The 40,778-nt window shown below is 73.0% G+C and carries 37 protein-coding genes and 1 tRNA gene; 11 read left to right on the top strand and 27 right to left on the bottom strand.

The features are described from left to right. Positions 1 to 380: 380 nt before the first annotated feature. On the bottom strand, positions 381 to 3,641 hold the full coding sequence (locus F9B16_RS24060) for a LamG-like jellyroll fold domain-containing protein (RefSeq protein ID WP_151542381.1): 3,261 nt from the start codon (positions 3,639 to 3,641) through the stop codon (positions 381 to 383). Between the two features lie 135 nt (positions 3,642 to 3,776). Here F9B16_RS24060 and F9B16_RS24055 point away from each other — a divergent pair, with 135 nt between their 5' ends. After that, entirely contained in the window at positions 3,777 to 4,358 is a 582-nt protein-coding gene (locus F9B16_RS24055) for a hypothetical protein (RefSeq protein WP_151542380.1), read from the top strand. Between the two features lie 95 nt (positions 4,359 to 4,453). Then, positions 4,454 to 6,226: a right-handed parallel beta-helix repeat-containing protein gene (locus F9B16_RS24050; RefSeq protein WP_192808967.1), complete on the top strand. Its 1,773-nt coding sequence runs from the start codon at positions 4,454 to 4,456 to the stop codon at positions 6,224 to 6,226. A gap of 251 nt (positions 6,227 to 6,477) precedes the next feature. On the opposite strand, the gene F9B16_RS24045 is transcribed toward F9B16_RS24050, so the two are convergent. After that, positions 6,478 to 7,365, bottom strand: a complete 888-nt coding sequence (locus F9B16_RS24045) for a sulfotransferase (RefSeq protein ID WP_192808966.1) — start codon at positions 7,363 to 7,365, stop codon at positions 6,478 to 6,480. Positions 7,366 to 7,464: 99 nt separating this feature from the next. Between F9B16_RS24045 and F9B16_RS24040 the strand changes: the two genes are divergently transcribed. Continuing rightward, positions 7,465 to 8,823: an O-antigen ligase family protein gene (locus F9B16_RS24040; protein WP_192808965.1), complete on the top strand. Its 1,359-nt coding sequence runs from the start codon at positions 7,465 to 7,467 to the stop codon at positions 8,821 to 8,823. On the opposite strand, the gene F9B16_RS24035 is transcribed toward F9B16_RS24040, so the two are convergent. Beyond that, positions 8,767 to 9,747 (bottom strand): hypothetical protein, encoded by a 981-nt coding sequence (locus tag F9B16_RS24035; protein ID WP_151542376.1) that lies wholly within the window; start codon positions 9,745 to 9,747, stop codon positions 8,767 to 8,769. The two genes, F9B16_RS24040 and F9B16_RS24035, sit on opposite strands and share 57 nt — an antisense overlap. Positions 9,748 to 9,851: 104 nt before the next feature. On the opposite strand from F9B16_RS24035, the gene rfbC reads away from it, so the two are divergent. Next, positions 9,852 to 10,451, top strand: coding sequence for a dTDP-4-dehydrorhamnose 3,5-epimerase (rfbC, locus tag F9B16_RS24030; RefSeq protein ID WP_151542375.1), 600 nt, complete (start codon positions 9,852 to 9,854; stop codon positions 10,449 to 10,451). On the opposite strand, the gene rfbD is transcribed toward rfbC, so the two are convergent. The 13 genes from rfbD to F9B16_RS53665 all read right to left on the bottom strand — a co-directional run bounded on the left by rfbD (position 10,424) and on the right by F9B16_RS53665 (position 23,649). Beyond that, entirely contained in the window at positions 10,424 to 11,299 is an 876-nt protein-coding gene (gene rfbD, locus F9B16_RS24025) for a dTDP-4-dehydrorhamnose reductase (protein WP_151542374.1), read from the bottom strand. The genes rfbC and rfbD overlap by 28 nt on opposite strands. Next, entirely contained in the window at positions 11,296 to 12,285 is a 990-nt protein-coding gene (rfbB, locus tag F9B16_RS24020; RefSeq protein WP_151542373.1) for a dTDP-glucose 4,6-dehydratase, read from the bottom strand. Before rfbB ends, rfbD begins: the two co-directional genes overlap by 4 nt. Beyond that, on the bottom strand, positions 12,282 to 13,349 hold the full coding sequence (locus F9B16_RS24015; RefSeq protein ID WP_151542372.1) for a glucose-1-phosphate thymidylyltransferase: 1,068 nt from the start codon (positions 13,347 to 13,349) through the stop codon (positions 12,282 to 12,284). Before F9B16_RS24015 ends, rfbB begins: the two co-directional genes overlap by 4 nt. Positions 13,350 to 13,413: 64 nt before the next feature. Continuing rightward, positions 13,414 to 14,676: a sulfate adenylyltransferase subunit 1 gene (locus tag F9B16_RS24010; RefSeq protein ID WP_151542384.1), complete on the bottom strand. Its 1,263-nt coding sequence runs from the start codon at positions 14,674 to 14,676 to the stop codon at positions 13,414 to 13,416. A 44-nt stretch (positions 14,677 to 14,720) separates the two neighbouring features. Next, positions 14,721 to 15,638 (bottom strand): sulfate adenylyltransferase subunit CysD, encoded by a 918-nt coding sequence (gene cysD, locus F9B16_RS24005; RefSeq protein ID WP_151542371.1) that lies wholly within the window; start codon positions 15,636 to 15,638, stop codon positions 14,721 to 14,723. A 122-nt stretch (positions 15,639 to 15,760) separates the two neighbouring features. Further along, positions 15,761 to 16,708 (bottom strand): inositol monophosphatase family protein, encoded by a 948-nt coding sequence (locus F9B16_RS24000; RefSeq protein ID WP_151542370.1) that lies wholly within the window; start codon positions 16,706 to 16,708, stop codon positions 15,761 to 15,763. Positions 16,709 to 16,831: 123 nt separating this feature from the next. Then, positions 16,832 to 18,307 carry a sugar transferase gene (locus tag F9B16_RS23995; protein ID WP_151542369.1) on the bottom strand — a complete coding sequence of 492 codons (1,476 nt, stop codon included), beginning with the start codon at positions 18,305 to 18,307 and terminating at the stop codon, positions 16,832 to 16,834. Positions 18,308 to 18,498: 191 nt separating this feature from the next. After that, complete coding sequence (pth, locus tag F9B16_RS23990; RefSeq protein WP_151542368.1) at positions 18,499 to 19,074, bottom strand: aminoacyl-tRNA hydrolase; 576 nt, start codon at positions 19,072 to 19,074, stop codon at positions 18,499 to 18,501. Between the two features lie 76 nt (positions 19,075 to 19,150). Next, positions 19,151 to 19,795, bottom strand: a complete 645-nt coding sequence (locus F9B16_RS23985; RefSeq protein WP_151542367.1) for a 50S ribosomal protein L25/general stress protein Ctc — start codon at positions 19,793 to 19,795, stop codon at positions 19,151 to 19,153. A gap of 602 nt (positions 19,796 to 20,397) precedes the next feature. Continuing rightward, the gene (locus F9B16_RS23980) at positions 20,398 to 21,378 is read right to left on the bottom strand and encodes a ribose-phosphate diphosphokinase (protein WP_151542366.1); all 981 of its coding nucleotides are present in this window, start codon (positions 21,376 to 21,378) and stop codon (positions 20,398 to 20,400) included. A gap of 185 nt (positions 21,379 to 21,563) precedes the next feature. Beyond that, positions 21,564 to 23,015 carry a bifunctional UDP-N-acetylglucosamine diphosphorylase/glucosamine-1-phosphate N-acetyltransferase GlmU gene (gene glmU / locus F9B16_RS23975; protein WP_151542365.1) on the bottom strand — a complete coding sequence of 484 codons (1,452 nt, stop codon included), beginning with the start codon at positions 23,013 to 23,015 and terminating at the stop codon, positions 21,564 to 21,566. 180 nt (positions 23,016 to 23,195) lie between these two features. Further along, a tRNA-Gln gene (locus F9B16_RS23970) sits at positions 23,196 to 23,266 on the bottom strand. Positions 23,267 to 23,370: 104 nt separating this feature from the next. Next, positions 23,371 to 23,649: an ADP-ribosylglycohydrolase family protein gene (locus tag F9B16_RS53665; RefSeq protein ID WP_264159774.1), complete on the bottom strand. Its 279-nt coding sequence runs from the start codon at positions 23,647 to 23,649 to the stop codon at positions 23,371 to 23,373. A 496-nt stretch (positions 23,650 to 24,145) separates the two neighbouring features. On the opposite strand from F9B16_RS53665, the gene F9B16_RS23960 reads away from it, so the two are divergent. Together F9B16_RS23960 and F9B16_RS23955 are read left to right on the top strand one after the other, a co-directional pair. Further along, positions 24,146 to 25,099 (top strand): acyl-CoA desaturase, encoded by a 954-nt coding sequence (locus tag F9B16_RS23960; RefSeq protein WP_151542364.1) that lies wholly within the window; start codon positions 24,146 to 24,148, stop codon positions 25,097 to 25,099. Between the two features lie 53 nt (positions 25,100 to 25,152). Next, entirely contained in the window at positions 25,153 to 25,920 is a 768-nt protein-coding gene (locus tag F9B16_RS23955; protein WP_192808964.1) for a TetR/AcrR family transcriptional regulator, read from the top strand. A 62-nt stretch (positions 25,921 to 25,982) separates the two neighbouring features. Here F9B16_RS23955 and F9B16_RS23950 read toward each other — a convergent pair whose 3' ends face one another. Both F9B16_RS23950 and F9B16_RS23945 read right to left on the bottom strand, forming a co-directional pair. Further along, positions 25,983 to 26,345, bottom strand: a complete 363-nt coding sequence (locus F9B16_RS23950) for a VOC family protein (protein WP_151542363.1) — start codon at positions 26,343 to 26,345, stop codon at positions 25,983 to 25,985. Positions 26,346 to 26,603: 258 nt separating this feature from the next. Continuing rightward, a complete protein-coding gene (locus F9B16_RS23945; protein ID WP_151542362.1) occupies positions 26,604 to 27,398 on the bottom strand; it encodes a trans-aconitate 2-methyltransferase in 795 nt (264 codons plus the stop codon). Positions 27,399 to 27,542: 144 nt separating this feature from the next. On the opposite strand from F9B16_RS23945, the gene F9B16_RS23940 reads away from it, so the two are divergent. Together F9B16_RS23940 and F9B16_RS23935 are read left to right on the top strand one after the other, a co-directional pair. Beyond that, positions 27,543 to 28,325, top strand: coding sequence for a patatin-like phospholipase family protein (locus F9B16_RS23940; RefSeq protein ID WP_151542361.1), 783 nt, complete (start codon positions 27,543 to 27,545; stop codon positions 28,323 to 28,325). Next, a complete protein-coding gene (locus tag F9B16_RS23935) occupies positions 28,325 to 28,921 on the top strand; it encodes a Maf family protein (protein WP_151542360.1) in 597 nt (198 codons plus the stop codon). Before F9B16_RS23940 ends, F9B16_RS23935 begins: the two co-directional genes overlap by 1 nt. Positions 28,922 to 28,969: 48 nt before the next feature. On the opposite strand, the gene F9B16_RS23930 is transcribed toward F9B16_RS23935, so the two are convergent. The 3 genes from F9B16_RS23930 to F9B16_RS23920 are packed head-to-tail and all read right to left on the bottom strand — an operon-like array spanning position 28,970 to position 32,978. Then, positions 28,970 to 29,605, bottom strand: coding sequence for a response regulator (locus F9B16_RS23930; protein WP_151542359.1), 636 nt, complete (start codon positions 29,603 to 29,605; stop codon positions 28,970 to 28,972). After that, positions 29,602 to 30,789, bottom strand: a complete 1,188-nt coding sequence (locus F9B16_RS23925) for a sensor histidine kinase (protein ID WP_151542358.1) — start codon at positions 30,787 to 30,789, stop codon at positions 29,602 to 29,604. The genes F9B16_RS23930 and F9B16_RS23925 overlap by 4 nt, the downstream gene beginning before the upstream one ends. 5 nt (positions 30,790 to 30,794) lie before the next feature. Continuing rightward, a complete protein-coding gene (locus tag F9B16_RS23920; RefSeq protein WP_151542357.1) occupies positions 30,795 to 32,978 on the bottom strand; it encodes an MMPL family transporter in 2,184 nt (727 codons plus the stop codon). A gap of 202 nt (positions 32,979 to 33,180) precedes the next feature. On the opposite strand from F9B16_RS23920, the gene F9B16_RS23915 reads away from it, so the two are divergent. The 3 genes from F9B16_RS23915 to F9B16_RS23905 are packed head-to-tail and all read left to right on the top strand — an operon-like array spanning position 33,181 to position 35,064. Then, a complete protein-coding gene (locus F9B16_RS23915; protein WP_151542356.1) occupies positions 33,181 to 34,101 on the top strand; it encodes a zinc-binding dehydrogenase in 921 nt (306 codons plus the stop codon). A 26-nt stretch (positions 34,102 to 34,127) separates the two neighbouring features. Beyond that, positions 34,128 to 34,526: a nuclear transport factor 2 family protein gene (locus F9B16_RS23910; protein ID WP_151542355.1), complete on the top strand. Its 399-nt coding sequence runs from the start codon at positions 34,128 to 34,130 to the stop codon at positions 34,524 to 34,526. A 49-nt stretch (positions 34,527 to 34,575) separates the two neighbouring features. Beyond that, on the top strand, positions 34,576 to 35,064 hold the full coding sequence (locus tag F9B16_RS23905) for a MarR family winged helix-turn-helix transcriptional regulator (protein ID WP_151542354.1): 489 nt from the start codon (positions 34,576 to 34,578) through the stop codon (positions 35,062 to 35,064). A gap of 9 nt (positions 35,065 to 35,073) precedes the next feature. Here the strand turns inward: F9B16_RS23905 and F9B16_RS23900 are convergent, their stop codons facing one another. From F9B16_RS23900 to F9B16_RS51115, 6 genes are all read right to left on the bottom strand, one after another. Next, positions 35,074 to 36,186 carry an amidase gene (locus F9B16_RS23900; RefSeq protein ID WP_151542353.1) on the bottom strand — a complete coding sequence of 371 codons (1,113 nt, stop codon included), beginning with the start codon at positions 36,184 to 36,186 and terminating at the stop codon, positions 35,074 to 35,076. Between the two features lie 100 nt (positions 36,187 to 36,286). Further along, positions 36,287 to 38,071 (bottom strand): ABC-F family ATP-binding cassette domain-containing protein, encoded by a 1,785-nt coding sequence (locus tag F9B16_RS23895; RefSeq protein WP_151542352.1) that lies wholly within the window; start codon positions 38,069 to 38,071, stop codon positions 36,287 to 36,289. Positions 38,072 to 38,113: 42 nt separating this feature from the next. Continuing rightward, positions 38,114 to 38,437, bottom strand: coding sequence for a hypothetical protein (locus F9B16_RS23890; protein ID WP_151542351.1), 324 nt, complete (start codon positions 38,435 to 38,437; stop codon positions 38,114 to 38,116). A gap of 66 nt (positions 38,438 to 38,503) precedes the next feature. Continuing rightward, on the bottom strand, positions 38,504 to 38,647 hold the full coding sequence (locus tag F9B16_RS51120; protein WP_192808963.1) for a hypothetical protein: 144 nt from the start codon (positions 38,645 to 38,647) through the stop codon (positions 38,504 to 38,506). A gap of 145 nt (positions 38,648 to 38,792) precedes the next feature. After that, positions 38,793 to 39,713 (bottom strand): 4-(cytidine 5'-diphospho)-2-C-methyl-D-erythritol kinase, encoded by a 921-nt coding sequence (locus F9B16_RS23885; protein WP_151542382.1) that lies wholly within the window; start codon positions 39,711 to 39,713, stop codon positions 38,793 to 38,795. A 30-nt stretch (positions 39,714 to 39,743) separates the two neighbouring features. Further along, positions 39,744 to 40,778: glycoside hydrolase family 26 protein (locus F9B16_RS51115; RefSeq protein WP_192808961.1), on the bottom strand; the 1,035-nt coding region annotated here is incomplete at its 5' end.

Here is a 40,778-nt window from a genome sequence, read left to right as displayed (position 1 = left end):
CCTGCGCGGTCGGCAGCGGGTCGGCGCTGACGGTCGCCGGCGTCCCGGACGGCGGGTCGGTGTCGGCGGCGGCCGCCGCCAGGCCCGCGCGGACGCTCGTCCGGCGCTGTCGCAAAAGAGCTCTCACGAGTCCGATCCCCTAAGCCTTGGCCCGGTGGCCACCCCGGCCACTCCGGTGCGGGGATCCTATTGGGTAGTCAGTCCGACACATCCGGTCCCTTATGAAATCGTGACCGAAGTCGCCTTCGGTCGGCTGACCGGCGCGAATTCGATCTTCGGGACGGCGCGGGAAGCGGCACGGGAAAGCGCCTTGGGACGCTTTCCCGTGCCGTCCGCCGGTTCCCGTGCCGTCCGCCGGCCGGTTCCGGGGCGGCCGCGGGTCAGCCGGCGGGCCGGGTCGCGGTCAGGTCGTCGACGGACACGACCGCGGGCGCGTTCGTGGCGTTGCCCGCCAGGTAGGCGCGGATCCCGACCGCGCCCGGGCCCTGCAGCCCGGCCGTCGCGTCGGTGCCGGTCGCCTGCCAGTCCGGTTCGGCGGCGCCGTCCGCCCACACCTTCGCCTTCAGCGTGGTCGGCGACCCGCCGGCCACCTGGAGGCGCAGCCGCAGCGGGGCCCCGGGCCGGTAGGTCAGGCCCGGGACCGTCTGCTCGGTGCCGATGGCCGTCTCGGTGTTGCTCGCGTCGGTGCGGCTGAGCTGCAGCGACACCACACCGGACGGCCGCAGCCGGATCCGCGCCCGGTAGTCGCCCTGTCCGGCGACCCGCCGCCCGAGCGCCCACACGTAGACGCCGTTGCCGGTGCCCTCCTTGTCGGTCGCGACGGTGAACGCCAGGTCGGTGTCCTGCGACGACACCGCGTTCAGGTTCGCGCCGCCGTCGTTCTTCGCGGCAGGCAGCTGGATCTGCCCGGTGCCGCCCACCGACAGCACGCCGCCCGAACCGACCTTGCTCCAGGCGCCGCCGGTGTCGGCGCTGCCCCAGCCGCCGGTGACCGTCCGCCCGAACGCGTCCGACGCCAGCGCCGCCGAGGTGGCCGTGACCGTGTGGACGACCTCGCCGGTCGCGCCCTTGTCGTCGGTGACGGTGAGCTTGACGGTGTGGTCGCCCGCCGACGCGTAGGTGTGCGACGGCTTGGCGCCGGTGCCGGTCGTCCCGTCACCGAAGTCCCACGCGTAGCCCGCGATCGTCCCGTCGGGGTCGGACGACGCCGACCCGTCGAACGCGCAGGCCAGCTCGGCGCACGACGCGGTGAACGCGGCGGCCGGCGGCTGGTTCGGCTTCACCTCGCCGGTGCCGAGGCCGTGGTGGCGGGCGACCTGGTCGCCGGTCAGCGCCCGCGGGTACACCGCGGCCTCGTCGATCGTCCCGTTCAGGTAGTCGCTGGACGGCCGGTTCGGCCAGCCGGACAGGTTGTCGCCGCCGATCCGCCAGTAGCCGGTGTAGCTCTGCGCCGACGTCACGCCGCCGTCGGCCGCGACCTGCGCGCCGTCGACGTACAGCTTCATCCCGGCGCTCCCGTCGAGGGTCCCGACGAGGTGGTGCCACTCGCCGTCGTTCAGCCCCGCACCGCTCTGGACCGTCTTCGCGGCCCCCGGGTAGACGCCGAACACGACCCGGCCGTCATTGGTCATGTACAGGTGCCGGTCGTAGGACGAGCTGTTGCCCGACGCGCTGCCCCCGTACCCGATGATCTTCCCGCCGCTGCCGGACGTCGTCTTCACCCAGGCCTCGACGCTGAAGTCGCCCGGCGTGGACGCGGCGCCGCTGCCCGCCGACGAGCCGAGGAACCCGCCGAAGCCCGCCGCCTTGTCGGCGTCGCCGGAGATCGCGCCGGCCTGGCCCCGGGTGGTGCCGGCGCCGAGCGTCAGGTCGTTGGAGCCGGCGTAGTCGTAGGCGGGGCCGCTCGCCTCGCCGAGCCGCCAGTACGCCTGCGCCCCGTCCGACCGGATCTGGTCGGAGTACGGGCCGGGCGCGCCGTCCGGGGCCGTCACCGCGTTCGACGCGGCGCTGGTCACGGCGTTCCCCGCCGGGTCCACCGCCCGCACCTTGTAGGTGTGCGCGGTGCCCGGCGCGGCGGTGGCGTCGAAGTAGGCGGCGTTCGGCTCGTCCCAGAACGTCGACGTCCGGTCGACCGTCCCGACGGGCGTCGTGCCGCCGTCGCGGAGCACCTGGTAGGTCAGCGAGGCGTTGTCCATGTCCCAGGTGGTCTTCCAGCCGACGCGGACGCTGCCGTCCGCCATCGCGGTCGCGGTCGGGGTGCCGAGGTCGCCGGCCTGCGGGCCGGCCTTGTTCGGCGCCTTCGCCTTCACCGCGAACCGGACGAGCCCGGCCTGCGCCTTGCCGTTCACGCTCGGGAACTCGCCGCCCATCGCGACGTAGTCCGCGTTGCCCGTGACCGCCCACGCCGCCTGGTACTGCTTGGTGAACGACCCGACCGCCAGCCTCGGGAACCAGTGCAGCAGGCTCGGGATCGGCTGCTTGCTGTAGCTGCTGCCCGCGCTCGGATTCCCGTGGTCGGTCCCGGTCGCCGCCGTCGACTCGGCCAGCGCCCGCTGGAACGTCTGCGGGCTGGTGTCGGGCCATGCGCCGAGCGAGGTGCAGTCGTGCGCGTGCGAGACGCTGTAGACGGACTGGTCCTGCACGAACATGCCGTAGGTCGCGCCGTAGCAGTTGTCCAGCCACACCAGGTCGCCTGTGGCCGCCTTGGCGGCGAAACGCCCGTCGAACCAGTGCCAGCCCTCGCCGTCCGCCCCGGCGTACACGGTGTCGCCCGAGACGTAGAGGTCCGTCACGTAGGAGAACAGGCTGCTGCCCTGCTTGGCCGGGATCGGCGTGCTGCTCCACGGCACCGTCCCGCCGCCCGCCGCGTCGACCGCGCCGATGCCGACGTGCTTCTCGCCGTTCAGCTGCTGGAACCGCCCGCCGACGATCACGCGGTCGCCGTACAGCGCGAGCGCGAACACCTCGTCGTCGTCGGCGGTCGGCCGCCACGCGTCGATGTTCGCGCCGTTGGACGCCTGCACCGCCGCCAGCCGCGTCCGCGCCTTGCCGTTCACGTTGAAGAAGTTGCCGCCCAGGTAGACGGTCGAGTTCGTCGCGGCGATCGCGCGCACCTTGGCCGACACGGAGGGAGCGAACGACGTGTCGAGTGCGCCGGTGGCGGTGTCGAACGCGGCGACGTGGTTGCGGGTCTGCCCGTCCACGGCGGTGAAGTCGCCGCCGACGTAGACGCGCTTGCCGTCCGGCGAGGCCGCGATCCGCAGGCCCTGCCCGTTCAGCGCGTGGTCGAAGGACGAGACGAGGTTCCCGGTCGTGAGGTCGAAGGCGAGGATGTTCTGCCGGGCCACCTCCCCGGCCCCGCCCTCCGCGACGCCCGGCGGGCGCGCCTTGGTGAAGTTCCCCGTCGCGTAGACGGTGTTGCCGACGGTGGTCATGCTCCACACGACCCCGTTGACCTGCGCGGTCGGGAGCGGGTCCGCGCTGACGGTGGCCGGCGTGCCCGCCGGCGGGTCGGTGTCGGCCGTGGCGGGTGCGGCCGGGACGGCGGCGGCGCCCGCGAGCGCCGTCGAGAATGCGGTGAAGACGGCTATCGCCGTTTTACGGACGCGCGCCGCGCGCCGGTGCGAAGGTACAGATCTCACTGGGCCGGTCCCCTGCCGTTCGTCTCCGGTGGCCCCCTCGGTCACGGAAGTGAGAGCAGGGTAATCCGCGATTCCTGTTTACACTGTTCTGCCCTGGAACTTTTGTTTCGTTATCACTGATGAGGAGAGAGCCGGATGTCCGATCGGGGAGCGCGTCCGCACAGGCATCTCGCCGCGACGGGCGCCGTCCTCGCCCTCGCGCTGGCGCTGACCGGATGCGGCGGCGGGAAGAAGAAGTCGGCCGACCCGACGCCGCCCCCGCCGCCGAGCGCGCAGCCGACCGAGCAGGCCAACGCCGCCCCGGGCTCCACCGCCCTGAAGTCGTCCGGCGGGCTGCGCAAGCCCGTCACCTACGACGACAAGGTCAGCGTGGCGATCAGCAACATCCGGTACGTCAAGAACAAGGACCTCGGCCCCGGCGAGCTCACCGGCAAGGTGCTCACCATCTTCACGCTGAAGTTCGCCAACGGCTCCGGCAAGCCCCTCGACCTCAACAAGGTGCAGGTCACGGCCGTCTACGGCAGCAAGAAGACGCGCGCCCAGCACACCTCCTACGCCAACCTGAACGACTTCTACGGCACCGTCCCCGCCGGCGGCACCAAGTCGGCGTCCTACGCCTTCGACCTGCCCTCGTCGGGCTACAAGTCGGTCATGGTCGGTGTCAAGTTCGACGCCCAGCACAAGACCGCGCTGTTCGCGGGCGCCCTCCACAACTGACGTTCCGCGAGGTACGTTCGTGGTTCCAGCGTTCCCCGGGGGTTGAGGGTCGTGCCATGCCTAGCTCTAACCGGTCTCGCGGCTCGAGCCGGTCGATGATCGTCAAAGTGCTCGCGCTGCCGGTGATCGCGGCGGTGGGCTTCCTCGGCTGGCAGCTGCCGCAGAGCCACGACCCGGCCCCGGACACCGTGCCCGTGCCGGGCGCCCCGGGCGCCGCGCCCGTGGGCTCCACCGCGTACAAGATCCCGGACGGGGCGCTGTTCGTGTCGCCGACCGGGAACGACGGCGCGGACGGCACCCGGAAGCACCCCCTGCGCACGCTCGCCAAGGCCGTCGCGAAGGCGCGCGCCGGCGGCACGGTCGTGCTGCGCGGCGGCGTCTACCACGAGTCGGTCACCGTCCCCGGCGGCAAGAGGCTGACCGTCCAGTCCGCGCCGCACGAGGCCGTCTGGCTCGACGGCAGCTCGCAGGTCGCCGGCTGGCGGCAGGGGAACCGCGCCTGGGTGCGCGAGGGCTGGACGGCCCGGTTCGACGCCAGCCCGACCTACACCCCGGGCGCCCGGGAGAGCGGCGACTCCGACTTCCGGTTCGTCTCGCCCGACCACCCGATGGCCGCGCACCCCGACCAGGTGTGGCTGGACGGCGTCCCGCAGAAGCAGGTCGGGGCGCGCGGCGACGTCAAGGACGGCACCTTCTACGTCGACGAGGCGTCCCGCCGCCTCTACCTCGGGTCGGACCCGCGCGGCCACGACGTGCGCGCCAGCACCCTGGCCGAGGCGATCACCGTCGGCGGCGCCGGATCCCGGCTGCGCGGCATCGGGGTGCGCCGCTACGCCACCTCCCTCCCCCAGCTCGGCAGCGTGAAGGTCACCGCGCCGGACGTCACCGTCGAGAACGTCGCGGTGAACGAGTCGGCCACCACCGGCCTCAGCGTCCTCGCCGCGCACGCCCGCGTCCGGCACGTCACGACGACCGGCAACGGGATGCTCGGCGTCCACGCCAACTACGCCGACGACCTGCGGCTCGACGCGGTGCGCAGCACCGGCAACAACGTCGAGCACTTCAAGTACTCGCCGGTCTCCGGCGGCGTGAAGGTGACCCGGTCCCGGAAGGTCGCGGTGACCGGCGGCGTGTTCGCCGACAACCTCGGCAAGGGCGTGTGGATGGACGAGTCCGTCTACGACATCACGCTCACCGGCAACCGGATCCTGCGCAACGCCGACCACGGCGTCTCGCTGGAGCTGAGCGCGAAGGCGGTCGTCGCCGGCAACGTGATCGGCGACAACGCCGGCGACGGGCTGAAGGTGAACAACACCTCCGACGTCCAGATCTGGAACAACTCGCTGGCCGGAAACGGCCGCACGATCCACCTCGCGCAGGACGCGCGCAGCCCGTCCGACCCGCACGCGGCGGGCCGCGACCCGCGGCAGAAGACCGCCGACCCGGCGATGACCTGGCGCGTCTCCAAGGTCGTCATCAGCAACAACACCCTCGCCGACGCCCGCTCCGGCACCCCGTGCCTGCTGTGCGTCGAGGACGGCACGCACCGGCGCGGCGCCGGGCAGATGGGCGTCGCGGTCGACGGCAACGTCTACGTCCGCCCGGACGGGAACCCGCGCACGCTCGTGCAGTGGGCGCGCAGCTCCGGCGGGACGACCGACTTCGGCGACCTCGGCCGGTTCCGGTCGGAGACCGGGCAGGAGAAGCGCGGCGTGCTGAAGACGGCCGCCACCGCCGCCGGGCAGGACGGCGAGCTGGAGCGTACCGTCGCCGCCCAGGCGGACGCCGACACCGCGCTCCCCCTCCCCGCCCCGATCGCCGCCCTCCTAGGCAAGCCCACCGGCACCCGCCACATAGGGGCGTTCTAATTGCATTGCCCTTGGCGGTCGGGCCCTGGGGGCCCTCCCTTCAACGGGCACTGCGGCGATCGCTGCATCGCTCCGACTCGCCCTTGGGGGCTCGCTGCGCGATCGGATTCTCGCAAGCTCGAATCCGGCTTCGCACGCGATCGCGACGCTTGAGGTCCGCGACGGCTGGGGTGACGGGCTGGGGCCCTGCGCTCAGAAACGCTGCTGAGGCCTGCGCTCAGGCGTGCTGAGGCCGGCGCTCGGGCTCGCTGTTAAGGGCGCGTCCAGGGGAACTCGCGGCCCAGGATTGCTTCGAGGTCGGCGTTGTAGGGGGCGTAGTGCTCGGCGAGGGCCTGCCGGGTCGCGGGGGCGAGGTCCTGGCTCGGCGCCGCGTTCCACACCTTGATCGCCGACGGGGGCAGCGGCGCGGGCTCCAGCCCGAGGAACGTCGCGACCGTGTCGCACGCGGTCTGCGGGTCGGCGTAGAACTCCTCCGCCGCCAGCACGCAGAACCGCTCCGCCGGGAAGTGCTTCATCCAGCGGCGCAGGTGCGGGGCGTACTCGCCCTGCGCCCGGTACGACTGCTGCTCGTGCGCGTAGCTGGTGTAGCCGGGCTGGCCGGCGATGATCCGCTCCTCCTCGCCGGCGAGCCGGTCCGCCTCGGCGGCCAGGGCCTCCTCGAACGACGGCAGCTCCTCGGCGTTCTGCCGGCGCCGCTCCCGGTAGTGCGAGAACGCCCGCTCGATCGGGTCCCGCAGCACCAGCAGGATCTTCGCGTCCGGGACGTCCCGTCCCGCCCGCTCCGCCGCCAGCGGATGGAACAGGTAGTACGGCGACCCCTCGCCCACGACCTTCCCGGCCCTCCGCGCGGACGCGGGGAAGTGCGACCGGTACCAGGCGGCGCCCTTGTCGTAGTTGGAGTCGAAGTAGTGGACGCCCTTGGTGTGGTTGTCCTTGGGCAGCAGCCGCGCGTTCGGGAACAGCGGCATCACCTGCGGATGCTCCAGCAGCGTGTAGTAGAGCGAGGTGGAGCCCCCGCGCTTCGCCCCGATCAGCAGGAAGTCGGGGCCGGGGCGCAGCGCCGCCGTGCTCATCCCGTACCCACGGATCATGCTGCGGCCCGCGGCGACGACCGGGCCGGGAAGAGTCCCTCGATTCACATCGGACAGATTACCGGCCCGGCGCCCGTATTCTTGGTCTCGTCTTTAACGAGCCCGGAAGGGCGCGGCGGCGGCCGGACTCAGCCAGGGAGGGCCTTCATGACCGTCAAAGGCGTCTTCCCGCGCCGCCGGCCGCCCGCGCCGAGCGCCGGCTGGTGGGCGTTCACGCTGCCGCTCGCCCTGATGCTCGCCAGCGACTACAAGCTCCGCAGCCGCGACGTCGACAACGCCGTCGGCGGCAGCGCCGACCTGACCGTCCTGGTCGAGATCGCGGTCTACGGCGCCGCCGCCCTGTACCTGGTGTGGAAGTTCGGGCTGCGGGCGCCGCGCCGCCGCACCACCGGGCTGCTGCTCGCGGCCTGGCTGTTCTGCGGGTACGTGGCGTTCTCCGCGCTGTGGTCGCCGTTCAAGTCGCTCGGCCTCGTCCGCGGCGTCCAGCTGTTGATCACGATGCTGGTGGCGCACACCGTCGCGACCCGCGCCACCCCCGCCGACCTGCGCAAGCTCGCGCACATCTTCGTCGGGATCGTGCTGGTGTCGGTCGGGATCGGCGTCGCGCACCCGTTCCCCCGGACCCTGCACACCGAGACCCGGTTCAACTGGCTGTACGTCCACCCCGTCATCGCGGGCGTGTACCTCGCCGTCGCGATCCTGCTGGTCGTCGGCTACCTGATCCGGTGGAACCGGCCGGAGGACCGGCTGTGGCACCCGGTCGTCTACTTCGGGGCGCTGGTGGTCCTGACGGGGGCGCTCGTCGCCACCGGGACGCGCGGCGCGGCGCTCGGCTGCGCCGCCGGGCTGCTCGTGCTGCTGGCCACCGCCCGGGGCCCCAAGGGCCGGATCGACGTGATCGTGATGGGCGCCGCCGTCGCCGTGCTGGCGGTGCTGGCGTTCTCCGACAAGATCCTCGCGTTCGTGTCGCGCGGCGAGACCACCGAGCAGCTCGCCACCCTGAACTCCCGCACCGAGCTGTGGTCGCTGGCGATGGACGCGTTCCGGGAGGAACCGATCTTCGGCCGCGGCCTCGGCGCGTCCCGCGGCCTGTTCCTGGACAGCATCGGCCTCGGCGGCGGCCACAACGCGTTCATCAACGCGCTCGTCGACAACGGCGTGGTCGGCACGGTCGCGTTCGCCGCGCTGCTGCTGACGCTCGGGTTCGTGCTGCTGACGCTCTGCCGGCACCGGACGCTGCGCGCCGACGCCGGCATGCTGCTCGGGATCTTCGGCTGCTTCCTCACCGACAGCATGACCACCGAGGGGCTCGCCGCCCCCGCGAACGTGTCGTCGGTGTGGCTGTTCATCCTCGTCGCGTGGGCGGAGACGCTGCGCCGGCAGGGCGGCGACCCGCTCCCCGCCGTCCAGCGGTCGCCCGCGGAGACGGTGGTGGACGCGGCCGGCTGGTCAGGCACCACCGTGACGGCGTCCGCGCAGATAGAACGCGCCGCCGAGCAGCCCTAGCACCACCAGACCGACCAGCGCCCCCGTCCCGATCAGCCCGCCCGGCATGCCGGACTTGGACGGGAACGACACCGGGGAGGTGTCATCGGTCGCCGGCGACGCCGACGCGTCCGGCTCCGTCGCCGCGTTCGCCGCGGGCAGCGCCACCGTCCGGAACACCGGACGGGTGCCCGCCCCCGCCACCAGCACCTTCCGGCCGTCCGACGACACCCCGAACGCGTGCCCGGCCAGCGACGCCGCCGTCTTCACGACCTGCCCGGCGTCGTCCCGGATCCCGCCGAGGATCCGCACGTCCGTGGTCGTCTTCAGGATCACCCGGCCGTCCCGGGTGAAGTCGCCGCCGCGCACCGGGAACGGCAGCGTCCGCAGCCGGGTCAGCGCGTTGTTCGCCGGGCCGAGCACCCCGGGCAGCGCGAACACGGCCGCGGCCGCCGCGTCCCGGGTGATGATGTAGACCCGGCTCTCCGCCGGGTCGGCCAGCAGCGCGGCGCCCCGGTGCCCCCCGTCGGGGTACTTCAGCTTGAACGTCTTGACCGGCAGCGTCCCGCCGGTCAGCGTCTTCGGCTCGGCGACCCGGTGCAGCAGCAGGCTCCCGGCCCGCCCGGCGCTCAGGTCACCGACGAACAGCCCCGACTCCCCGGACCCGTTCTTCACGATCGTGATGGCGTCCCACCGCGCCGCCGCCGCGCCGGACAGCGTGTAGGTCGCGCGGGTGCGGCCCTTGGCGTCCAGCGCGAACAGCCGCGCCCCGCCGGTGCCGGACGCGACCGTCCACCAGATGTCGGGATGCAGCACGCCCGCGACCATCGCGGCGGGCGCGGCCACGGCGGGCCGGAACGCGGTGCGGGCCGCCGCCGTGGTCGTCACGGCGGGGCTCGGGGACGGCGCCGCCTCCGCGACCGCCTCGGGCCCTGTCAGAACCACGAGCACCGCCGCCGCGCCACCCGCGGCGAACCGGAGCCTGAGGGGATGCGTTCTCACAGTTCGACGTCCATCTCTGCCGGGAATCGTGTGGCATTCTTGCGCATGTGGATCCGCTCGGCATTAAAGGTACTTACTCCTTCACCCCCCGCGTACACGGTGACCAGCGGGGATCTTTCCATGAGTGGTTCCGGGACGACGCGCTGCGGACGGTCACGGGACACGGGCTGAACCTGGCGCAGGCGAACTGCTCGGTGTCGTCCAAGGGCGCCCTGCGCGGCGTGCACTTCGCCGACGTCCCGCCCGGCCAGGCCAAGTACGTGACGTGCCTGCGCGGCGCGATCCTCGACGTCGTCGTCGACCTGCGCGTCGGATCCCCCACCTTCGGGCAGTGGGAGAGCGTCCGGCTGGACGACGAGTCGCGCCGCTGCCTGTACGTCGCGGAAGGCGTCGGGCACGCCTTCATGGCGCTCACGGACGACGCGACGGTCATCTACCTGTGCTCGGAGCCCTACGCGCCGGGCCGCGAGCACGGCGTCCACCCGCTCGACCCCGAGATCGGCATCGAGTGGCCCGCCGGCATCGAGCCCGTCCTGTCCGGCAAGGACGCGGAGGCGCCGACGCTCCAGGAGGCCCTCGACGCCGGGCTCCTGCCGTCCTACCAGGACTGCCTCGACCACTACGCCAAGCTCGGGCTGCCGGTCTGACGCTCCGGCCACGCGGCCGTCAGGGACGGCCAGGCGGCGTGCAGGGCGTCCCGCCAGTCCCGCATGGGCGCCAGGCCCGCCGCCGCCCACCGGCCGTGCCCGAGGACGCTGAACGCCGGGCGCGGCGCGGGCCGCACGAACCGGTCGCTCGTCGTGGGCCGCACCCGCGCCGGGTCGTGGCCGAGCAGCGCGAACACCTCGCGGGCCAGCCCGTACCAGGTCGTCCGGCCGGCGTTCGTGCCGTGGTAGGCGCCGGCGGGGGCGTCCGCGCGGGCGAGCGCGATGATCCGGTCGGCGAGGTCGCCGGTCCAGGTCGGCTGCCCGGCCTGGTCGTCGACCACCTCGACGGTGTCGCGCTCCCCCGCCAGCCGCGCCATCGTCCGGACGAAGCTGGGCCCGTGCGCCCCGTACAGCCAGGCCGTCCGCACCACGTAGCCGCGCCCGTAGCCGAGCACCGCCGTCTCGCCGGCGAGCTTCGTCCGGCCGTAGGCGTTGACGGGGGCGGTCGGCGCGTCCTCCGGGTACGGCTCGGTGGCGGTGCCGTCGAACACGTAGTCGGTGGACACCTGGACGAGCTTCGCGCCGATCTCCGCGCATCCCGCGACGAGCGCCCCGACGGCCGTGCCGTTGACGGCCAGCGCCGCGTCCTCGCTGGTCTCCGCGTCGTCCACGGCCGTCCAGGCGGCGCAGTTCACCACGGTGTCGGGCCGGTGCCGCCGCAGCGCCTCGCGGACCGCGTCCGCGTCGGTCAGGTCCAGCTCGGCGCGTCCCGGCGCCACCACGTCGTCGAGGCGCGCGACGAGGTCGGTGCCGAGCATGCCGCCCGCACCGGTGACCAGCCACGTCACGCCGCGTCCTCCGACCGCTTCTTCAGCGGCTCCCACCAGGCGCGGTTCTCCTCGTACCAGCGGACCGTCTCGGCCAGGCCCTCGTCGAACGCCACCTGCGGCGCGTACCCGAGGGCCCGCAGCTTCGCGTCCGACAGCGAGTAGCGGCGGTCGTGGCCTTTGCGGTCCTCGACGCGCTCGACCCTGTCCCAGCCGGCGCCGACCGCGTCCAGCAGCCGCCGCGTCAGCTCCAGGTTCGTCAGCTCCGCGGTGCCGGCGATGTGGTACACCTCGCCGGGCTCGCCGCGCTCGGCGACCACCTGGATGCCGCGGCAGTGGTCGGCGGCGTGGATCCAGTCGCGGACGTTCCCGCCGTCCCCGTACAGCGGCACCGTATGGCCGTCCATCAGGTTCGTGGCGAACAGCGGGATGACCTTCTCCGGGTACTGGTACGGCCCGTAGTTGTTGCCGCAGCGGGTGATGCTGACGGGCAGCCCGTGTGTGCGCGCGTAGGCCCGCGCCATCATGTCGCCGCCCGCCTTCGCCGCCGAGTACGGCGAGTTCGGCGCGAGCGGCGCCTCCTCGTCCCAGGAGCCCTCGTCGATGCTGCCGTACACCTCGTCGGTGGACACCTGCACCACCCGCGGCGTCCCCGCGTCCAGGCACGCCTGCATCAGCGCCTGGACGCCCAGCACGTTCGTCCGCGCGAACTCCGCGCCGCTGGCGATCGACCGGTCCACGTGCGACTCGGCCGCGAAGTTCAGCACGACGTCATGCCCCGGCACCAGCTCCGCGAGCAGTTCCCCGTCGCAGATGTCGCCGTGCACGAACGTGAACCGGCCCTCGACGGGCTCCAGGTTCGCGAGGTTCCCGGCGTAGGTCAGCTTGTCCAGCACGGTGATCTCGGCACCCGCCCACGCGGGAAACGCCCCGGACGCCAGGTCCCGCACATACTGCGACCCGATGAACCCGGCCCCGCCCGTCACCAGAACGCGGGGGGCGCTCATTTACTTATCTGCACTTTGCTGTGATCTCCCAGGACGAGACGGTGCGCCTTCGGCACGCGGGGGGCGGGGGTGACCTCGGCCTCGCGGCCGATCAGCGAGCACTCGATGCGGCCGACGCCGTCGATGGACGCGCCGCGCAGCACGATCGAGTACTCGATCTCGCTGTCCAGGACCGCGCAGTCGCGGTCGATGGAGGTGAACGGGCCGACGTAGGAGTCGCGGACGACCGAGCCGGCGCCGACGATGACCGGGCCGACGACGCGGGACCCCGCGACGCGCGCGCCCGCCTCGACCACGACCCGGCCGATCAGCTCGCTGGCCCCGTCCACCTCGCCCTCCACATGAGGTTCGACGCCCTCCAGGACGAGCCGGTTGACCTCCAGCATGTCGGTGACGTTGCCGGTGTCCTTCCAGTAGCCGGTGATCACCGTGGACTCGACCCGGTGACCGTGGTCGATCAGCCACTGGATCGCGTCGGTGATCTCCAGCTCGCCGCGCGCGGACGGCTTCAGCTCCGCGACCGCCTCGTGCACCGCCGCGCTGAACAGGTACACCCCGACCAGCGCCAGGTCGCTCTTCGGGAACTCCGGCTTCTCCTCCAGCGCGACGACGCGGCCCGCGCCGTCGAGCTCGGCGACGCCGAACGCGCGCGGGTCCGACACGTGCGTCAGCATGATCTGCGCCTGCGGGCGGTCGGCGCGGAACCGGTCGACGAGGCCGTCGATGCCGCCGACGATGAAGTTGTCGCCGAGGTACATGACGAAGTCGTCGCCGCCGAGGTACTCGCGGGCGATGAGGACGGCGTGCGCCAGCCCGCGCGGGGCGTCCTGGCGCAGGTACGTCACGTCGAGGCCGAACGCCGAGCCGTCGCCGACGGCGCCGCGGATCTCCGCCTCGGTATCGCCGACGACGATGCCGACCTCGCGGATCCCGGCGTCCCGGATCGCCTCCAGCCCGTAGAACAGCACCGGTTTGTTCGCGACGGGGACGAGCTGCTTCGCCGAGGTGTGGGTGATGGGGCGGAGCCGGGACCCGGCCCCGCCCGCCAGCACGAGGGCCTTCACGGCGCGACGGCGGAGGTCGGGCCCTGGGGGGCGGGCAGGTGCACGGGGGGCTCCAAAGGGGTGCTTATCGGGCGCCGGTGATCATCCCGGCGCCGACGGTGTTGTTGGTGGCCTCGTCGATCAGGATGAACCCGCCGGTCAGCCGGTTGCGGTTGTAGTCGTCGACGAACAGCGGCTGCGTCACCCGCAGCGAGATCCGGCCGATCTCGTTCAGCCCGAGGCCCTCCGCCTGGTCGTCGCGGTGCAGCGTGTTGACGTCCAGCCGGTAGTGCAGGTCCTTCACCAGCGCCTTCGCGGTGCGGGTGGTGTGCTTGATGACGAGCTTGGTGCGCGGGGTGAGGACCCGGTCCGGGGTCATCCAGCACACCATCGCGTCGAGGTCCTGCGCGGCCTCCGGCCGGTTGTGCGGGCGCGCGATCATGTCGCCGCGGGAGATGTCGATGTCGTCGGCGAGCCGCAGCGTCACCGACATCGGTGCGTACGCCTCGTCGACCGGCCCGTTCGGGCCGTCGATGTGCGTGATCGTCGTGGTCAGCCCGGACGGCAGGTGAACCACCTCGTCGCCCGGCTTCAGCACGCCGCCCGCGACCTGCCCCGCGTAGCCGCGGTAGTCGTGCAGCTCGGGGTCGGTGGAGGCGTGCGGCCGGATGACGTACTGCACCGGGAACCGGACGTCGATCAGGTTGCGGTCGGACGCGATGTGCACGTGCTCCAGGTGGTGCAGCAGCGACGACCCGTCGTACCACGGCATGTTCACGCTGCGCTCGACGACGTTGTCGCCGTGCAGCGCCGAGATCGGGATGAACGTCAGGTCCGTCACCTCCAGCTTGGAGGCGAACGCGGTGAACTCGTCGACGATCCGCTCGTAGACGGCCTGGTCGTAGTCGACGAGGTCCATCTTGTTGATCGCCACGACCAGGTGCGGGACCTGCAGCAGCGTGGTCAGGAACGCGTGCCGCCGGGACTGCTCCAGGATCCCCTTGCGGGCGTCCACCAGGATGATCGCGAGGTCCGCGGTGGACGCGCCCGTCACCATGTTCCGGGTGTACTGGATGTGCCCGGGGGTGTCGGCGATGATGAACTTGCGGCGCGGCGTCGCGAAGTAGCGGTACGCCACGTCGATGGTGATGCCCTGCTCCCGCTCGGCGCGCAGCCCGTCGGTCAGCAGCGCGAGGTTCGTGTACTCCTCGCCGCGGTCGACGCTGGTCTTCTCGACCGACTCCAGCTGGTCCTCGAAGATCGACTTGGAGTCGAACAGCAGCCGCCCGATCAGCGTGGACTTGCCGTCGTCGACGCTGCCGGCGGTCGCGAAGCGCAGCAGATCCATCGTCTTGGCGGACGCGCTCTCGGCGGGCTCGATCGTGCTGGCCATTAGAAGTAGCCCTCCTTCTTGCGGTCCTCCATGGCGGCCTCGCTGGTGCGGTCGTCGGCGCGGGTCTGGCCGCGCTCGGTGATCCGCGTCGCGGCGATCTCCGCGATCACCTCTTCCAGCGTCGCGGCGTTCGACTTCACCGCGCCCGTGCAGGACGCGTCGCCGACCGTCCGGTACCGGACGGACGCCTCGAACTCCGGCTCGTCGTCGCCGCGGTTCGCGAACCCCGTCTCGGCGTCCAGCAGCAGCCCGTCCCGCTCGAACACCCGCCGCGTGTGCGCGAAGTAGATCGGCGGCAGCTCCAGCTCCTCGCGCCGCACGTAGTCCCAGATGTCCAGTTCCGTCCAGTTCGACAGCGGGAACACCCGGACGTGCTCGCCCTGCGTGATCCGCGTGTTGAACAGGTTCCACAGCTCTGGACGCTGGTTCTTCGGATCCCACTGCCCGAACTCGTCCCGGAACGACACCACGCGCTCCTTCGCGCGCGCCTTCTCCTCGTCGCGGCGCGCACCGCCGAACGCCGCGTCGAACCCGTGCTCCTCGATCGCGTCCAGCAGCGGCGTGATCTGCAGCCGGTTCCGCGACGCGCGGCGCCCCTTCTGCTCCACCACCCGGCCGGAGTCGATCGCGTCCTGCACCGACGCCACGACCAGCCGGACGCCCAGCTCGGCGACCCGCCGGTCGCGGTACTCCATCACCTCGGGGAAGTTGTGCCCGGTGTCGACGTGCATCACCGGGAACGGGATCGGCGCGGGCCAGAACGCCTTCTGGGCCAGGCGCAGCATCACGATGCTGTCCTTGCCGCCCGAGAACAGCAGGACGGGCCGCTCGAACTCGGCCGCCACCTCCCGGAAGATATGGATCGACTCGGCCTCGAGGACGTCTAGCTGGGACAGCAGGTAATCGCAACGCTGCATGGTCTAGGGCTCTCTCCACGCTGTTCTGGCAGATGCAACCGGTGGCGCGGGACGGGCGCCCGCGCTTCCCACCGGATCGAACGTCGGCCCGCCGCCGATCAATCCCGCCCGGCGAGGGGCGGTCAGCCGGGCAGGCTGTCGCTCACGTCTCCGATGCCGGTCAGCAGCGTCGACGCCGACACGGGATGGCACACCAGGATATCCGGCAGCCTCGGGTCCTTCCGGTTGTACTCCAGCGGAGCGCCGTCGATGCGCGACGCGTGCGCGCCCGCCGCCAGCGCCACCGCCGCCGGCGCCGCCGAGTCCCACTCGTACTGGCCGCCCGCGTGCACGTAGGCGTCCACCTCGCCGAGCAGCACCGCGGAGATCTTCGCGCCCGCCGACCCGATCGGCACCAGCTCCACGTCCAGGTCCAGGTTCTCCGCGAGCCGCTGCACGAACTCCGGCGGACGCGTCCGGCTCACCGCGATCCGCAGCTTCCCCGCGTCCGGCGCCGGCGCGTGCAGCGGCACCTCCCGCGGCAGGCCGCGGCGCGCGGCGTCGCTCCCCGCCGTCACCGGGTCGGGCTCGCCGGCGTCGTCGCGGACGAGCGACGCGCCGCCGGTCGCGTCGGTCCGCAGCGTCAGGCCCTGCGCCGGCAGCGCCACCGCGCCCGCCGACAGCCGCGCCGCGCCCGCCGCGTCCCGCTCCCACAGCGCCACGTGGACGGCCCAGTCGCGGCGGCCCTCCTCGGAGAACTCCCGGGTCCCGTCCAGCGGATCGATGATCCACACGCGGGACGCCGACAGCCGCTCGGCCTCCCCGGTGTTGCGCGTCGGGGCCCGGTCGTCGCCCCGCGAGCGCTTGCCCGCCACCGACGAGCGGCCCTCCTCCGAGAGCACGGCGTCGCCGGGACAGCGCTCCGCCAGCGCCGCCATCAGGTACTCGTGCGACCGCAGGTCGCCGGTGTCCTTCAGGGCGCGCCCGTCGGCGAAGCCCACCTCGTCCCGCACGCCCAGCAGCAGCCGCCCCGCCGCCGCGGCGAGCTCCGCCGCCAGCGCGTGGTCGTCCGCCGCCGCTCTCTCGGTCATCCGTTGATCACATTCCCGACTCGACTGGTCTGCCCGGTCTACTTTCTCATGCATACCCCACGCCGCCCGGTGCCAGGGTCACGTCCCACCTGGCGAGACCGGGCTGACGGCGGCGCGCCGCCTCTAGTACGCGCCGGAGCCGCGGAACACCGCCGACCACGTCTTCCACATGATCTGCAGGTCCAGCGCCAGCGACCAGTTGTCCACGTACCGCAGGTCGAGCCGGACCGACTCGTCCCACGTCAGGTCCGACCGGCCGCTGACCTGCCACAGCCCGGTCAGCCCCGGCTTCACCACCAGCCGCCGGTACACGTCGCCGCCGTACTGCGCGACCTCCTCCGGCAGCGGCGGACGCGGCCCCACCAGCGACATGTCGCCCCGCACCACGTTGAACAGCTGCGGCAGCTCGTCCAGCGAGTACCGGCGCAGCCACCGCCCCACCTTCGTGATCCGCGGATCCTCCCGGATCTTGAACAGCACGCCGTCGTTCTCGTTGTGCTCCATCAGCGCGTTCTTGCGCGCCTCCGCGTCCTGCACCATCGTGCGGAACTTCAGCACCGTGAACTCACGGCCGCCGCGCCCCACCCGGACCTGCCGGAACATCACCGGGCCCGCGCTCGTCACCTTGATCAGGAACGCGACCACCAGCATCAGCGGGCTCAGCAGCAGCAGGCCCGTCAGCGCCGCCGTCCGGTCGAACAGCCCCTTCAGCACCCGCCGGCCGCCGTCCAGCTCCGGGTGCTCCACGTGCAGCAGCGGCAGCCCCGACACCGGACGGATCGAGATCCGCGGGCCCGTCACGTCCATCAGCGCCGGCGCGACCACCAGCTCAACGTCGTCGCGCTCGATCTGCCACGCCAGCCGGCGCAGCGCCACCCCGTCCATCTCCGGGCACGCCAGCACCGCCACCGAGTCCGCGCCGATCCGCTCCGCGACCGCCGCCGTCTGCCCGAAGTCGCCGAGCACCGGCACGCCCTCGATCTCGTGGACCGCGTCCTCGCCGGACGCGAGCGCCGGCGGCAGGCACACCGCCACGATGTCCATCCCGTGGTACCGCTTCTGCCGCAGCAGCCGGATCAGGTCCGCGACGGACGTGCGGTGCCCCACCGCCACCACCCGCCGCATGCACTCGCCGTTCCAGCGCTTGCGGTGCAGCCACTTGCGCAGCCGGTACCGCGCGACCAGGTCCAGGAACGTGCCGAGCGGCATCGCCATCACGACGTACCCGCGCGCCACCTCCGTCTTGGTGGCGTACGCCAGGATCGCCAGCGTCGCGGTGAAGATGAACCCCGCCCGCAGGACGCCCTTGAACTCCTCGTAGCCGACGCCGATGTACCGCGGCTGGTACGCCCGGCACAGCGCCAGCATCGGGATCCACAGCACCGGCAGCGCCACCGTCAGCGCGACGTACGGCGCCGTCGGATCGCTCGGCACGCCCGGGAAGCGGAGCACGAACGCGATCACCCCGGCCGCCAGCATGCTGAAGAAATCGAGCCCGCCGGCGAACCGGCGGTACCATCCACTCCAGCTCTGCGCATCCGGGCGACGTTGCTCGTGGCGGATCGGTGACTCGGCCTGAACCTTGTCAACGACGGCCATACGACCTCACCCAACCCATGTAACGCGCGCCCCGAAAAGCTCGATCCACCCCAGAGACGGTTGAACAGCGCTCAAGGTTCACATAAACCGTGAACCTCATCTGCGCAGAATTTTACGATCGTCCCGCCGTGTTCGCCCCATCACGGGCCGCATCCGGCCGATCCCCCGAAGACGCTCGCCGCGCCGCGGAATCAGCCCGCGTGGTACGCGTTCTGCGCCGCCTCCAGGCCCCCGGTCAGCAGCGACTCCACCGCGTCCGCCGCCCGGTCGACCTCCAGGTCCAGCACCTTCCGCTCCGCCGCCGAGAAGTCCTTCAGCACGTACGCCGCGGCGTCCATCCGCCCCGGCGGCCGCCCCACCCCGAACCTGACCCGCAGGTACTCCTTGTCGCCCAGCGACTTCGTGATCGACCGCAGCCCGTTGTGACCGTTGTCACCGCCGCCGCGCTTCAGCCGCAGCGCCCCGAACGGGATGTCCAGCTCGTCGTGGACGACGATCAGCCGCTCCACCGGCACCTTGTAGAAGTCCCGCAGCCCCTTCACCGGGCCGCCCGACTCGTTCATGTACGTCCGCGGCTTCGCCAGCACGGCCCGCACGCCCGCGAGCCGCCCTTCCAGCACGTCGGCCCGCGACCGGTGCGCCTTGAACCTGCCGCCCGCCCGTCCCGCCAGCAGGTCCAGCACCATGAACCCGGCGTTGTGCCGGTTGCCGGCGTACGACGGCCCCGGATTGCCCAGGCCGACCACCAGCCAGACGTCCGCGCTCACCCGATCTCCTCACAGCCGAAGACCCCCGCAGGCGCGCCTGCGGGGGCCGTTCGTCGGTTCTCGCCGTTCCGCGGTGCTACTCGGCGGACTCCTCCGCCTCGGCCTCGGCCGCCTCGGCGGCAGCGGCCTCGGCGGCCTCCGCGGCCTCCACCTCGGCCTCGGTCTCGGTGGCGCCGGCGGACGCGGACGCGTCGGCGATCTGCAGGATCAGCGCCTCCTCGTCGACCGCCAGCGTGGTGCCCGACGGCAGCTTCAGGTCCTTGGCGAGCAGCTGCGTGCCGACCTCGACGCCCTCGATGGACAGCTCCACCGACTCGGGGATGTGCGTCGCCTCGGTCTCCACCGAGACCTGGACGAGCTCCTGCTGCACGACGCCGCCCGCGACGACGTCGCCGACCACGTTCACCGGCAGGTCGACGGTGACCTTCTCACCGCGCTTGACCAGCAGCAGGTCGACGTGCTCCAGGAAGCCCTTGATGGGGTCGCGCTGCACGTCCTTGGGCAGCGCGAGCTCGGAGCCGCTGCCGACGCCCTCGATGGTCAGCAGCACGTTCGGGGTCTTCAGCGCGAGCATCAGCTCGTGGCCCGGCAGCGTGATGTGCTGCGGGTCGGTGCCGTGACCGTAGAGGACGGCGGGCACCTTGCCGGCCCGGCGGGTGCGCCGCGCGGCACCCTTACCGAACTCGGTGCGCGGCTCGGCGGCGATGCGTACCTCGGACACGGCGAAAACTCCTCGTTGTTGCGATCCACGGCCGTCCCGAAGGACGTCCGCTACGGACAGAGCGAATCAGGCGTAGCTCGATGCGTCAGGCGCCTCGAAGATTCTTTGCGTTACCCGGGGAGTACGGACCTGAACGGAGCCGCACTGACGACCCGGGGCATACGCGGATTCAAGAAGTCTAGCCGATCGTTTCCACGCGCAACGCCATCGCCCCCGCGACGACCCGCCGCGGGGGCCCTTCAGAAACGTCCACGACCCGGTCGAGCCGGACACGAACGGCACCCCTCACCCGGAAAGACGATCGTCCCCCCGAGCCCGTTCCCACCCCGCCCGAGCCGTCACAAAGACCCTCGACCGGCCCCCGTGCCCGACGACCGTGCCCGACGACCTCAGCCGACAACGGTGCCCGACGACCTCAGCCGACTCCCCGGCCACGCGACGACCTAGACCGTCGCGATCGCGAGCGAAGCCAAGTTCGAGCGAAGCGAGAACTTGATCGCGCAGCGAGGCCCCCAGGGCCGAGCCGGAGCGATGCAGCGATCGCACGCATTGCCCGCCGAAGGGAGGGCGTTCAACGCCCGACCGCCAAGGGCAATGCAAAACTAACTATGACCGCCGAAGAGGCTGGTGACGGAGCCGTCGCTGAAGACCTCGTTGATCGCACGGGCGATCAGCGGGGCGATGGACAGGACGGTCAGCTTGTCGAACTGCTTGTCCTCGGGGATGGGCAGGGTGTTGGTGAGGACGACCTCGGAGATCCGGGAGTTCTTCAGCCGGTCGACGGCGGGGCCGGACAGCACGCCGTGCGTCGCCGCGACGACGACCTTGTCGGCGCCGTGGTCGAACAGCGCGTCGGCGGCCTTCACGATCGTCCCGCCGGTGTCGATCATGTCGTCGACGACGACGCAGGTGCGGCCCTTGACCTCGCCGACGACGTCGAAGACCTTGACCTCGTTGGCGACGTCGGGGTCGCGCTTCTTGTGGATGATGGCCATGGGGACGCCGCCGAGCCGGTCCGACCAGCGCTCGGTCACCCGGACCCGGCCCGCGTCCGGCGCGACGACGGTCACGCGGGAGGTGTCGAGGCGGCTCTCGAAGTGGTGGGCGAGCAGGTCCAGCGCGAACAGGTGGTCGACGGGGCCGTCGAAGAAGCCCTGGATCTGCGCGGTGTGCAGGTCGACGGTGATCAGCCGGTCGGCGCCGGCGGTCTTGAACAGGTCGGCCATCAGCCGCGCCGAGATGGGTTCGCGGCCGCGGTGCTTCTTGTCCTGGCGAGCGTAGCCGAAGAACGGCGCGACGACCGTGATCCGCTTGGCGGACGCCCGCTTCAGCGCGTCCACCATGATCAGCTGCTCCATGATCCACTGGTTGATGGGAGCTGTGTGGCTCTGGATCACGAAGGCGTCGGAGCCGCGGACGGACTCCAGGAACCGCACGAACGTCTCACCGTTGGCGAAGTCGTACGCGGACGTCGGCGTCAGGTCGACGTGGAGGTTGTCGGCGACCTCCTTGGCCAGGTCCGGGTGGGCTCGGCCGGTGAAGAGCATCAGCTTCTTCTGACCGCTCGCTTTGATCCCACTCACCTCTGACAACTCCCCCTCAATGGAACTGTGCACTCATGTGGGTTGTTGTCCCCACTCCCCGGGCACCACAAGAGTCCCCTCCGTGATGCCCGGTCGTCTTTTGTCCGTGGGGGACGCCGCTGTCCTCCACCTCCCCGCCGCGGGGCGGGGCAGTCATGGGCGCGCCGGGTCGCCGGCGCGGGCCGTCAGGCGGGGTCGTCCCCGCCTTCGGCGGCGCGCCGCGCCGCCTCCGCCGCCTCCGCCGCGGGCGTGCCGGGCCGCCTGCGCTCGACCCAGCCCTCGACGTTGCGCTGCCGCGCCCGCGCGACCGCCATCGCACCCGGCGGGACGTCCTGGATGATCACCGAGCCGGCGGCGGTGTAGGCGCCGTCGCCGACCGTCACCGGCGCGACGATCATGTTGTCGCTGCCGACCTTCACGTGGGAGCCGATCACGCTGCGGTGCTTCTGGACACCGTCGTAGTTCACGAACACCGAGCTCGCGCCGATGTTGGAGTGGTCGCCGATCTCGGCGTCGCCGACGTAGGTGAGGTGCGGCACCTTGGTGCCCTCGCCGATGTCGGCGTTCTTGGTCTCGACGTAGGTGCCGATCTTGCCCTTGCGGGCGAGCCGGGTGCCGGGGCGCAGGTAGGCGAACGGGCCGACGGACGCGTCCGGGCCGATCTCCGCCTCGACGCACACCGCGTTCACCACGGACGCGTCCGCGCCGACCCGGGTGTCGGTCAGGGTGCAGTTCGGGCCGACGCTGGCGCCCGCCTCCAGGTGGGTGCGGCCGTGCAGCTGCGTGCCGGGGTGGACCACGGCGTCCGGTTCGGCGGTGACGTCCACGTCGATCCAGGTGGACGCGGGGTCGATGATCGTGACTCCGGCCCGCATGTGGGCCTCGAGGATCCGGTCGTTCAGCTGGCGCCGCGCCTGGGCGAGCTGGACGCGGTCGTTGACGCCCTGGGTCTCGGCCCAGTCGGCGACCAGGTGCGCGCCGGCGCGGTGGCCGTCGCCGCGCAGGATCGCCACGACGTCGGTGAGGTACTCCTCGCCGCCGGCGTTGTCGGTGGTCACCCGCTTGAGCGCGTCCTCCAGCAGGGTCCCGTCGAAGGCGTACATGCCGACGTTGATCTCGTTGACGGCGCGCTGCGCCTCGGTGGCGTCCTTGTGCTCGACGATCGCCTCGACGCTGCCGTCGGCGGCCCGGATCATCCGTCCGTACCCGGTCGCGTCGGGCATCTCCGTCGTCAGGACGGTGACCGCGTTGCCCGCGGTCTCGTGCGTCCGCACGAGCGCGGCGAGGGTCTCGCCGCGCAGCAGCGGGTGGTCGCCGTTGGTCACGACGACGGTGCCGTCGAGCGAGCCGGTCTGCTCCAGCGCCATCCGGACGGCGTGCCCCGTCCCGCCCTGGACCTCCTGGACGACGGGCTCCACGTCCGGCGCGTGCTCGCCCAGGTAGGCGACGGCCTGCTCGCGGCGGTGCCCGACGACCGCGACGATCCGCTGCGGCTCCAGTTCGCGGGCGGCGGCGAGCACGTGGCCGAGCATCGCGCGCCCGCCCAGCTCGTGCAGGACCTTCAGGGTGCGGGACTTCATGCGCGTGCCCTCGCCCGCGGCGAGAACGATGACGGCGGCCGGGCTGTTGGCGCTCACTAGGAGGCTCCTCGGCATCGCGGACGGGATCGGTGGCGAGCGCGCCCACCTGCGACATCAGGGCATGGCAGGCCGGAGCGCACCCGACACCGGAAGGATACCGCCCGCCGGGCGCGGGTCACCCCGCGGGCCACCTCACCAGGACAGACGCCCCAAAAGACGACAATCCGGCCAAACAGGCTCCCGGGGGAGGAATCGAACCTCCGTTGACTGAACCAAAATCAGTTGTCCTGCCCCTAGACGACCCGGGATGGGCGTTTCGAACCTCTCTGCACGAGAGTGTCGGCTCGCGCGGGACCAACGATACCGAGTGGACCCACGGGGTCCCCACGGCTTTTCCCTCGCCCGCAGGACTTTACCGGCCGAGCCAGCCGGGCAGGGGTTCGCGGGCCTCCAACCAGGCGGCGGGGACGGCCTCGGCGCCGAGATGGGCGGCCACGATCCCGCCGACGATCGCGGACGTGGTGTCCATATCGCCGCCGACCATCACGCACGCGCGCACCGCCGCCTCGTAGTCGGTGAGCCCGGTGGCCGCCGCCCACAGCGCGTAGGGCACGGCGTCCTGCGCCGAGATGCGGTTGCCGTTGCCCAGCTCATGGGCGGCGTCCCGCGGGGACTTGGACAGCAGGCGCATCGACCGCTTCAGGCCGCGGCGACGGCCACCGCCACGGCTCCGGCGATCCCCTCGGCGTGCGAGTGGGTGATCTCGGCGGAAAGGGCCGCCTGGGCCGCGGCGCGGCCGCGCCAGCGCATCCTGGTCGATTTGCCCGAATCGGTTTAGAACGTCTACTACCGAGCACGCCATCTCCGTGTCGTCCGACCACCCCCACGGCGCCGGCGGCACACCCGTCTCCGCGGACACCTGCCGGTTGGCCAGGACGAAGAACTGGTCACCGAAGGCGTCGGCGGTGGAGAGGCCTGTCAGGGAGGCGTGGGCGCGGGCGGGGCGCCCGTCCAGGGTCGGGGGCATGGGACGTCCTTCCGCGGCGGGCAGTGGAGTTTCGCACGAGAGTTTTGTGGCCCATGAGAGAGATTCCCACTGATTTTACCGGCCGTCCCTGTCCAACTTACGGATCCGTAGGTTACGTTGGCGTAAGTAAGCAGCCCCTAGTCGCAGGAAGTGGTGACGCATGACAACGGCTCCGACCATGGCTCCTCCCCGACCCGAACGGCGTCCCGAACTATCCCCCGACCAGCAGGGCAACGCCGAACGCGCGCTCGTCGCGGTGTTCACCGGCGTCCCGTTCCTGGCCCTGTTCGCGGCCGTCCCGCTCGCCTGGGGCAGGTTCCTCGGCTGGACCGACGTCGCGCTCACGGCCGTGTTCTACGTGCTGTCCGCCGGAGGGATCACCGTGGGGTACCACCGGTACTTCACGCACGGGTCGTTCAAGGCGAACCGGGGGCTGAAGATCTTCCTGGCGCTGGCCGGGAGCATGGCCATCCAGGGGCCGGTGATCACCTGGGTCGCCGACCACCGGCGCCACCACAAGCACTCCGACCAGGACTTCGACCCGCACTCGCCGTGGCGGTTCGGGGACGACTGGAAGGCGCTCGCCAAGGGCCTGGTCTGGGCGCACTACGGCTGGCTGTTCGACGCGAACAAGACGTCCAAGCAGCGGTTCGCCAAGGACCTGCTCAAGGACCGCGACATCACCCGGATCCACCTGGCCTTCCCGGGGCTGGTGGCGGTGTCGTTCCTGCTGCCGGCCGCGCTCGGCGGCCTGATCACGATGTCGTGGCTCGGCTTCTTCACCGCGCTGTTCTGGGCGGGGTTCGTGCGGATCACGCTCGTCCACCACGTGACGTGGGCGATCAACTCGATCTGCCACACGTTCGGCAAGGAGGACTTCGAGGTCCGCGACAAGTCCCGCAACGTGTGGTGGCTGGCGATCCCCTCGCTCGGCGAGTCGTGGCACAACCTGCACCACTGCGACCCGACGTGCGCGCGGCACGGGGTGCTGAAGGGGCAGGTCGACATCAGCGCGCGGATCATCTGGGCGTTCGAGAAGGTGGGCTGGGCGCGGGACGTCCGGTGGCCGAAGGACGACAGGCTGTCCGCGAAGCGCACGAAGCAGGCGGCTTGACCGTCACAATTGATCCCGTGACAGATCCCGCTCCCAGGCCCCGCAGAAAGCGGATGACCGGCAAGGAACGCCGCGAGCAGCTCCTCGACATCGGCCGCACGCTGTTCGCCGAGCGCGGCCTGGACGGCACCTCGGTGGAGGAGATCGCCTCCGCCGCGGGTGTGTCGAAGCCCGTGGTGTACGAGCACTTCGGCGGCAAGGAGGGGCTCTACGCGGTCGTCGTCGACCGCGAGTTCGAGCGGCTGCTGAGCCTGGTGACGGAGGCGCTGAACTCGGCGATCCACTACCGCAGCAAGCTGGAGAAGGCGGCGCTGGCGCTGCTGGAGTACATCGAGGGGCATCCGGACGGGTTCCGGATCCTCGTGCGGGACTCGCACGGCGGGACCGGGACGGGCAGCTACGCGAGCCTGCTCAGCGAGATCGCCGGCGAGGTGGAGTACATCCTCGCGCAGGAGTTCGACCGGCACGACTACGACGACAAGTTCGCGCCGCTGTACGCGCAGAGCCTGGTCGGCATGGTGGCGCTGACGGGCCAGTGGTGGCTGGACGTCCGCAAGCCGAAGCGGGAGGAGGTCGCCGCGCACGTGGTGAACCTCGCGTGGAACGGCCTGGCGGGGCTGGAGCCGAAGCCGTCGCTGGACCCGCGGCAGCGCCGCAAGGAGATGGAGCGCGCGGAGAAGCGCGCGGAGAAGGCGGCGGCGAAGGCGGAGAAGGCGGAGGAGAAGGCGGCGGCGCGGGCCGAGAAGGCGCAGCGGCGGAGCCGCCGGGAGGCGGAGTCCGACTTCGTCGACCCGAGCCCGAGCCCGCATCCGTCGGTCTGATCCGTCCGCGGGGCCGGTCGCGCGCGTGGTGCGTGCGGCCGGTCTCGTGCGTCCGGGGGCGGTCAGTCCTCGGGCTGGAGGAATTCGAGGCGGTTGCCGACGGGGTCGTCGGCGTAGAAGCGGCGGTAGCCGGGGAACAGGCCGTCGGGGCGGACGTCGTGGCCGGCGGCGCGGAGCCGGTCGGCGAGGGCGTCGAGGTCGCCGGTGAGCAGGCCGGGGTGGGCCTTGCGGGCGGGACGGAAGTCCTGCTCGATGCCGAGGTGGAGTTCGAGCCCGGGGCCGCGGAACCAGGCGCCGCCGCGCTTGGCGAGCTCGGGCGGCTTCGGGATCTCTTCGAGGCCGAGGACGCCGCCGTAGAAGGCGCGGAGGGCGTCCTCGCTGCCGGGCGGGGCGGCGAGCTGGACGTGGTGGAGGGCGGTGAGCATGCGGGCCTCCTCGCGGACGGGCACCGGCCGGACCGGGCGGGCCGGACGGACGGACGCCGGCGGCCGTCCGGAGTTCGTCCGGGCGGCCGCCGGCAGGGGTCGCCGGCATCGGGTCGCGAAGCCGGGGTTCGGTGCCGGGCCGGGCGGTCTGCGATCATGTCGTGGTCGCGTCCGCGCGGCCTGGATGCCGCCCGCCGGCCGAGCTGGCACACCGCAGGGGAACGAGTCGCTTCCCTCGGCCGGCGGGCGGCACCCCGTCTAGGGGGCGTGGCGTGCGGCGATCACGAACACTCTCCTGAACGGGAAGACGGTGCCGTAGGGGCGGGCGGGGTAGGCGTCGCGGAGCCGGTCCCGGTAGGCGGTGAGGAACTCCTCGGCCTCGCCGGGCGGGAGGGCGGACAGGACGGGGCGCAGCGCGGTGCCCTTGACCCATTCGAGGACGGGGTCGTCGCCGGTGAGGACCTGCATGTAGGTGGTCTCCCAGGCGTCGACGGCGCAGCCGAGGCGGGCGAGCCGGTCGAGGTAGCCGGCGGGGTCGAGGACGGGGTCCTCGCGGACGGTGCCGGCGAGGCGGTCGCGCCAGCGCGGTGAGCGGCAGAGCTCGCGGAGCAGGACGTGGCTCGGCGCGTCGAAGTTGCCGGGGACCTGGAAGGCGAGGCGCCCGCCGGGGGTGAGGGCGTCGATCCAGCGCGGCAGCAGGTCGAGGTGTTCGGGGACCCACTGCAGGACGGCGTTGGAGACGATGAGGTCGACGGGGTGCTCGGGGCGCCAGGCGGTGACGTCGGCGACGTCGAAGGTGAGCCGTCCGGGGATCGCGTGGGCGCGGGCGGCGGCGATCATCTCGGGGGAAGAGTCGAGGGCTCGCACGACCGCGCGGGGCCAGCGGCCCGCGAGGGTCGCGGTGAGCTCCCCGCTCCCGCACCCGAGGTCGACGACGTGCCGGGGCTCGATCGGCCCGAGCCGGCCGACCAGTTCGGTGAACGGCCTGGCGCGCTCGTCGCCGTAGACCCCGTACTGCGCGGGGTCCCACACGGCCTCGGCTTGTCTCGACATCAAGAGACATGATGCCGCGCCCATATCTTGATGTCAAGAATCTTGTCCGCCGCCGCGCCGGGACCGGTCGACCGACAGATGCCCGGCGGGGCGCGCGCTCCGTAGCGTCGGCGGTACGACGTTCGGCGGAGAGGGAGTGGGCGCATGAGCTGGGGTCTGGTGCTGGGGCCGGGCGGGCCGGTCGGGACGGCGTGGCTGGCCGGGCTCGCCGCGGGGCTGCGGGACGCGGGGATCGACCCGGCCGCCGCGGGGACGATCGTGGGCACGTCGGCGGGCGCGATCGCGGGCGCGATGATCGCGACGGGCCGCGACCTGGCGGCGGTCGCGGAGCTGCCGCCGGCGAACGGCCCGCGCCCGGCGCGGGACCCGGCGGTGATGGAGCGGGTGTTCGGGCTGATGCGCGATCCGGCGCTGGAGCCGGACGAGGCGCGGCGGCGGGTCGGGCGGCTGGCGGCGGAGGTCGAGGCGCTGCCCGCCGAGTGGCACCGCAGGCGGATGGAGTTCCTCGTCGGGACGGACGCGTGGCCGGAGGGCCGGCTGCTGATCACGGCGGTGGACGTGGCGTCCGGCGAGCCGGTCGTGTGGGACCGGGCGAGCGGCGTGCCGCTGTCGGCGGCGGTCGCGGCGAGCAGCGCGGCGCCCGGTCACGCCCGTCCGGTCGAGATCGACGGGCGGCTCTACATGGACGGCGCGTTCGGCGGCGGCGCATGGCCGTGGCTGGCTAAGGACGCGGGCAAGGTCGTGCTGGTCGAGCCGATCGCGCACATGTCGGACGGGTCGGGGGGCGACGTGCGGATCGTCGCGGACGCGGCGGCGCTGGAGGCGTTCGGCGGCGACGTCGGCGACGTGACCCGGTGGTCGCAGTGCTACCGGGCGGGCGTCCGGCAGGCCCCCGAGGCGGCGCGGCTGATCGCTACTGTGGCCTGATGCGGAAGCTGGTGCTGGCGTCGGCGTCGACGGCGCGGTTGCGGATCCTGCGGGAGGCGGGCGCCGACCCGGAGGTGATCGTCAGCGGCGTCGACGAGTCGAGGATCGCGGCCGGTTCGGTCGCGGGGCTGGCGGGCGCGCTGGCGAAGGAGAAGGCGGGCGCGGTCGCGGGCGGCGTCGCGGACGCGATCGTGATCGGCTGCGACTCGCTGCTGGAGGTGGACGGCCGGGCGTTCGGGAAGCCTCGCTCGGCGGACGAGGCCGCCGCGTGGTGGACGGAGCGGCGCGGCGTGACGGGCGTCCTGCACACCGGGCACTGCGTGATCGACACGGCGTCGGGGCGGGACGCGCTGGAGGTGGCGAGCACCCGGATCCGGTTCGGCGAGCCGTCCGCCGAGGAGATCGCCGCGTACGTCGCCACGGGCGAGCCGCTGCACGTCGCGGGCGCGTTCACGCTGGAGGGGCGCGGTGCCTGGTTCATCGACGGGATCGACGGGGATCCCGGCACGGTGATGGGCCTGTCGCTGCCCCTCCTGCGCCGGATGTTGGCCACCCTCGGCGTGCCCCTCACGGACATCTGGCCGGTCGGCGCCTGACCGGCAAGGTCAGCGCCTGATCAACCAGTCAGCGCCTGATCGACGAGATCAGCGCTTGATCAGGCCGCGTTCCAGGGCGACGACGACGGCGCGGGTGCGGTCGCTGACGTCGAGCTTGGCGAACACGCGCAGCAGGTGCGTCTTCACGGTCGCCTCCGCGATGACGAGCCGCCGCCCGATCTCGGCATTGGACAGCCCGTCCGCGACCGCGTCCAGCACCTCCGCCTCCCGGGCGGTGAGCGCGACGGGCGCGGGCTGCCGCATCCGCGCGACGAGCCGCTGCGCGACGCGCGGGGCGAGGACGGTCTCGCCGCGCGCGGCGGCGCGCACCGCGTCGGCGAGCTGCTCGCGGGTGGCGTCCTTGAGCAGGTAGCCGACGGCGCCGGCCTCCACGGCGCGCTCGATCTCCTCGTCGGTGTCGTAGGTGGTGAGGATCAGCACGCGGGTGCCGGTGCGGCGGGCGAGGATCTCGGTGGTGGCGGACACCCCGTCCAGCACGGGCATCCGCAGGTCGACGAGCGCGACGTCGGGCCGGAGCCGCTCGGCGAGGCCGACCGCCTCCCGGCCGTCGCCCGCCTCGCCGACGATCTCGATGCCGGGCTCGCCGGCCAGCAGCGCGGCGACGCCGGCGCGCATCACGGTGTGGTCGTCCACGAGGATCACGCGGACCGTGCCGTCGTTCATGGGGTGCCTTCGCGGGGAAGCAGGGCGAGGATCCGGGTGCCCTCGCCGGGGGCGCTGGTGACGGTGAGCCGGCCGCCGAGCTCGGCGAGGCGGCGGCGCATCCCGTCCAGCCCGAACCCGCCGGACGCGGCGCCGGGGGCGAACCCGCGGCCGTCGTCGGTGATCTCCAGTTCGACGCCGTCCGGGTGCGCGGCGAGGACGACGCCGACGGTGGTGGCGGCGGCGTGCTTGCGGACGTTCGCGAGGGACTCCTGGGTGCAGCGCAGCAGCGCGACGCGGGTCGGCTGGTCGCAGTCGACGTCGGGCAGCTCGGCGTCGACGGTGAGGCCGGTGTCCTCGGCGAACCGGTCGAGGGTGCGGCGCAGGGTCGCGGCGATGGAGCCGGCGGCGACGCCGTCGCGCGGGGCGGCGCCGACGAGGACGCGGGCCTCGGCGAGGTTCTCGCGGGCGGTCCGCTCGATGGACACCAGCTGCCGGGCGCTCGCCGCCGGGTCGGTGCCGATGCCCTCGCGGGCGGCCTCGGCGAGGACGACGATGGACGCCAGGCCCTGCGCGAGGGTGTCGTGGATCTCGCGGGCGAGGCGTTCGCGCTCGTCGGCGGCGCCCTGCCGGCGCTGCGCCTCGGCGAGGCGGCGCTCGGCGTCCTCCAGGTCGGCGGCGAGGAGCCGGGCGCGCTCGTCGTGGCGGCCGACGACGCGGGTCATCCAGAGCCCGACCAGGACGCTCGCGGCGTAGCCGGTGAGGGCGGCGACGGTGTTGCCGCTGACGAGCGACCCGTCGGGGTGCCGCTGGACGGCCATGCCCGCGACGGCGGCCGCGGTGGCGAGTCCGCTGAGGGCGATCGCGCGCCGCGGGCCGCCGCCCTGGATCCAGAAGTGCGGCAGGGACACGATCAGCAGCGACGCGGTGCCGTCCGCGAGGTAGGACACCGCGCCGATGCCGGCGGTCAGCACCCCGAGGAACGCGTACCGGCGGGCGGCCGGGTTCCCCGGGAACGTCCCGGTGATCGGGTGGCAGACGGCGAGCACGGCCAGCAGCGCGAGCGTCCCGGACCGGATCCCCTCGCTGCGGTCCCAGGCGGCGATGCCCGGCGGGACGAGCCCGAAGCAGATCCACAGGGCGGTGTACCAGCGGCGCAGCGCCCGTGCCTGGAGCCGGTCGTCGTGCTGTGGCCGTCGCTCCATGCCGGTCAGCCTACTTTCGCGGGGGCGGGCGCCGGGACGGCGGCGGGCGCGGGCCGCGACGGCCACCAGGTGCGTTCGCCGAGGAGCAGCATCAGGGCGGGCAGCACCACGATGCGGACGACGAACGCGTCCACGAGAACCGCGGCGGCGAGCGCGAAGCCCATCTGCTTCATCTCGATGATGTGCAGCGGGATGAAGCTGGCGAAGACGGTCACCATGACGAACGCGGCGCTGGTGACGACGCCGGCGGAGCGTCCGATGCCGTCGAGGACGGCGGTGCGGGTGGACGCGCCGGCGAGCCGGGCCTCCCGGATCCGGCTGATCACGAAGACCTGGTAGTCCATCGACAGGCCGAACAGGATCACGAACAGGAACAGCGGGACGCGGGAGCCGATCGTCCCGGTGGAGGTGAAGCCGAGCAGGCCCTCCGCCCACGTCCCCTGGAACGTCAGGACGAGCAGGCCGAGCGAGGCGCCCGCCGACAGCAGGTTCAGCAGTACCCCGATCAGGCCGAGGACCACGGACCGGAACGCCCACACCGTCATCGCGAACGTGACGAGCAGCAGCGACGCGATGATGAGCGGCAGCTTCCGCTTCTGGTGGTCGGGGTAGTCGGCGTAGCGGGCGACGTCGCCGGTGACGGCGACCTTCACGCCGGGCAGTTTCCCGACCGTCGCGGGCACGTAGTCACCGCGGACGGCCTTCAGCGACGCGACCGCCGCCGGGTCGCTGACGTAGTGCGGGACGGGCAGTTCGAGCAGGCTGGTCCGGCCGTCCTGCGAGGTGCGCAGCTCGGACGTCCCGGCCAGGCGCGGGTCGTGCTGCGCGCGGCGGGCGAGGTCGCCGAGCGCGTCCGCCACCTCGGCCCGCCGGGACGGGTCGGCCTGCACGACGATCTGGTGCATGGCCTTGAGCTCGGGGAACGCGGCGTTGAGCCGGTCGTAGACCTGCATCGCGGGGATGGCGCGGGGGTGGGTCTCGCGGCCCATGTCGGTGAGCTTCAGGCCGAGGAGCGGCGCGGTGAGCGCGAGCATCGCCAGGACCCCGGCGACCAGGGTGACGCCGGGGCGCCGGCCGGTCGGCCGCAGCAGGGCGCGGGTGATCCGCCCGCCGCTCTCCGAGCGCGTCCCGCGCACCGGCCGGCCGCGCCGGATCCGGCGCTCGCGGCGGCGCTCCGCCCACTGGCCGAGCTTGGCGAGCAGGGCGGGCAGGACGGTGAGGGAGCTGAGGACGGCGACGACGGTGACGACGATCGCGCCGGTCGCGATCGAGGAGAAGATCACGTCGTCGGCGAGGTACAGCGTGGCGCTGGACACGGCGACGGCGATGCCGGAGACGACGACGGCCCGTCCGGACGTCGCGGCGGCCAGCTCGACGACGGCGGCGGGCGACAGCCGGCCGCCCGACCGGGCGCGCTCCTCGCGCTCCCGCTTGAGGTAGAAGAGCGTGTAGTCGACGCCGACGGCCATACCGATGAGCAGGATGACGTTGGTGCCGACGCCCGCGTCGGGGAAGGCGTGCGAGGCGAGCATCGACAGCCCGACGGCCGCGGCGATGGACGACAGCGCGAGCAGCAGCGGCACCACGGCCAGCGCCACCGACCCGAACACCACCAGCAGCGTGACCAGCGTGACGGGCAGGGCGATCATCTCGGTCCGCGACAGATCCTTGCCGCGTAGGTGGTCGACGCCCTTGCTGATGGACGGGCTGCCGGTCTCCTCGACCCGCACCCCGGGGTGCGCGGCCTGGACCCGCTCCGTCTGCGCGATCAGCGGCGCGACATGCTTCTTGCCCTCCAGCTCGGGACCGCGCAGGGTGACCTGGACGCGGACCGCCGTCCCGTCCGCCGACCGGATCGGCTTCGACACCGACGCGACCTCCGGCAGGCGCGCCATCCGGGCCGCGGCGTCGCGGGCGGCGGCGCCCGCCTGCGCCGCGTCGAGGCGGCCCGCGCCGGGCTTCGCCGTGATCAGCACCTGCTCGGCGGGCCGCTGCTGCAGGCCGCCCTCGGCCGCCATCGCCTCGGCGCGTCCGGCCTCGCCGATCCGGAAGTCGGCGCTGGTCGCCGCGTGCCCGCCCACCGAGATCCCGACGCCGAGGCACACCGCGACGAACAGGAACCAGCCGGCGATCGCCCGCCAGGGATGCCCGGCGCTCCACCGGGCCATGCGCACAGGAAGATCTCTCATGCCGGAAATGCTTCCGTCGCGACCCCCTCCGGCATGAGCCTCGACCGGCTGAACCCGGTGTCCACCACCCGATGGACATGCGACGACAACCAGTGGTTGTCATCCCTGCTCAATGGCTGTTGGACGGGGGCGTACGGGGTGCGGTCGACTGGGTCCACCGCACCGGCGAAGGGTCGCCGGCGCAGGGAGCGGAGGAGGAGCCGTGAAGGCGTTGGTACCGACCGGCGACGCGCGGGAGACCGTCGCGTTCGCCGACGTCGACGAGCCGGAGCCGCGCCCGGACGAGGCGCTGGTGAAGGTGGCGGCGTTCTCGGTCAACCGCGGCGAGACGTTCCAGCTGGAGGGCGACCGGCCCGGCTGGCGTCCCGGCAAGGACGTCGCGGGCCTGGTCGTCCAGGCCGCGGCGGACGGGTCGGGTCCCGCGTGCGGGACGCGGGTCGTCGGGCATCCGCCGTCGGCGGGCTGGGCCGAGTACGCGGCGGTGCCGGCCGGGTCGCTCGCGGAGCTGCCCGCCTCGGTGCCGGTGGAGACGGCGGCGGCGCTGCCGCTCGCGGGCCTCACCGCGCTGCGGCTGCTGCGCGCCGCCGGGCCGCTCGCGGGACGGACGGTCCTGCTCACGGGGGCGTCCGGCGGCGTGGGGCACTACGTCACCGAGCTGGCCACCGCTGCGGGCGCGGAGGTCACCGCGGTGGCGGCGACGCCGGAGCGGGGACGGCGGCTCGCGGAGTTCGGCGCCGCGGTGGTGCCGGACGCGGCGTCCGCGGACGGCCCGTTCGACCTGGTGCTGGAGTCGACCGGCGGCGCGCAGTTCACCGACGCGCTGGCGCGGCTGCGGCGGCGGGGCACGCTGATCTGGTTCGGGCAGGCGTCGCGGACGCCCGTGACGCTCGACTTCTTCCGGTTCTTCGACGGGCCGGAGTCCGCGACCATCCGGCACTTCCACTACGAGGACGCCGACACCGCGATCGCCGACGACCTGGCCGTCCTGGTCCGGCTCGTCAGCCGCGGGCGGCTGCACCCGGAGATCGGCCGGACCGCCGACTGGGCCGAGACCGCCGCCGTGCTCGCCGACCTGCGCGAACGCCGCGTGCGCGGCAACGCCGTCCTCACCATCGACCGCTGAACGCACACGTACACGAGGAGACCGGCATGAACGCCAAGGACGTCGTCGTCCGCTACGTCCAGGCCGTCGCCGACGGCGACCTGGAGACGATCAAGGACAGCTTCGCCGAGGACGCGACCTGGACCTACCCGGGCGACCTCCCGCTGACCGGCACCTGGAAGGGCCGCGACGCGATCGTCGACGACTTCCTCGGGGCCGCGACCGGGAACCTGTTCAAGCCCGGCACGGCGCCGGAGGTCGCGCTCGTCAACGTGATCGCCGAAGGCGACCAGGTGCTCGCGGAGTGGACGGCTAAGGGGATCACCCGATCGGGCAAGATCTACGACAACCGGTGCGCCGGGATCTACGTCGTCCGGGACGGGAAGATCGTCTCGGTGCGGGAGTACGCCGACACCCAGCACGTCGAGCGAACCCTGTTCGGTTAGCCCCGACCGGCCGCAGGTCCCTCGATATCAAGACAGGTAGGGTTGCGGCATGGAGGATGAGGTCGACCGGCTGGTCGCCGCGTGGCAGGCCGAGCGCCCGGACCTGGACGTCCGGCCGCTGCAGGTCCTCAGCCGGGTGTCCCGGCTGGCCCGGCACCTCGACCGCGCCCGCCGCGCCGTGTTCGCCGCCCACCAGGTCGAGTCGTGGGAGTTCGACGTGCTCACCGCGCTGCGCCGGGCCGGCGCCCCCTACCAGCTGAGCCCCGGGCAGCTGCTGCGGGCGACGCTGGTGACCTCCGGCACCATGACCAACCGCATCGACCGGCTCGCCGCCGCCGGCCTGGTCGAGCGGCACCCCGACCCGCAGGACAAGCGCGGCGTCCAGGTCCGCCTCACCGAGGCGGGCCTGACGCGCGTGGACGCCGCGTTCGCCGACCTGCTGGGCCGCGAGCAGGCCATCCTCGAGGGGCTCAGCCCCGACCAGCGCGAGACCCTCGCCGTCCTGCTCCGCACCCTCCTCATCCCCTTCGACGCCTAGGGCGCCCCGTCAGCGCAGCGCCTCCTCCAGCGCCGCGGCGACGGCGCAGAGCCGCTCCTCGCTCCCCGCCGGGCCGATGAGCTGCACGGACGCGGGCAGGTGCGAGCCCGGCAGCGGGACGGGCAGCGCGAACGCCGGCAGCCCCGCCACGTTGACCGTGCCGGTGAGCATCGTCAGCAGCAGGTCGTCGTCGCCGCCCGGCGGCTCCGGCGCGACCCCGGCCAGCACCGGCAGCGCGAGCACCCCGTGCCGGTCCAGCAGCGCGTCGAACTCCGCCCGGACCGTCTTCTGGAGCTGCTCCGCCCACGGGCGCCGGCCCGCCGCGGCCTCCTTCAGCACGTTGAGCCGCCGGTACATCCGCTCGCTGATCCTCGACGGGTCGCCGAGTAGCGGGCCGTTCTGCGCGTACGCCTCCTCGCCGACGAACACGCCGTTCGCGAGCGCCGCGTCCTGGAAGTGCTCGCACGTCTCGTCGGTGATCGGGCCGAGCAGGCGGAGCGCGTCGTCCACGGCCGCGTCGATCGCCGGGTCCACGTTCGGGACGCGCAGCCGCCCGATCGTCATGTTCGCGTCATAGGCGTCCGGGGCGAACCCCGGCTCGATCAGCCGCATGCCGGTGACGACGGCGGCGACGTCGCGGCCCATCGGCCCGACGGTGTCGAGCGTCGGCGACAGCGGGTACACGCCGTCCAGCGGGACGCGCCCGTGCGTCGTCTTCAGCGACGCGATCCCGCAGCACGCCGCCGGGATCCGCACCGACCCGGCGGTGTCGGTGCCGAACGCGACGTCCGCCTCCCCCGACGCGACCGCCACCGCCGACCCGCTGGACGACCCGCCCGGCACCCGCGCCGGGTCCAGCGGATTCACCGGCGTGCCCGACCACGGGTTGACACCGTCGGCGCCCAGGCAGAACTCGGTGAGGTTGACCTTGCCGACGATACGGGCGCCCTGCGCGCGCGCCGACGCGACAACGGCCGCGTCGGCCGCCGCCGGCTCCGCGCGCTCGGCCACCGCCCGGCTGCCCGCCGTCGTTGGCAGCCCGGCCACGTCGATGGCGTCCTTCACCGCGAGCCGCGGACCGTCCCCCGGCACGTCGTCGATCTTCACGATCCAAGTCGTCATTGCTGGATCATGGCGACTCCGGACGCCGAGCACCAGAGGTTCCGCCCGATATCGGGCGCTGGTCGATGTCCTCGGCGAGCTGGTCGATGTCCTCGGCGGGCTAGTCGATGTCCTCGGCGAGCATCAGCCACTCCTCCTCGACCCGCGCGGCCTCCGCCTGGACCTCCTTCAGCCGCCCGTCCAGCTCCTGGAGCTTGACGAAGTCGGTGGCGTGCGCGGCGAGCTGCTCGTGCAGCTCCGCCTCCTGCCCGGACAGCTTCTCCAGGCGGCGTTCGAGCCGGTCCAGCTCCTTGCGCGCCTTCCAGTCCTGCCCGCCCTTCGGCTTCGGCGGCGCCGCGGCGGGCGCCTCCTGCGCGCGCGCCTGCGCCGTCCGCGCCTGCGCCGTCCGGGTCTGGGCCGTTCCGGCGGCGCGGCGCTCCAGGTACTCGTCGACCCCGCCGGGCAGCATCGACACACGCCCGTCGCCGAGCAGCGCCACCACATGGTCGGTGATGCGCTCCAGGAAGTACCGGTCGTGGCTGACGACGACGAGGGTCCCGGGCCAGCCGTCGAGGAGGTCCTCCAGCTCGGTGAGCGTCTCGATGTCGAGGTCGTTCGTCGGCTCGTCCAGCAGCAGCACGTTCGGCTCGCCCATCAGCAGCCGCAGCACCTGCAGCCGGCGCCGCTCACCGCCCGACAGGTCACCGACGGGCGTCCACTGCCGGTCCCCGGCGAACCCGAGCCGCTCCAGCAGCTGGCTCGCCGTCCACTCCCGCTTCCCGACCGTGATGCGGCGGCGGATCTCCTCCACCGACTCCAGCACCCGCCGGGACGGGTCCAGCTCCTCCAGGTTCTGCGACAGGTGCGCCAGCTGGACGGTCCTGCCCTGCACCACCGTGCCGGACACCGGCGCCACGGAGCCGTCCAGCAGCCGCAGCAGCGTGCTCTTGCCGCTGCCGTTGACGCCGACGAGCCCGACCCGGTCGCCCGGGCCGAGCCGCCACGTCATCCGCTCGAAGATCGCCCGGCCGCCGACCTCGACGGTGGTGTCCTCGATGTCGTACACGGTCTTGCCGAGCCGCGCCGTCGCGAACCTCGTCAGCTCCACCGAGTCGCGCAGCGGCGGCTCGTCGGCGATCAGCGCCTGCGCCGCGTCCACCCGGAACTTCGGCTTGGACGTGCGGGCCTGCGGGCCGCGCCGCAGCCACGCCAGCTCCTTGCGCAGCAGGTTCTGCCGCTTGGCCTCCGTCGCCGCCGCGATCCGGGACCGCTCCGCCTTCGCCAGCACGTAGGCGGAGTAGCCGCCCTCGTACCGCTCGACGCGGCCGTCCACGACCTCCCACGTCCGGTCGGTGACCTCGTCGAGGAACCAGCGGTCGTGCGTGACGACCAGCAGCGCCACCCGGCGGTCCTTCAGGTGCCGGGCCAGCCACGCGATCGCCTCGATGTCGAGGTGGTTGGTCGGCTCGTCCAGCATCAGCAGGTCCGACTCGGGGACGAGCAGCCGCGCGAGCGCGATCCGGCGCCGCTCCCCGCCGGACATCCCGGCCAGCGGCGCGTCCAGGTCGACGTCCGCGAGCAGCCCGGCCAGGACGTCGCGGGCGCGGGTGTCGCCCGCCCACTCGTGCTCGGCGCGGTCCCCGAGGACCACCGACCGGACCGTCGCGCCCTCCGGGAACACGTCCCGCTGCGTCAGGTACCCGAGCCGCAGGCCCCGCGCGTGCGTGACGCGGCCCGCGTCCGGCTCCACCTCGCGCGCCAGCACCTGCACCAGCGTGCTCTTGCCGCCGCCGTTGCGGCCGACGACCCCGACCCGGTCGCCCTCGTCGAGGCCGAGGGACACCGCGTCCAGCAGCGGCTTCGGCCCGTACGCCTTGGCGACGTTCTCAACGTTGATCAGATTCACGACGCCGTCCAGCCTATGGCCCCGCGCGCACCGCCCGTGCAGTCAGCCCTGCGGCGGCGCCCAGCCCTGCCCCTGCTGCCCCTGCTGCCCCTGCTGGTCCGGCGGCCCCTGCGGCGGCTGCGGCGGCTGCGGCTGCCCGTACGGCGCCCCCTGGGGCGGGCCGGGCTGCCCGTACGACGGTCCCTGGGGCGGCCCCGGCTGCCCGTACGGCGGGCCTTGGGGCGGGCCGGGCCTCTGACCGCCCGGAGGCGTATACGCCGAAGAGGACGCGGCGCGCCTGCGCGACGCCACGACGGCGATCACGATCACCACCGGCACCGCGACCACGACGGCGAAAACGAGAAGAATGACCAGCAGTTCGACCACGCTGATGCCCGCTCCTGACGAATGGTTCACTGTCGGTCCCTCAGTCGAAGGCGCCCCGAGTCGGCATCAGCGTAGCGGCGGACGGTGCGGCGGGATCACCGCGTCGGGGGCGTCGCGGCGGATCGCCCGGTCCCGGCGCACGGCCAGGACGGCGAGCGTCGCCATCATCACGACGGCCACCAGGCCCAGCAGCCCCGTCAGATACGTCATCGCTCCACCTCGTCGCGGAATCGGCGTCAATGATCAGGACGCCCGCCGCGCGCGCGGAGTTCGCTTGTGTGCCGAGAGCACACACCGTGATCGGTTCAGCACCCCCCGAGGGGGCCGCCCCCACCCCCGGCCGGCTTCGCCGGATTCAGAGCACGGTGGCGCCGGGCACCGGCCCCTGCGCCCGGACGATCTGCTCCGCCACCCCCGCGCCGTCCAGCGCCACCGCGAGGTCGGCGGCGTCCTCGTCGGTCTCGGCGAGGAACGCGCAGGTCGGGCCCGACCCGGACACCAGCGCGCCGATCGCGCCGAGGTCCCGCCCGGCGTTCAGGGTGCGGGCCAGCGACGGCCGCAGCTCCAGCGCCGCGGGCTGCAGGTCGTTGGCGAGCGCGGCACCGAGCGCCTTCGCGTCACCGGTCGCCAGCGCCGTCATCAGGTCCTCCGCGACCGACGGCCGCGGCGCGCTCTCCCCCGCGGCGTCCCGCAGCCGGTCGCACTCGGCGTACACCGCGGGCGTCGACAGGCCGCCGTCCGCCGCCGCGAACACCCAGTGGAACGTCCCGCGGGTCAGCGCCGGGGTGAGCCGCTCGCCCCGCCCCACCCCGATCGCGGTGCCGCCGAGCAGCGCGAACGGCACGTCGCTGCCGAGCTCGGCGCCCATCTCCATCAGGTCGTCCCGCGACAGCGCCGGCCGCTCCCGGTCGTCCCACAGCCGCGCGCACGCGACCAGCGCGGCGGCCGCGTCGGCGCTGCCGCCCGCCATGCCGCCCGCGACCGGGATCGCCTTGCGGATCCGCAGCCGCACCCGGGGCTCCACGCCGAGCCGCGACGCGACCAGCACCGCGGCCCGCGCCGCCAGGTTCCGGGCGTCCGTCGGGACCCGGCCGATCGCCACCCGCGAGTACGGCGCCGCCTCGACGGCGAGCTCCAGGCCGTCGGCCGGCTCCGCGGTCAGCTCGTCGAACAGCGACACGGCGTGGAACACGTTCACGAGGTCGTGGTAGCCGTCCTCCCGGATCGGCCCGACGCCGAGCTGGAGGTTGACCTTTGCGGGGACGCGTACCCTCACTGCGCTCACTCCAGAACCCTACGGGAGAGATCAGCCCCCGCTCGTCACGGGGAGGTTGCGGGGATTGAAGTACGGCGCCGTCGCCAGCTCCCGCAGCGCCGACACCGCGTGCGTGTCGCCCGTCACCGAGTAGGCGCGCCGCTTGTCCCGCGCGTCCTCGGCCTGCTCGTCGGAGTCGAAGTAGACGACGGCCTTGACCTGCGGGTCCTCCAGCGTCCTGGTGGCGGCGCGCAGCCACTCGGCGCGCCGCTGCCCGTACGCCTTCGGCACCCCGAACTCGGCGATCATGATGGGCTTGTGCCGGTCGCGGGCCCACTGCATGAACACCTTCAGCGTCTCCGACAGGTCCCGGTACTCGTAGTCGGCGCCGGGCGGGGCGTCCGCGCAGATCCAGTCGACCTGGTCGTCGCCGGGGTAGAAGGCGCCCGCGTTGGGCGCGCCGAACCCGCGCGCGCTCGGGCACCACACCCAGGCGACGTTGTCGACCTTCTCCGCGGTGAAGATCTGCCGCAGGTGCTTCCACGCGGCGATGAAGTCGGCGGGCGAGTGAACCCGGTCCTTCACCGACGACCGGTCCATGTCGCGGGACCAGCGCAGGAACACCGGCTTGCCGGTCGCCTTGATCGCCTTCGCGCGGGCGCGGATCAGCCCGTCGTACTTGCCCTCGACGATCTCCTTGGTGTCGGCGCCCGCCCACGTCAGCAGCAGGTAGCGGTTGCTCTCGACGACGGAGGTGTCCAGCCCGGTCGGGAACTCCGACTTCCAGCCCCGGTAGCTCTGCACGATGTCCAGCTGCCGGCCCATGTCCCGCTCGAACGCGGCGACGGGCGCCATGCCCGGCTTGCCGGCGTCCTTCCCGGTCGGGGTGCCGGACGCGCTCCCCGACGCCGTGCCCGACGCGGTGCCCGACGGCGCTCCGGACGCGCCGTCCGACGCGCCGCCGGACGCGCCACCGGACGCGCCGTCCGAGGCCGTGGACGACGGCGACCTGGTCGCCGCGCCGCCCACCGCGGGCGGCACCCACGCGCCGAAGTAGGCGCCCTTCGCCGGCGGCGTCGGGGCGAT

Origin of the sequence: Actinomadura montaniterrae (assembly GCF_008923365.1) — a bacterium.
Taxonomy (GTDB): domain Bacteria; phylum Actinomycetota; class Actinomycetes; order Streptosporangiales; family Streptosporangiaceae; genus Spirillospora; species Spirillospora montaniterrae.
This window is presented reverse-complemented; position numbering and strand designations above follow the sequence as displayed.

Excerpts from the sequence above, each read along its gene's own strand:
- F9B16_RS24055 (WP_151542380.1), top strand. The coding sequence starts at position 3,777 with ATGTCCGATCGGGGAGCGCGTCCGCACAGGCATCTCGCCGCGACGGGC.
- F9B16_RS24050 (WP_192808967.1), top strand. The coding sequence starts at position 4,454 with ATGATCGTCAAAGTGCTCGCGCTGCCGGTGATCGCGGCGGTGGGCTTC.
- F9B16_RS24040 (WP_192808965.1), top strand. The coding sequence starts at position 7,465 with ATGACCGTCAAAGGCGTCTTCCCGCGCCGCCGGCCGCCCGCGCCGAGC.
- rfbB (WP_151542373.1), bottom strand. The coding sequence starts at position 12,285 with ATGAGCGCCCCCCGCGTTCTGGTGACGGGCGGGGCCGGGTTCATCGGG.
- F9B16_RS24010 (WP_151542384.1), bottom strand. The coding sequence starts at position 14,676 with ATGGATCTGCTGCGCTTCGCGACCGCCGGCAGCGTCGACGACGGCAAG.
- cysD (WP_151542371.1), bottom strand. The coding sequence starts at position 15,638 with ATGCAGCGTTGCGATTACCTGCTGTCCCAGCTAGACGTCCTCGAGGCC.
- F9B16_RS24000 (WP_151542370.1), bottom strand. The coding sequence starts at position 16,708 with ATGACCGAGAGAGCGGCGGCGGACGACCACGCGCTGGCGGCGGAGCTC.
- F9B16_RS23995 (WP_151542369.1), bottom strand. The coding sequence starts at position 18,307 with ATGGCCGTCGTTGACAAGGTTCAGGCCGAGTCACCGATCCGCCACGAG.
- F9B16_RS53665 (WP_264159774.1), bottom strand. The coding sequence starts at position 23,649 with ATGCGCCTGCTGTCCAAGTCCCCGCGGGACGCCGCCCATGAGCTGGGC.
- F9B16_RS23960 (WP_151542364.1), top strand. The coding sequence starts at position 24,146 with ATGACAACGGCTCCGACCATGGCTCCTCCCCGACCCGAACGGCGTCCC.
- F9B16_RS23955 (WP_192808964.1), top strand. The coding sequence starts at position 25,153 with ATGACCGGCAAGGAACGCCGCGAGCAGCTCCTCGACATCGGCCGCACG.
- F9B16_RS23950 (WP_151542363.1), bottom strand. The coding sequence starts at position 26,345 with ATGCTCACCGCCCTCCACCACGTCCAGCTCGCCGCCCCGCCCGGCAGC.
- F9B16_RS23945 (WP_151542362.1), bottom strand. The coding sequence starts at position 27,398 with ATGTCGAGACAAGCCGAGGCCGTGTGGGACCCCGCGCAGTACGGGGTC.
- F9B16_RS23940 (WP_151542361.1), top strand. The coding sequence starts at position 27,543 with ATGAGCTGGGGTCTGGTGCTGGGGCCGGGCGGGCCGGTCGGGACGGCG.
- F9B16_RS23935 (WP_151542360.1), top strand. The coding sequence starts at position 28,325 with ATGCGGAAGCTGGTGCTGGCGTCGGCGTCGACGGCGCGGTTGCGGATC.
- F9B16_RS23930 (WP_151542359.1), bottom strand. The coding sequence starts at position 29,605 with ATGAACGACGGCACGGTCCGCGTGATCCTCGTGGACGACCACACCGTG.
- F9B16_RS23925 (WP_151542358.1), bottom strand. The coding sequence starts at position 30,789 with ATGGAGCGACGGCCACAGCACGACGACCGGCTCCAGGCACGGGCGCTG.
- F9B16_RS23920 (WP_151542357.1), bottom strand. The coding sequence starts at position 32,978 with ATGAGAGATCTTCCTGTGCGCATGGCCCGGTGGAGCGCCGGGCATCCC.
- F9B16_RS23910 (WP_151542355.1), top strand. The coding sequence starts at position 34,128 with ATGAACGCCAAGGACGTCGTCGTCCGCTACGTCCAGGCCGTCGCCGAC.
- F9B16_RS23905 (WP_151542354.1), top strand. The coding sequence starts at position 34,576 with ATGGAGGATGAGGTCGACCGGCTGGTCGCCGCGTGGCAGGCCGAGCGC.
- F9B16_RS23900 (WP_151542353.1), bottom strand. The coding sequence starts at position 36,186 with ATGACGACTTGGATCGTGAAGATCGACGACGTGCCGGGGGACGGTCCG.
- F9B16_RS51120 (WP_192808963.1), bottom strand. The coding sequence starts at position 38,647 with ATGACGTATCTGACGGGGCTGCTGGGCCTGGTGGCCGTCGTGATGATG.